This window comes from Streptomyces sp. NPDC001549, from assembly GCF_042894025.1.
In the GTDB taxonomy this organism is placed as follows: domain Bacteria; phylum Actinomycetota; class Actinomycetes; order Streptomycetales; family Streptomycetaceae; genus Streptomyces; species Streptomyces kutzneri.
The window spans coordinates 114,986-169,876 of the sequence record NZ_JBIAVJ010000005.1 but is presented as its reverse complement, the minus strand read 5'-3'; the positions used below and the strand labels follow the sequence as shown (position 1 = coordinate 169,876).

Annotated in this window: 54 protein-coding genes, 2 tRNA genes, 1 pseudogene and 1 riboswitch (2 of these 58 only partly in view); of the genes and pseudogenes, 28 read left to right on the top strand and 29 right to left on the bottom strand. The window is 71.0% G+C overall.

Annotated elements, in window-relative coordinates; translation table 11 throughout:
* Positions 1-96, top strand: partial view of a PDZ domain-containing protein gene (locus tag ACFY04_RS10895; RefSeq protein WP_389115673.1) — the final stretch only. The gene continues 990 nt to the left of window position 1, outside the view; 96 of the gene's 1,086 nt are visible here — the last part of the coding sequence; the start codon falls outside the window, past its left edge; its stop codon occupies positions 94-96.
* Between the two features lie 33 nt (positions 97-129).
* Here the strand turns inward: ACFY04_RS10895 and ACFY04_RS10890 are convergent, their stop codons facing one another.
* Positions 130-699, bottom strand: a complete 570-nt coding sequence (locus ACFY04_RS10890) for a PPA1309 family protein (protein WP_389115672.1) — start codon at positions 697-699, stop codon at positions 130-132.
* Positions 700-826: 127 nt separating this feature from the next.
* On the opposite strand from ACFY04_RS10890, the gene ACFY04_RS10885 reads away from it, so the two are divergent.
* The 3 genes from ACFY04_RS10885 to ACFY04_RS10875 all read left to right on the top strand — a co-directional run bounded on the left by ACFY04_RS10885 (position 827) and on the right by ACFY04_RS10875 (position 5,878).
* Positions 827-3,706, top strand: a complete 2,880-nt coding sequence (locus ACFY04_RS10885) for a UPF0182 family protein (protein ID WP_389116022.1) — start codon at positions 827-829, stop codon at positions 3,704-3,706.
* A 49-nt stretch (positions 3,707-3,755) separates the two neighbouring features.
* Positions 3,756-3,829: transfer RNA gene (locus ACFY04_RS10880), tRNA-Met, on the top strand.
* 192 nt (positions 3,830-4,021) lie between these two features.
* On the top strand, positions 4,022-5,878 hold the full coding sequence (locus ACFY04_RS10875; RefSeq protein WP_389115671.1) for a sel1 repeat family protein: 1,857 nt from the start codon (positions 4,022-4,024) through the stop codon (positions 5,876-5,878).
* A gap of 29 nt (positions 5,879-5,907) precedes the next feature.
* Here the strand turns inward: ACFY04_RS10875 and ACFY04_RS10870 are convergent, their stop codons facing one another.
* Complete coding sequence (locus ACFY04_RS10870) at positions 5,908-6,984, bottom strand: FAD-dependent oxidoreductase (protein WP_389115669.1); 1,077 nt, start codon at positions 6,982-6,984, stop codon at positions 5,908-5,910.
* A 107-nt stretch (positions 6,985-7,091) separates the two neighbouring features.
* Here ACFY04_RS10870 and ACFY04_RS10865 point away from each other — a divergent pair, with 107 nt between their 5' ends.
* Positions 7,092-7,688 carry a TetR/AcrR family transcriptional regulator gene (locus tag ACFY04_RS10865; RefSeq protein ID WP_389115667.1) on the top strand — a complete coding sequence of 199 codons (597 nt, stop codon included), beginning with the start codon at positions 7,092-7,094 and terminating at the stop codon, positions 7,686-7,688.
* A 47-nt stretch (positions 7,689-7,735) separates the two neighbouring features.
* Positions 7,736-7,809: transfer RNA gene (locus ACFY04_RS10860), tRNA-Met, on the top strand.
* Positions 7,810-7,939: 130 nt separating this feature from the next.
* On the opposite strand, the gene ACFY04_RS10855 is transcribed toward ACFY04_RS10860, so the two are convergent.
* Positions 7,940-8,356: a Fur family transcriptional regulator gene (locus ACFY04_RS10855; RefSeq protein WP_266380203.1), complete on the bottom strand. Its 417-nt coding sequence runs from the start codon at positions 8,354-8,356 to the stop codon at positions 7,940-7,942.
* A gap of 130 nt (positions 8,357-8,486) precedes the next feature.
* Between ACFY04_RS10855 and ACFY04_RS10850 the strand changes: the two genes are divergently transcribed.
* Positions 8,487-9,956, top strand: a complete 1,470-nt coding sequence (locus ACFY04_RS10850; RefSeq protein ID WP_389115665.1) for a catalase — start codon at positions 8,487-8,489, stop codon at positions 9,954-9,956.
* A gap of 69 nt (positions 9,957-10,025) precedes the next feature.
* Here the strand turns inward: ACFY04_RS10850 and ACFY04_RS10845 are convergent, their stop codons facing one another.
* Together ACFY04_RS10845 and hisN are read right to left on the bottom strand one after the other, a co-directional pair.
* Positions 10,026-10,418: a cyclic nucleotide-binding/CBS domain-containing protein gene (locus tag ACFY04_RS10845; protein WP_030385946.1), complete on the bottom strand. Its 393-nt coding sequence runs from the start codon at positions 10,416-10,418 to the stop codon at positions 10,026-10,028.
* Positions 10,419-10,588: 170 nt separating this feature from the next.
* Positions 10,589-11,401: a histidinol-phosphatase gene (gene hisN, locus ACFY04_RS10840; RefSeq protein WP_389115663.1), complete on the bottom strand. Its 813-nt coding sequence runs from the start codon at positions 11,399-11,401 to the stop codon at positions 10,589-10,591.
* A gap of 125 nt (positions 11,402-11,526) precedes the next feature.
* Here hisN and ACFY04_RS10835 point away from each other — a divergent pair.
* Positions 11,527-12,064, top strand: a pseudogene (locus ACFY04_RS10835) (TetR/AcrR family transcriptional regulator).
* Here the strand turns inward: ACFY04_RS10835 and ACFY04_RS10830 are convergent.
* The 4 genes from ACFY04_RS10830 to ACFY04_RS10815 form a co-directional block, all read right to left on the bottom strand.
* Positions 12,030-12,353, bottom strand: a complete 324-nt coding sequence (locus ACFY04_RS10830) for a multidrug efflux SMR transporter (RefSeq protein WP_030011402.1) — start codon at positions 12,351-12,353, stop codon at positions 12,030-12,032. The pseudogene ACFY04_RS10835 and the gene ACFY04_RS10830 overlap by 35 nt on opposite strands.
* Positions 12,354-12,456: 103 nt before the next feature.
* Entirely contained in the window at positions 12,457-13,467 is a 1,011-nt protein-coding gene (gene rsgA / locus ACFY04_RS10825) for a ribosome small subunit-dependent GTPase A (RefSeq protein WP_389115661.1), read from the bottom strand.
* An 8-nt stretch (positions 13,468-13,475) separates the two neighbouring features.
* On the bottom strand, positions 13,476-14,849 hold the full coding sequence (gene aroA / locus ACFY04_RS10820; RefSeq protein ID WP_389115659.1) for a 3-phosphoshikimate 1-carboxyvinyltransferase: 1,374 nt from the start codon (positions 14,847-14,849) through the stop codon (positions 13,476-13,478).
* Positions 14,850-14,913: 64 nt separating this feature from the next.
* Complete coding sequence (locus ACFY04_RS10815; RefSeq protein ID WP_389115658.1) at positions 14,914-15,627, bottom strand: M50 family metallopeptidase; 714 nt, start codon at positions 15,625-15,627, stop codon at positions 14,914-14,916.
* Between the two features lie 53 nt (positions 15,628-15,680).
* Between ACFY04_RS10815 and ACFY04_RS10810 the strand changes: the two genes are divergently transcribed.
* The 8 genes from ACFY04_RS10810 (at position 15,681) to def (ending at position 23,227) form a co-directional block, all read left to right on the top strand.
* Positions 15,681-16,499: an SOS response-associated peptidase gene (locus tag ACFY04_RS10810; protein ID WP_389115656.1), complete on the top strand. Its 819-nt coding sequence runs from the start codon at positions 15,681-15,683 to the stop codon at positions 16,497-16,499.
* A gap of 19 nt (positions 16,500-16,518) precedes the next feature.
* Positions 16,519-17,169 (top strand): alpha/beta family hydrolase, encoded by a 651-nt coding sequence (locus ACFY04_RS10805; RefSeq protein WP_389115654.1) that lies wholly within the window; start codon positions 16,519-16,521, stop codon positions 17,167-17,169.
* Between the two features lie 287 nt (positions 17,170-17,456).
* Entirely contained in the window at positions 17,457-18,101 is a 645-nt protein-coding gene (locus tag ACFY04_RS10800; RefSeq protein ID WP_030012983.1) for a sigma-70 family RNA polymerase sigma factor, read from the top strand.
* On the top strand, positions 18,098-18,403 hold the full coding sequence (rsrA, locus tag ACFY04_RS10795; protein WP_030012982.1) for a mycothiol system anti-sigma-R factor: 306 nt from the start codon (positions 18,098-18,100) through the stop codon (positions 18,401-18,403). The genes ACFY04_RS10800 and rsrA overlap by 4 nt, the downstream gene beginning before the upstream one ends.
* Before the next feature lie 200 nt (positions 18,404-18,603).
* The gene (locus tag ACFY04_RS10790) at positions 18,604-20,133 is read left to right on the top strand and encodes an HD-GYP domain-containing protein (protein WP_389115652.1); all 1,530 of its coding nucleotides are present in this window, start codon (positions 18,604-18,606) and stop codon (positions 20,131-20,133) included.
* Entirely contained in the window at positions 20,130-21,389 is a 1,260-nt protein-coding gene (locus ACFY04_RS10785) for an HD-GYP domain-containing protein (RefSeq protein ID WP_389115650.1), read from the top strand. Before ACFY04_RS10790 ends, ACFY04_RS10785 begins: the two co-directional genes overlap by 4 nt.
* A 131-nt stretch (positions 21,390-21,520) precedes the next feature.
* Positions 21,521-22,510 carry a hypothetical protein gene (locus ACFY04_RS10780; protein WP_030011692.1) on the top strand — a complete coding sequence of 330 codons (990 nt, stop codon included), beginning with the start codon at positions 21,521-21,523 and terminating at the stop codon, positions 22,508-22,510.
* Positions 22,511-22,591: 81 nt separating this feature from the next.
* On the top strand, positions 22,592-23,227 hold the full coding sequence (gene def / locus ACFY04_RS10775; protein ID WP_314243825.1) for a peptide deformylase: 636 nt from the start codon (positions 22,592-22,594) through the stop codon (positions 23,225-23,227).
* A gap of 54 nt (positions 23,228-23,281) precedes the next feature.
* On the opposite strand, the gene ACFY04_RS10770 is transcribed toward def, so the two are convergent.
* Positions 23,282-24,247 carry a helix-turn-helix domain-containing protein gene (locus tag ACFY04_RS10770; RefSeq protein ID WP_373040985.1) on the bottom strand — a complete coding sequence of 322 codons (966 nt, stop codon included), beginning with the start codon at positions 24,245-24,247 and terminating at the stop codon, positions 23,282-23,284.
* Positions 24,248-24,328: 81 nt separating this feature from the next.
* Between ACFY04_RS10770 and ACFY04_RS10765 the strand changes: the two genes are divergently transcribed.
* Positions 24,329-24,556, top strand: a complete 228-nt coding sequence (locus ACFY04_RS10765; RefSeq protein ID WP_389115648.1) for a hypothetical protein — start codon at positions 24,329-24,331, stop codon at positions 24,554-24,556.
* Between the two features lie 73 nt (positions 24,557-24,629).
* Here the strand turns inward: ACFY04_RS10765 and ACFY04_RS10760 are convergent, their stop codons facing one another.
* The 3 genes from ACFY04_RS10760 to ACFY04_RS10750 all read right to left on the bottom strand — a co-directional run bounded on the left by ACFY04_RS10760 (position 24,630) and on the right by ACFY04_RS10750 (position 28,850).
* Positions 24,630-25,646 (bottom strand): ribonucleotide-diphosphate reductase subunit beta, encoded by a 1,017-nt coding sequence (locus ACFY04_RS10760; protein WP_389115646.1) that lies wholly within the window; start codon positions 25,644-25,646, stop codon positions 24,630-24,632.
* Entirely contained in the window at positions 25,646-28,036 is a 2,391-nt protein-coding gene (locus ACFY04_RS10755; protein WP_389115644.1) for a ribonucleoside-diphosphate reductase subunit alpha, read from the bottom strand. The genes ACFY04_RS10760 and ACFY04_RS10755 overlap by 1 nt, the downstream gene beginning before the upstream one ends.
* Positions 28,037-28,178: 142 nt before the next feature.
* A riboswitch (cobalamin riboswitch) is annotated at positions 28,179-28,308 on the bottom strand.
* Positions 28,309-28,352: 44 nt separating this feature from the next.
* Positions 28,353-28,850, bottom strand: a complete 498-nt coding sequence (locus ACFY04_RS10750; protein WP_389115641.1) for a GNAT family N-acetyltransferase — start codon at positions 28,848-28,850, stop codon at positions 28,353-28,355.
* A 78-nt stretch (positions 28,851-28,928) separates the two neighbouring features.
* On the opposite strand from ACFY04_RS10750, the gene ACFY04_RS10745 reads away from it, so the two are divergent.
* The gene (locus ACFY04_RS10745) at positions 28,929-29,513 is read left to right on the top strand and encodes a Uma2 family endonuclease (RefSeq protein WP_389115639.1); all 585 of its coding nucleotides are present in this window, start codon (positions 28,929-28,931) and stop codon (positions 29,511-29,513) included.
* A gap of 51 nt (positions 29,514-29,564) precedes the next feature.
* Here ACFY04_RS10745 and ACFY04_RS10740 read toward each other — a convergent pair whose 3' ends face one another.
* From ACFY04_RS10740 to ACFY04_RS10730, 3 genes are all read right to left on the bottom strand, one after another.
* A complete protein-coding gene (locus ACFY04_RS10740; RefSeq protein WP_314243836.1) occupies positions 29,565-29,762 on the bottom strand; it encodes a YbdD/YjiX family protein in 198 nt (65 codons plus the stop codon).
* Positions 29,759-31,978: a carbon starvation CstA family protein gene (locus ACFY04_RS10735; protein WP_389115637.1), complete on the bottom strand. Its 2,220-nt coding sequence runs from the start codon at positions 31,976-31,978 to the stop codon at positions 29,759-29,761. Before ACFY04_RS10735 ends, ACFY04_RS10740 begins: the two co-directional genes overlap by 4 nt.
* A 125-nt stretch (positions 31,979-32,103) precedes the next feature.
* Positions 32,104-32,868, bottom strand: a complete 765-nt coding sequence (locus ACFY04_RS10730) for a GntR family transcriptional regulator (protein ID WP_030016685.1) — start codon at positions 32,866-32,868, stop codon at positions 32,104-32,106.
* A 289-nt stretch (positions 32,869-33,157) separates the two neighbouring features.
* Here ACFY04_RS10730 and ACFY04_RS10725 point away from each other — a divergent pair, with 289 nt between their 5' ends.
* From ACFY04_RS10725 to ACFY04_RS10710, 4 genes are all read left to right on the top strand, one after another.
* Positions 33,158-34,438 carry an extracellular solute-binding protein gene (locus ACFY04_RS10725; protein ID WP_314243842.1) on the top strand — a complete coding sequence of 427 codons (1,281 nt, stop codon included), beginning with the start codon at positions 33,158-33,160 and terminating at the stop codon, positions 34,436-34,438.
* A gap of 75 nt (positions 34,439-34,513) precedes the next feature.
* Entirely contained in the window at positions 34,514-35,509 is a 996-nt protein-coding gene (locus ACFY04_RS10720) for a carbohydrate ABC transporter permease (protein WP_389115635.1), read from the top strand.
* Complete coding sequence (locus ACFY04_RS10715) at positions 35,506-36,396, top strand: carbohydrate ABC transporter permease (protein ID WP_389115634.1); 891 nt, start codon at positions 35,506-35,508, stop codon at positions 36,394-36,396. The genes ACFY04_RS10720 and ACFY04_RS10715 overlap by 4 nt, the downstream gene beginning before the upstream one ends.
* Before the next feature lie 7 nt (positions 36,397-36,403).
* Positions 36,404-37,885, top strand: coding sequence for a glycoside hydrolase family 3 protein (locus ACFY04_RS10710; RefSeq protein WP_389115632.1), 1,482 nt, complete (start codon positions 36,404-36,406; stop codon positions 37,883-37,885).
* Positions 37,886-38,004: 119 nt separating this feature from the next.
* Here ACFY04_RS10710 and nagB read toward each other — a convergent pair whose 3' ends face one another.
* A complete protein-coding gene (gene nagB / locus ACFY04_RS10705; RefSeq protein WP_389115630.1) occupies positions 38,005-38,790 on the bottom strand; it encodes a glucosamine-6-phosphate deaminase in 786 nt (261 codons plus the stop codon).
* Between the two features lie 227 nt (positions 38,791-39,017).
* On the opposite strand from nagB, the gene ACFY04_RS10700 reads away from it, so the two are divergent.
* Positions 39,018-39,905, top strand: a complete 888-nt coding sequence (locus ACFY04_RS10700) for a leishmanolysin-related zinc metalloendopeptidase (protein ID WP_389115628.1) — start codon at positions 39,018-39,020, stop codon at positions 39,903-39,905.
* 89 nt (positions 39,906-39,994) lie between these two features.
* Here ACFY04_RS10700 and ACFY04_RS10695 read toward each other — a convergent pair whose 3' ends face one another.
* Complete coding sequence (locus ACFY04_RS10695) at positions 39,995-40,756, bottom strand: SDR family oxidoreductase (RefSeq protein WP_389115626.1); 762 nt, start codon at positions 40,754-40,756, stop codon at positions 39,995-39,997.
* Between the two features lie 84 nt (positions 40,757-40,840).
* Here ACFY04_RS10695 and ACFY04_RS10690 point away from each other — a divergent pair, with 84 nt between their 5' ends.
* Together ACFY04_RS10690 and ACFY04_RS10685 are read left to right on the top strand one after the other, a co-directional pair.
* On the top strand, positions 40,841-41,437 hold the full coding sequence (locus ACFY04_RS10690) for a TetR/AcrR family transcriptional regulator (RefSeq protein WP_389115625.1): 597 nt from the start codon (positions 40,841-40,843) through the stop codon (positions 41,435-41,437).
* Between the two features lie 410 nt (positions 41,438-41,847).
* A complete protein-coding gene (locus ACFY04_RS10685; protein ID WP_389115624.1) occupies positions 41,848-43,317 on the top strand; it encodes a sensor histidine kinase in 1,470 nt (489 codons plus the stop codon).
* A 150-nt stretch (positions 43,318-43,467) separates the two neighbouring features.
* Here the strand turns inward: ACFY04_RS10685 and ACFY04_RS10680 are convergent, their stop codons facing one another.
* Together ACFY04_RS10680 and ACFY04_RS10675 are read right to left on the bottom strand one after the other, a co-directional pair.
* Positions 43,468-43,725 carry a WhiB family transcriptional regulator gene (locus ACFY04_RS10680; protein ID WP_003953983.1) on the bottom strand — a complete coding sequence of 86 codons (258 nt, stop codon included), beginning with the start codon at positions 43,723-43,725 and terminating at the stop codon, positions 43,468-43,470.
* A gap of 324 nt (positions 43,726-44,049) precedes the next feature.
* Positions 44,050-45,015 (bottom strand): diacylglycerol kinase family protein, encoded by a 966-nt coding sequence (locus ACFY04_RS10675; protein WP_351153940.1) that lies wholly within the window; start codon positions 45,013-45,015, stop codon positions 44,050-44,052.
* A gap of 84 nt (positions 45,016-45,099) precedes the next feature.
* Between ACFY04_RS10675 and ACFY04_RS10670 the strand changes: the two genes are divergently transcribed.
* Positions 45,100-45,549, top strand: coding sequence for a hypothetical protein (locus ACFY04_RS10670; protein WP_389115621.1), 450 nt, complete (start codon positions 45,100-45,102; stop codon positions 45,547-45,549).
* A gap of 28 nt (positions 45,550-45,577) precedes the next feature.
* Here ACFY04_RS10670 and ACFY04_RS10665 read toward each other — a convergent pair whose 3' ends face one another.
* The 3 genes from ACFY04_RS10665 to ACFY04_RS10655 all read right to left on the bottom strand — a co-directional run bounded on the left by ACFY04_RS10665 (position 45,578) and on the right by ACFY04_RS10655 (position 47,503).
* Positions 45,578-46,627 (bottom strand): RNA polymerase sigma factor SigF, encoded by a 1,050-nt coding sequence (locus ACFY04_RS10665; RefSeq protein ID WP_389115619.1) that lies wholly within the window; start codon positions 46,625-46,627, stop codon positions 45,578-45,580.
* On the bottom strand, positions 46,624-47,037 hold the full coding sequence (locus ACFY04_RS10660; protein WP_030012703.1) for an anti-sigma regulatory factor: 414 nt from the start codon (positions 47,035-47,037) through the stop codon (positions 46,624-46,626). The genes ACFY04_RS10665 and ACFY04_RS10660 overlap by 4 nt, the downstream gene beginning before the upstream one ends.
* Before the next feature lie 205 nt (positions 47,038-47,242).
* Entirely contained in the window at positions 47,243-47,503 is a 261-nt protein-coding gene (locus ACFY04_RS10655) for a UBP-type zinc finger domain-containing protein (RefSeq protein ID WP_373041000.1), read from the bottom strand.
* 212 nt (positions 47,504-47,715) lie between these two features.
* Between ACFY04_RS10655 and ACFY04_RS10650 the strand changes: the two genes are divergently transcribed.
* On the top strand, positions 47,716-49,296 hold the full coding sequence (locus ACFY04_RS10650) for a Na+/H+ antiporter (protein WP_389115618.1): 1,581 nt from the start codon (positions 47,716-47,718) through the stop codon (positions 49,294-49,296).
* Between the two features lie 221 nt (positions 49,297-49,517).
* Here the strand turns inward: ACFY04_RS10650 and ACFY04_RS10645 are convergent, their stop codons facing one another.
* The 6 genes from ACFY04_RS10645 to ACFY04_RS10620 form a co-directional block, all read right to left on the bottom strand.
* Entirely contained in the window at positions 49,518-50,426 is a 909-nt protein-coding gene (locus ACFY04_RS10645) for a 1-aminocyclopropane-1-carboxylate deaminase/D-cysteine desulfhydrase (protein ID WP_389115616.1), read from the bottom strand.
* Between the two features lie 63 nt (positions 50,427-50,489).
* Positions 50,490-50,846 carry a hypothetical protein gene (locus ACFY04_RS10640; RefSeq protein WP_389115615.1) on the bottom strand — a complete coding sequence of 119 codons (357 nt, stop codon included), beginning with the start codon at positions 50,844-50,846 and terminating at the stop codon, positions 50,490-50,492.
* On the bottom strand, positions 50,843-51,781 hold the full coding sequence (locus ACFY04_RS10635; protein ID WP_389115614.1) for a MerR family transcriptional regulator: 939 nt from the start codon (positions 51,779-51,781) through the stop codon (positions 50,843-50,845). Before ACFY04_RS10635 ends, ACFY04_RS10640 begins: the two co-directional genes overlap by 4 nt.
* 152 nt (positions 51,782-51,933) lie before the next feature.
* Positions 51,934-52,524: an N-acetylmuramoyl-L-alanine amidase gene (locus tag ACFY04_RS10630; protein ID WP_389115613.1), complete on the bottom strand. Its 591-nt coding sequence runs from the start codon at positions 52,522-52,524 to the stop codon at positions 51,934-51,936.
* 128 nt (positions 52,525-52,652) lie between these two features.
* Complete coding sequence (locus tag ACFY04_RS10625; RefSeq protein WP_389115612.1) at positions 52,653-53,849, bottom strand: globin domain-containing protein; 1,197 nt, start codon at positions 53,847-53,849, stop codon at positions 52,653-52,655.
* Between the two features lie 156 nt (positions 53,850-54,005).
* Positions 54,006-54,461, bottom strand: a complete 456-nt coding sequence (locus tag ACFY04_RS10620; protein ID WP_389115610.1) for an RrF2 family transcriptional regulator — start codon at positions 54,459-54,461, stop codon at positions 54,006-54,008.
* A 237-nt stretch (positions 54,462-54,698) separates the two neighbouring features.
* Here ACFY04_RS10620 and ACFY04_RS10615 point away from each other — a divergent pair, with 237 nt between their 5' ends.
* A protein-coding gene (locus ACFY04_RS10615; protein WP_389115608.1) for a family 2B encapsulin nanocompartment shell protein crosses the window boundary here: on the top strand, positions 54,699-54,891 show its start. 1,214 nt of this gene lie beyond the right edge of the window; the window shows 193 of its 1,407 coding nt (coding positions 1-193); it begins with the start codon at positions 54,699-54,701; its stop codon lies beyond the right edge, outside the window.

Below are 54,891 nucleotides of genomic sequence, written 5' to 3'. Positions count from 1 at the left end.
ACCCTGGTCAAGGTGTCCACCATCGACGACGCCACGAAGGCACTGGAGAAGATCAGCAAGGGGGACAAGGCGGGGCTGCCGCAGTGCACCGGCTAGCCCCGACCGCTCCGTCCCCCTGACGGGCAGGACCTACGAGAAGGTCGCCGCCAGGGCCTCCGCCAGGCCGGGTACCAGGCCCGCACCGGTGAGGACCTCCGTCGAGGAGTCCTTCTCGCGCAGCCGTACGGCCGACTCACGCGATCCGTCGCGCAGCACGGCCACGGTGAGGCGCACCTCCTGCCGCTCCGGGTGCCCGGCGACCCACTTCGACAGCTGCTTGTCGTTCAGCCCCTCCGGTACGGAGGCCTCCGCGGACGGCGGCAGCATCAGGCGCTCCACCGTCAGCGCGCAGCCGACGACGGCGTCGGGCCAGGCGATGGTGCCGAGGAACTTGTCGAGCGGCGTCCCCTTCGGGACCTCGTCCTGCTCGATGGGGGTGAGGGAGGACTTGCCGGCGTCGTCCTGGTCGAGACCGAGCTGGGTCGCCAGCCGCGGCTCCTGCTTCTTGAGCCGGGCGGTGTCGACGAGGGCGAAGAGCCGCGCGGGCTTGTCCCAGCCGAGGCCGGCCGCGTACTCGTCGATCTCGAGGCAGGCGCGGGTCAGCGGGCTGGCCGCCATGGGGGTGCCGGGGGAAGGTGAAAGGTTGGACATGGGCAACATCCTGCCTCCTTTCCATCGATTACCGGGAACTGACCGAAGCCTCAGTAAGTTGCATGAGTGGGCTCTACGATCGGGGGCCCGTTCATTACCAGACTCAGCTTTCGAGGTGCGCACCTTGGCTTTCCAGATGCCGGACCGCGGCGGAGGCCCTTCGGGGCCACGGATGAGAGTCGGCCGCCCCTCCCGGCGGGCGAGAACTCTCCTCATGACCCTGGGCGTGCTGGCCGTCCTGGCCATGCTCTTCATCATGTTCGCGGGCTTCTGGACTGACTGGCTCTGGTTCCGCTCCGTGAAGTACTCGACCGTCTTCACCACCACCCTGTGGACCAAGATCGGCCTCTTCGCCGTGTTCGGTCTGCTGATGGCGGGTGCCGTCGGTTTCAACATCTGGCTGGCCCACCGGCTGCGGCCGCCGCTCAGCGCGATGTCGATGGAACAGCAGAGCCTCGACCGCTACCGGATGAGCATCGCCCCGTACAAGAAGTGGCTGCTCCTGGGCATTGCGGCGCTCGTCGGCCTGATCGCGGGCGCCTCGGCGGCCGGCCAGTGGAAGACCTGGCTCATGTACGTGAACGGGGTGCCCTTCGGTTCGAAGGACCCGCAGTTCCACATGGACGTGTCCTTCTACACCTTCGACCTGCCCTGGTACCGCTTCCTGCTCGGCTTCGGCTTCGCCGCGGTCGTGCTGTCGGTGATCGCCGCGGCCGTCGTGCACTACCTGTACGGCGGACTGCGCGTGACCAGCCCGGGCGCGCGGGCCACCGCCGCCGCCACCGGCCACCTGTCGGTGCTGCTCGGTCTCTTCGTCACGCTCAAGGCGGTCGCCTACTGGCTCGACCGGTACGGCCTCGCCGTGAAGTCCAGCGACTTCAAGGCCGCCGACAACTGGACGGGCCTGCGCTACGTCGACGCGAACGCCTACCTGCCGGCGAAGACGATCCTCGTCGCCATCGCCGCGATCTGCGCCGTGCTGTTCTTCGCGACGCTGTGGCGCCGCACCTGGCAGCTGCCGGTGATCGGCTTCGGCCTGATGGTGCTCTCGGCGATCCTGATCGGCGGGCTCTACCCGGCGATCGTGCAGAAGTTCCAGGTCCAGCCGAACGAGCAGGCCAAGGAATCCCCGTACGTCCAGAAGAACATCAAGGCCACGCGCGACGCCTACGGCATCGCCGGCTCCGAGGTCACGGACTACCCGGGCGTCCCGCAGACGGAGGACCGGGGCAAGCTGCGGCCGCAGGCCGACACCACGGCCAGCATCCGCATCCTCGACCCGAACATCGTCTCGCCGGCCTTCCAGCAGCTCCAGCAGGTCAAGGGCTACTACGCCTTCCCGTCCACGCTCGCCGTGGACCGGTACAGCGGCCAGGACACGGTCATCGGGCTGCGCGAGCTGAACATCGGCGGCATCCCGAAGAACAACTGGATCAACGACCACTTCAAGTACACGCACGGTTACGGCGTGGTCGCGGCCAAGGGCACCACCGTGAAGGAGGGCGCTCCCGACTTCACCCAGTCCGACCTGCCCTCCAAGGGCGTGTTCGGCACGGACTTCGAGCAGCGCATCTACTACGGCGAGCAGACGAAGCAGTACTCGATCGTCGGCGGTCCGCAGAAGGAGCTCGACTACTCGGACGACAAGGGCGAGAAGGAGACGAGCTACAAGGGCGACTCCGGCGTCAATCTCGACAACCCGGTCAACCGGGCCGCCTACGCGCTCACCTTCAACGAGCCGCAGATCCTCTACTCCGGCGCCATCGGCGACGGCTCGCGGATCCTCTACAACCGCACGCCCAAGCAGCGCGTCGAGGCCGTCGCCCCGTGGCTGACCATCGACGGTGCGCCCTACCCGGCCGTGATCGACGGCCGGATCAAGTGGATCGTCGACGCGTACACGACCACCAACGGCTACCCGTACGCCTCGCGCACCACGCTGGGCCAGAGCACCGCGGACTCGCTGACCAACAGCCAGCGCGCGGTGGTCGCCCAGGAGAACCAGGTCAACTACATCCGCAACTCGGTGAAGGCCACCGTCGACGCGTACGACGGCTCGGTCGACCTGTACCAGTGGGACACCGAGGACCCGGTCCTGAAGACCTGGATGAAGGCGTTCCCGGGCACGGTGAAGCCCAAGGCCGACATCGCCAAGCCGCTCATGGAACACCTGCGGTACCCGCAGGACCTCTTCAAGGTCCAGCGCGAACTGCTGACCCGGTACCACGTCACCGACCCGCAGACCTTCCTCAGCGGCAGTGAGGCGTGGGCGGTCCCGGACGACCCGACGACCAAGGCCGGTACGGCCGTTCCGCCGTACTACCTGTCGATGAAGATGCCGGGCCAGAAGGGGAAGGACCAGGTCTTCTCGCTCACCACGACGTTCACGCCGAACGAGCGGCCCAACCTGAGTGCCTTCATGGCGGTCAACGCCGATCCGGGCACCCCGGACTACGGCAAGATCCGCATTCTGAAGATGCCGACCAGCAAGCCGCCGGACGGCCCCGGTCAGGTGCAGAGCAAGTTCCAGTCGGAACCGAAGATCGCCGAGTCCATCCGCCTGCTGCGCGGTGGTGACTCGGAGATCGAGTACGGCAACCTGCTCGCGGTGCCGCTCGACGGCGGGATGCTCTACGTCGAGCCGGTCTACGTCCGGAGCTCCGGCCTGAAGTACCCGCTGCTGCGCAAGGTGCTCGTGACCTACGGCAACCAGACCGCCTTCGAGGACACCCTGGAGAAGGCGCTGAACGTGGTCTTCGGGGCCGAGGCGCCGACCGTTCCGGTGCCCCCGGAGCAGCCGCCGGGCGAGGGCACCGTCACGCCGCCGACCATCCAGGACCCGACGGTGAAGGCGGCGCTCGCCGACGCGCAGAAGGCCATCGAGGACGCCGAGAAGGCCCGGCAGGCCGGTGACTGGGCGGCCTTCGGCAAGGCCCAGGACGAGATCAAGGCCGCGCTGAAGCGGGCGATCGAGGCCGAGGCGAAGGTGACGGCGCCCGCCCCGGCCGGCCAGTGATCAATGGGTAATGGTTCCACCCCGCGTCGTGATACTGTGGTTTCACCGACGCGGGGTGGAGCAGCTCGGTAGCTCGCTGGGCTCATAACCCAGAGGTCGCAGGTTCAAATCCTGTCCCCGCTACTGAAGATGAAGGCCCGGATCCATGGGATCCGGGCCTTCGTCATGTCCGGGACGGACACGCGGTAGCCGGGGAGGGTGACTTGTGGGTGGAGCGTGTTTGACTTACCTCACTGTGGGCATGTCGACAAAACGCTGTAGTGACCTCACTGGCTGCGACATACCAGGTGTACGCGGGTAGCAGGTGATGCGACGATGGGATTTATGGGGGACAGGTCAACTCTGCTGGAGACAGGGCGGTTTGTGAGGGCGGAGTCCGGGACGGACACAGAGGCCGAGGGGGCGGCTCCGGTCGCCGACGCGCAGACCGCACTGACCGATGCGGATTTCGCAGAGGAGATGTTCGCCGAGACCGACGCGGCGAGCGACGCCGAGCTGGAAGCACGGCACCGGGTGGCCGCCGACAAGGGCGACTCCGGAGCCATGAGCGTGCTCGGCGCGCTGCTGCTGCGCCGCGGCGACCTCGACGGCGCCGAACCGTACCTGCGGGGAGCCACCGGCGAAGGGGACCGCGCCGCCGCGAACAACCTCGGCGTGCTGCTCCACCAGCGGGGCTACCCCGAGGACGCGGCCGGCTGGTGGCGGGTCGCCGCCGTCGCCGGATCCGCCCCCGCCGCGCACGCCCTCGGCCGCTACTTCCGTGAGCGCGGGGACGAGCCCGCCGCCGAGTACTGGATGCGGCAGGCGGCCGAGTCCGGCCACGCGCTGGGCGCGTACGGGCTGGCCGACCTGCTGGAGCACCGCGGGGACAAGGGCGTAGAGCGGTGGTTCCGCGCCGCCGCCGAACAGGGGCACCGCGAAGCCGCGTACCGGCTGGCGAGGCACCTGCGCAAGGGCGACCCCACCGAGGCCGAGCAGTGGTACCGGCAGGCGGCCGCCCGCGGGCACCGGCGCGCCGCCCTGCATCTGGGCGCCCTGCTGGAGGCGCGCGGCGAGCTCAAGGAGGCCGGGCGCTGGTACCTGACCTCCGCCAAGCAGGGGGAGGCGCGGGCGGCGTGCGCGCTCGGCTTCCTGCTGCGCGACGCCGGCGACGAGGAGAGCGCCGCCGTGTGGTGGCACCGGGCGGCGCAGGACGGCGACGGCAACGCCGCCAACGCGCTGGGCGCGCTGTACGCCGCACGCGGCGAGACCCAGACCGCGGAGCGCTGGTACCGGACCGCCATGGACGCGGGCGACCAAAACGGGGCGTACAACCTTGCTCTGCTGTGCGTCGCACAGGACCGGACCGCGCAGGCCGAGCAGTGGTACCGGCGGGCCGCCTACGCCGGGCACCGCGAGGCGGCCAACGCGCTGGCGATCATGCTGCTCCAGGTCGGGGACGCGGCGGGCGCCGAGCCCTGGTTCTCGAAGGCGGCCGAGGCGGGCAGCGTCGACGCCGCGTTCAACCTCGGGATCCTGTTCGCCAGCCGCGACGAGGACCGGACGGCGCTGAAGTGGTACGAGCGGGCCGCGTCGGCCGGTCACACCGACGCGGCGCTGCAGGTCGGCATCGCGCTGGTGCGGGACGGCGAGGACCGGGCGGCCGAGCGGCACCTGCGCTGCGCGGCGGGCGGCGGCAGCGCGGAGGCGGCGTTCCGCCTGGCCGCGCTGCTGGAGTCGCTGGCCCCGCCGCCGGAGCCGGTGGCCCTGGGCGAGCCCGTGGGCGGCGCCCCGCGCACCGAGAGCGAGGAGTGGTACGAGCGGGCCGCCGAGCTGGGGCACCGCCGGGCCCAGGTGCGGGTCGGCATGCTGGCCGCCGCCCGCGGCGACCTGGCCGTCGCCGCGCGCTGGTACCGGGAGGCGGCCGAGGCCGGCTCCCGCAACGGCGCCTTCAACCTCGGGCTGCTGCTGGCCCGCGAGGGGAGCGAGCCGGAGGCCGCCCTGTGGTGGACCCGCGCGGCGGTGGCGGGCCACGGCCGCGCCGCCCTGCGCCTCGGCCTGCTCGCGGCCCGCCACGGGGACCTCGCGGAGGGCCAGAAGTGGTGCGTGCGCGCCATGGAACTGGGCCCGGCCGAGGTATCGGAACGCGCGGCCCGGCTCCGCGAGGCCCTGGCCGAGGAACTCTCGGCCTAGGCCGAGAGGCCCCGTCCCGCTGCCGCCTCTCAGCGGTAGAGCCAGGAGGTGGAGCGGGCGTAGACGTGCCGGAAGACGAGCGGCATCAGCAGGTCGTTGACCCGGCGCTGCACCGTGCCCGGGGTCTTCGAGTCGCGGTTCGTCGCCGCGGCCCGGGTCATCCGGGACACCCGGGGGCGGCGCAGCCGGGTGTATTCGGCCAGGGCCGCGTCCACGCCCGGAACCGATGCCACGCACCGCGCCAGGGCCACCGCGTCCTCGATCGCCATCGACGCGCCCTGCCCGGCCCCGACCGGGTGGGCCGCGTCGCCGACCAGGACGGTGCGCCCGTCGTGCCAGACGGGCACGTCTGCCAGCCGGTGCATCGGCATCGGGCGGTCGACGCGGGTGGCCGCCCGGATCAGGGACAGCGGCAGCTCCTCCTTGCCGTACAGCTCCGCCAGCAGGGCCTGGGTGACCTCCGCCGGGTCCGGGGGCTCCGGGGCAGGCACCTGGGCCGACCACCAGACCGTGCCGTCCGCCGCCGGGACACAGAGGAACGCTCCCCGCCGGCCGAAGACGAAGTGGTAGGTGCCGGGCGTGAGGTGCACGCCTTCGGAGACCCCCGACACGCTGTAGAGCCCCGCGTACCGCACCTGTGGCGCCGCCGGGTCCAGCGCCGGGCGGGTGGCGGACCAGATGCCGTCGGCCGCCACCACCAGGTCCGCGTCCAGATCCGCCGGGTCCACCCGCCGCCCCGTCTCGATCCGGGCCCCGGCCCGGACCGCCTCGGCCCGCAGCACCTCCACCAGCCGCCCGCGCAGCAGCGTGGTGCTGTGCAGGCTGTCCGAGGCGCGCCGGCCGCGCGGCACCTCCCCGAGGAGCTTGCCCGAGGAGGACCACATCCGCTGCAGGGCGACCGGGAACCCGGCGGCCTGGACCTCGGCGAGGCAGCCCAGCGAGTCCAGCCCCCGCAGCCCGTTGACGGCGAGGCTGAGGAACGAGCCCACCTGCCCGGCCGGGTCCTCGTACGCCTCGTGGACCGTGACCTCCGCGCCGGTCGCGCGGCGCAGAGCGATCGCGCTCGCCGCTCCGGCGACTCCGCCCCCGATGACTGACACACGCATGTCCGACCCCTTTCGCTGAATCTACATTCACTGAACTTTGATTCGGTGAAACTTGGTTCAGTATGATGAGACCGCGAAGACGGCGTCAAGTGGGAACGGGGATCGCGGTGGGAGTGCGCAAGGAGCGGGCGGCCGGCACGGAGGCGGCGCTCAAGGGGGCGGCGCGGGCGCTCTTCCTGGAGCGCGGCTACGCGCAGACGAAGATCACCGACATCACCAAGGCCGCCGGCCGGTCCACCGGGTCCTTCTACGAGCACTTCGCGGGCAAGGACGAACTGCTGGACGCGCTGCTCGCGGACATGGGGGCCCAGGTGGACGTGGAGGTCGGCGCCCACGATCACCCCCGCGACCACGACCTCGCCGACCGGGCGCAGCTGCGGACGCATGTGGCGGTCACCTGGCGCGTCTTCCGGGATCATCTGCCCGTCGTGGTCGCCCTCTTCCAGAAGTCCATGGCCGAGCCGCCCGGCTCGGGTCAGGTCTGGGAGCGTCTCCTCGGGGACACCGCGCCGCTGCGCGAGCACCTCGCGTACATGCGCGAACGGGGCCGTGAGCTGCCCGGGGACCCCGAACTGGTCGCCGCGGCGATGGGGGCGATGATCTCGATGCTGGGGTACGCCGCCATGACCGGCGGGGCCGGACTCGACGACGACGAGGTGGTGGAGACGCTGACCTCGCTCCTGCACCGGGGGCTGGCCGGTTAACCGATTTGCATCTGCCGTGGGCCTTCACGTAACGTTGGGTTTACCGACGCGGGGTGGAGCAGCTCGGTAGCTCGCTGGGCTCATAACCCAGAGGTCGCAGGTTCAAATCCTGTCCCCGCTACTGAAGGCTCAGGGCCCGGATCCAATGGATCCGGGCCCTGAGTCGTTCCTGATCCGTTTCCGCCTGCAAGAAGGTGAACGCGAAGGGCCCGGACCCCTCGGGGGGTCCGGGCCCTTTCGTGTGCGTGTGCTCAGGCGGCCGCGCAGTTCGGGCAGACGCCGCGGTACGTCACCTCGACCGCCGACACGACGAAGCCGAAGCGTTCCGTGTCCGGCAGGTCGGCCAGCGGGTTGCCCGCCGGGTGCACGTCGCGGATCGCGCCGCACTGGGCGCAGACCAGGTGCTGGTGGGGCCGGTGGGCGTTCGGGTCGTACCGCTTGGCGCGGCGGTCCGTGGAGACCTCCAGGACCTCGCCGAGGGTGACGAGTTCGCCCAGGGTGTTGTAGACGGTTGCACGGGAGATCTCGGGCAGCTTGGCCACCGCGAGCGCGTGCACCTCGTCGGCCGTCAGGTGCACGTGGTCACCGTCGAGCACCTCGGCCACGACACGCCGCTGCGCCGTCATGCGCCAGCCGCGTCCGCGAAGTCGATCCAGCAGGTCACTCATAGACATCAGCCTAACAGTGAGGGGACTCGGTGTAACTCCCGAACCAGTGTGGACTTGGATGCTTACTTGACTTAGACAAAGTCCATCGTAGGATCGGTTACGGCAAACGCCAAGGACAGGACATGCAGGGATGACGCAGGAGGCGCACGTGACGCAGGGACCGCTCACCACGGAGGCCGGAGCGCCGGTCGCCGACAACCAGAACAGCGAGACCGCCGGCGTCGGCGGCCCCGTTCTGGTCCAGGACCAGCTGCTGCTCGAGAAGCTCGCGCACTTCAACCGCGAGCGGATCCCGGAGCGCGTGGTGCACGCCCGCGGCGCCGGTGCGTACGGCACCTTCACGCTGACCCGCGACGTCTCGCAGTGGACCCGGGCCAAGTTCCTGTCCGAGGTCGGCAAGGAGACCGAGACCTTCCTGCGCTTCTCGACCGTCGCCGGCAACCTCGGCAGCGCCGACGCGGTCCGCGACCCCCGCGGCTGGGCGCTGAAGTTCTACACCGAAGAGGGCAACTACGACCTCGTCGGCAACAACACCCCGGTGTTCTTCATCAAGGACGCCATCAAGTTCCCCGACTTCATCCACACCCAGAAGCGCGACCCGTACACGGGCTCGCAGGAGGCGGACAACGTCTGGGACTTCTGGGGTCTGTCGCCCGAGTCGACCCACCAGGTGACCTGGCTGTTCGGTGACCGCGGCATCCCGGCGTCCTACCGCCACATGAACGGCTACGGCTCGCACACGTTCCAGTGGAACAACGAGGCCGGCGAGGTCTTCTGGGTCAAGTACCACTTCAAGACCGACCAGGGCATCAAGAACCTCACCCAGGCCGAGGCCAACCGGCTCGCCGGTGAGGACCCCGACTCGCACCAGCGCGACCTGCGCGAGTCGATCGAGCGCGGCGACTTCCCGACCTGGACCGTGCAGGTCCAGATCATGCCCGCGGCCGAGGCCGCCCAGTACCGCTTCAACCCGTTCGACCTCACCAAGGTGTGGCCGCACGAGGACTACCCGCCGATCGAGATCGGCAAGCTGGAGCTCAACCGCAACCCGGAGAACGTCTTCGCCGAGGTCGAGCAGAGCATCTTCAGCCCGGCGCACTTCGTCCCCGGCATCGGTCCGTCCCCGGACAAGATGCTCCAGGGCCGCCTCTTCGGCTACGGCGACGCCCACCGCTACCGCGTCGGCATCAACGCCGACCACCTGCCGGTGAACCGCCCGCACGCCACCGAGGCGCGCACCAACTCCCGCGACGGCTACCTGTACGACGGCCGCCACAAGGGCGCGAAGAACTACGAGCCGAACAGCTTCGGCGGCCCGCACCAGACGGACCGCCCGCTGTGGCAGCCCATCGACGTGACCGGTGGCACAGGCAACCACGCCGCCGCCGTCCACAGCGAGGACAGCGACTTCGTCCAGGCGGGCAACCTCTACCGCCTGTACTCGGAGGACGAGAAGTCCCGTCTGATCGAGAACCTGTCCGGCTTCATCGCCAAGGTCTCCCGCGACGACATCGTCGAGCGCGCGATCAACAACTTCCGCCAGGCGGACGGTGACTTCGGCAAGCGGCTCGAAGCCGCGGTCCAGGCCCTCCGCGGCTGACCCGGAGCGCTTGCCGTAGCAGGACGCCGGGCCGCAGCCCTCCTCGGAGAACTGCGGCCCGGCGTCGTTTCACGCGGGGACCGTGCGCCGCGCCGGGACCCAGCAGCGGATGACGTCGCGCACGGACACGATGCCGACGGGTCCGCCGTGCTCCAGCACGATCAGGTGCCGGAAGCCGCCGTGGGCCATCGCCTCGGCGGCTTCCTGCACGGTGGCTTCCGGGGTGCAGAACACGACGTTGTTGGTGGTGTGCGCGCCCACGGACTCCCGGTCCGGGTCGTGGCCCGCGCCGATCGAGTTGAGGATGTCGCGCTCGGTCAGGATGCCGATTCCGCTGTGGTCGGGGTCGAGGACGACGGCCGCGCCGACGCGCCGGCCGGACATCAGGCAGGCCGCCTGCCGGAGGGTGTGCGCGGGTCCGAGGGTGAGGATCACGGTGCTCATGGCGTCACGGACGAGCATGAAGAGAGCCACCTCCTGGGGTGAGTCCCCCCGCCTGGGTGGGTGCGCCTGAGGAGCCGTCTCAAGAGAAACGGTTCACAAGCGCACAAGCGTGGGGAGTATCAGATTCCCATGGACCCGCAGGGCCGACAAGAAGGCGTGCAACGGAGCGCGGACAGCGCGCGGCGGGCTCAGGCGCGCGGGCGCAGCAGGTCGAGCATCTCCTCGTGGAGCAGTCCGTTCGAGGCCGCGGCGTTCCCGCCGTGCACCCCGTCCACGCCGTCCAGGCTGGTGAAGCGGCCGCCCGCCTCCTGGACCACGACCGCGATCGCCGCCATGTCCCAGAGGTTGAGTTCGGGCTCGGCGCACAGGTCCAGCGAGCCCTCCGCGACCATCATGTACGGCCAGAAGTCCCCGTAGCCGCGGGTCCGCCAGCACGCCCGGGTCAGGTCCAGGAACCCTGCCAGCCGGCCCTGCTCCTCCCAGCCGCTCAGCGAGGAGTACGCGAACGAGGCGTCGCCCAGCCCGCCCACCTTGGACACGCCGATCGCGCCGGTCTCGCCGGTCTCGCCGAGCGTGCCGCCCGCGTACGCGCCCCCGCCCCGGGTCGCCCACCAGCGGCGGCCCAGCGCCGGCGCGGACACCACGCCGACCACCGGGCGGAACTCGCCGTCGGCGTCCTGGGCCATCAGGGAGATCAGGGTCGCCCAGACGGGGACCCCGCGCACGTAGTTCTTCGTGCCGTCGATCGGGTCCACCACCCAGCGGCGCGGACCGCTGCCCTTGAGCCCGTACTCCTCGCCCAGGATGGCGTCGTCCGGCCGCGCGGCCGCGATACCGGCCCGGATGATCTCCTCGGCCGCCTTGTCCGCCTCGCTCACCGGGGTCATGTCCGGCTTCGTCTCGACCTGCAGGTCGAGGGCGCGGAAGCGCTCCATCGTGGCGGCGTCCGCCGCGTCGGCGAGTTCGAGGGCAAGGCGCAGGTCATCGTCATACTCGGGCATGCCCGAACAGTATCGAGACTCCCGGAGCCCGACCAACGCTGTCCACAGTGCGGCCCCGATGCGCCCTTGACAGGATCTGGCGGCCCGTCAACTCTGACCGGAGAGAGCCGAACGGGGAGGCGCGGATGCCGGCAGCCCGGGAGTCCTTGCTGGAGGCGGCGGGAGCGGCGCTCTCGGCGCGCCCCTGGCCGGACGTGCGGATGGTCGACGTGGCCGCTGCCGCCGGAGTGTCCCGGCAGACCCTCTACAACGAGTTCGGCGGCGGGCCTGGGCCGCGCCCTGGTCCGCCGCGAGGCCGACCGCTACCTCGACGGGGTGGACCGGGCCCTGTCCGCCCCGGCCCAGGCCGCCGAGCGGCTCGCCGCCGTCGCGGAGTGGATCGTACGGGCGGCCCGCGCCCAGCCCCTCGTACGGGCCCTGCTCACCGGCGCCTGGGACACGGGCCTGCCCGCGGCGGGCGGCCGGGCGCCCGGGCCCGGCGAGCTGGCCCGGGCCGTCCGGGACCGGGCGGCCGCCGCGCTGACGCCGGGGGAGGGCCCGCAGCGCTGCGAACTCGCCGTACGCCTCGCCCTCTCCTACGTGATCGCCCCGGGGGAGGAGCCGGGGCCGGGCGAGCTGCGCAGGCTGCTCAGTGCGCCGACCCGGACAGCTGGAGCCCGATGACGCCGAGGATGACCAGCGAGATCGAGACGAGTTTGAGGGTGGAGACCAGGTCGCCGAGGAAGACCATGCCGTAGATCGCCGTCCCGGCCGCGCCGATGCCCGTCCACACCGCGTACGCCGGGCCCACGTCCAGCTTCTTGAGCGCCAGGGTCAGCAGACCGAAGCTGCCGAGCGCGAAGCAGGCGAAGGCGACGGTCGGCCACAGCCGGGTGAATCCGTGGGAGAGCTTGAGGCAGACCGCGAAACCGGTCTCCAGGAGTCCCGCGACCACGACCAGCAGCCACGCCATGTCGAATGCCTCCCCGCGTCACGTGACATCACGTCACTTGGTGCGATTATGCATTTATCCAGACAGGGCCCTCGACAAACGCGGCCGAGCCACCGCCGGACGGTCAGTCGCCCTCGCGCCGCTCGCGCGTCTCCAGCAGCCGGCGCAGCGAATACAGCCGCGCCGGGTCCGCGTGGCCGTCCTCCACCCACGTGTCGAGCGCGCAGTCCGGCTCGTCGTGGCTGCACGCGCGCGGACACCCCTCCGTCCCCGGCACCAGCTCGGGGAAGGCCAGGATCACCCGGGACGGGTCCACGTGGTGCAGCCCGAAGGAGCGCACGCCCGGGGTGTCGATGACCCAGCCGTCGCCGCCCGGCAGCGGCAGCGCGAGTGCAGAGGTGGTGGTGTGCCGGCCGCGGCCGGTCACCGCGTTGACCACTCCGGTGGCGCGCTGGCGGCCCTCGGCGACCAGCGAGTTCACCAGCGTGGTCTTCCCGACGCCCGAGTGGCCGACGAAGGCGGTGATCCGGCCGTTGAGGTGCTCGCGCACCCGGTCGGCCGCGTCGCCCGCCGCGAGCTCCTCGCGGTTGGTCACCACGTACTTCAGGCCGAAGGTCGAGTAGATCTCCAGGATCTTGTCCGCGGAGGTCAGGTCGGACTTGGTGAGCACCAGCAGCGGCTCCAGCCCGGCGTCGTACGCCGCCACCAGACAGCGGTCGATCATCCGGGGCCGCGGCTCCGGGTCGGCCAGGGCCGTGACGATGGCCAGCTGGTCGGCGTTGGCGACGACCACCCGCTCGTACGGGTCGTCGTCGTCGGCGGTGCGCCGCAGGACGGACTTGCGCGCCTCGATCCGCACGATGCGGGCCAGGGTGTCCTTCTTGCCGGACAGGTCACCGACGATCCAGACCCGGTCGCCGACCACCGCCGCCTTCCGGCCCAGTTCGCGGGCCTTCATCGCGTGCACGGAACGGCCCTCGACCAGGCAGGTCAGCCGGCCGCGGTCCACGGTGAGGACGAAGCCCTCGGCCGCGTCCTCGTGCTTGGGCCGGATGCTGGTCCGCGGCCGGTTGCCCTTGGGGTTCGGGCGCTGGCGGATGTCGTCCTCGTCGGTGTGCTTGCCGTATCTGCGCATGACGGGCCCTACGCTCCCGCACCCGTTCCGGGTGCCCCGGAGCCACCGGCGTCCCCGGCGAGCATGTCCGTCCACATCTTCGGGAAGTCCGGCAGGGTCTTCGCGGTCGTCGCCACGTTCTCGATCTGTACGCCCTCCACCGCCAGGCCGATCACCGCACCCGCGGTGGCCATCCGGTGGTCGTCGTACGTGTGGAACACGCCGCCGTGCATCCGGCGCGGCCGGATGCGCAGGCCGTCGGCGGTCTCGGTGACATCGCCGCCGAGCGCGTTGATCTCCTTGGTCAGCGCGGCCAGCCGGTCCGTCTCGTGCAGCCGCAGGTGCGCGACACCGCGCAGCACCGACTCGGAGTCGGCCAGGGCGGCCACGGCCGCGATGCCCGGGGTGAGCTCACCGACCTCGCTCAGGTCCACGTCGATGCCGTGGATCTTGCCGGTGCCGGTGAAGACCAGGCCCGCGTCGGTCAGCTCGCAGGAGCCGCCCATCTCGGTGAAGATCCGGCGCAGCGCGTCGCCCGGCTGCGTGGTGCGGCGCGGCCAGTCGGGGACGGTGACCGTGCCGCCGGTGATCAGGGCCGCGGCCAGGAAGGGCTGTGCGTTGGAGAGGTCCGGTTCCACGACCATGTCGCGGCCCAGCAGCGCGCCGGGCGCGACCCGCCAGACGTCCTTCTCGCCGCCGGCCTCGGGGGTGTCGACCTGGGCGCCCGCCGCGCGCAGCATCTCCACGGTCATCCGGATGTGCGGCATCGACGGCAGGTTCCCGCCCACGTGCCGGACCTCGACGCCCTGGTTGAAGCGCGGGGCGGAGAGCAGCAGCGCGGAGACGAACTGCGAGGAGTTGCTGGCGTCGATCTCGACCGCGCCGCCCTCCAGGGCACCGCCGCCCAGGACCGTCATCGGCAGCGCGCCCCGGCCGTCGTCGTCGATGCGGGCGCCGAGGGTGCGCAGGGCGCTGATGACCTGGCCCAGCGGGCGCTCGTAGGAGCGCGGGTCGCCGTCGAAGCGGATGTCGCCGTCGGCGAGGGTGGCGACGGGCGGCAGGAAGCGCATGACCGTGCCCGCGTTGCCGACGTCCACGGTCGTCGGGCCGTGCAGGGCCGCCGGGATGATCCGCCAGGCCTCGCCGCTCTCGCCGTCACCGGCGGAGCTGGACGAGACGGTCTCCTCGATGCCGACGCCCAGCGCACGCAGCGCGTCGGACATCAGCTGGGAGTCGCGCGAGCGCAGCGGGCGGCGCACCCAGCCGGGCTCGGCGGCGAGCGCGGCGAGCACGAGGGCCCGGTTGGTGACCGATTTGGACCCCGGCACCGTGACGGTGGCGTGGACGGTCCCATCGGCGAGCGGAGCGGGCCAGAGGGCAGGGAGCGCGGGGGTCTCGGTCATGGCCCCCACTTTAGTGGCTTCCCCCGATGCCAGATCTTGATCCCGGCCCCGTCTCAGGGAGCGGTCACAGGGCGAGCAGCCAGCGGGCGCCGCCGATCAGCGAACACAGGGCGACGACGTGGAAGAAGAGCAGCCACACCACCGGGTGCAGGTGCGTGAGCCGGCCGAGCTGGTCGGCGTCGGAATCGGGTGCCCCGCCGCCCCGGCGCTTGGCCCCCAGCTCGAAGACCGGCCGGACCCCGCCGAGCAGCAGGAACCACACCACCAGGTACGCGAAACCGGCCTGCACCCCGGCCGGGGCCAGCCAGGACACCAGCAGGAAGGTTCCGCCGGTCAGGATCACCGTCAGTGCCCCGTACGCGTTGCGGATCATCACCAGCATCGCCAGCAGCAGGGCGGTGGCCACCCACATCAGCAGCGTGATCCGGTGCGCGGACAGCAGCGCCGCCCCGCCCAGCCCGAGCAGAGAGGGCGCCGTGTACCCGCCCGCGGCGGTAAGGATCATCCCCAGCCCGGTCGGCCGGCCCCGGCTGACGGTGACCCCGCTGGTGTCCGAGTGCAGCCGTATGCCGCTCAGGCGCCGCCCGGTCAGCAGCGCCAGCAGCCCGTGCCCGCCCTCGTGCGCGATGGTGACGGCGTTGCGCGAGAGCCGCCACAGCGGGCCGGGCCCCACCGCGGCCAGCGCGACGAGCCCCGTCACGATCACCAGCCACAGGTCGGGCGCGGTCTGTATGCCCGTGAGCCGGTCCCAGAGACCGGCCGTCGTGCTGCTGTCCATAAGGTGGCGGACTCCTTGCGGTGGTGTACGGGTCGCATGGCAGTGTGACAGCCATGTGCGGACGGTATGCGGCGAGTCGTAGGCCCGAGGACCTGGTGGAGGCCTTCGGCATCGAGAGGTGGGACCCGGAGGAGGCCCTGGCCCCCGATTTCAACGTGGCGCCGACGAAAGAGGTCCACGTGGTTCTCGACCGTCCCCTCAAAGACGCCTCGCACCCGCGTCCGGTTCGCCAGCTGCGCGTTCTGAAATGGGGGCTGGTCCCCTCCTGGGCCCAGAACCCCGACGGCGCCGCCCGGATGATCAACGCCCGGTCCGAGACCCTCCACGAGAAGCCCTCCTTCCGCCGGCCCTTCGCGCAGCGCCGCTGCATCGTCCCCGCCGACGGCTACTACGAGTGGGTCACCGCCCACGACGAGCGGCAGCTGGAGGTGGAGGGCACGAAGAAGCGGGCCCGCAAGCAGCCCTACTTCGTACTCCCTTCCGACGGCTCCGTCTTCGCCATGGCCGGGATATACGAGTTCTGGCGCGACCGGACCCTGCCCGACGAGCACCCGCTCTCCTGGTGGGTCACCTGCTCGGTGATCACCACGGAGGCCGAGACCGGCCCCCTGGGCGTGGCCCCCGGCGAGGGACCGCGCTCGCTCGCCGACATCCACCCGCGGATGCCGCTGATGCTGACCCCGGACCGCTGGGACGCCTGGCTGGACCCGGCGAACACCGACACGGAGGGTTCGCTGCGGGAGCTGCTGGCCCCGCCGCCCGGCGGGCTGATGCGGGCCTACCCCGTGTCGACGGCGGTGAGCAGCGTGCGCAACAACGGCCCGGAGCTGCTGACGGAGCTGGCCGCGCCGGAGGAGGGCACCCTCTTCTGACCCGGGCAGGATGGGACGCATGACCACGCGTACCGAGAGTGTCGACACCCCGGCGGGCGAGGCCCGCATCACCTGGCACCGGGCGCCGCAGCCCCGGCTCGTGCTCGCCGTGAGCCACGGCGCCGGCGGCGGCATCGAGGCCCGGGACCTCCAGGCGCTGGCCGCCGCCCTGCCCGCCCGCGGGATCACGGTGGCCCTGGTCGAACAGCCCTGGCGGGTCGCCGGGAAGAAGGTCGCCGCCGCGCCCAGGGTGCTGGACGAGGGCTGGCGCGGGCTGTGGCCGGCGCTCGTGGAGCCCGGACTGCCGGTGGTCGCGGGCGGGCGCAGCGCCGGGGCCCGGGTGGCCTGCCGGACCGCCGCCGAACTGGGGGCCGCCGGGGTGCTGGCGCTGGCCTTCCCGCTGCACCCGCCGGGCCGGCCGGAGAAGTCCCGCGCCGGGGAGCTCACCGGGGCCGGCCGGCCCGCCCTCGTGGTCCAGGGCGGCCGGGACCCCTTCGGGCGGCCCGAGGAGTTCCCGCCGCCGGGCGCGCAGGACCCGTACGAGCTCGTGGAGGTGGCGTACGCCGATCACGGCTTCGCGGTGCCGAAGAAGGCGGACACCACCCAGGAGGAGGCGCTCTCGGCGATCACCGAAGCGGTGGGGGAGTGGCTCGTGCGGCTCCCCGTGTGAGGCCCGCCGGCCGCGTCCCGGCGAAAGCCGGAAACCCGCCGGGAGCCCGGGAATGCGCCGCCCGCCCCTTCTGTTGTCTCGGATGTCGGAACGTAGGGAACTCGTCGGAGGAGAGGGAGCGCATGACCCAGGTCATCAGCCAGAACCGTCGGCAGGCCGCTGACCTGGACTGGACCGTGCTGCCGGCGCCCAAGCGCAGCTCGCTTCGGGCGGCGGAGGGCCGGGAAGGTCGACTATTCTCCGATTCGAGCGGATCCGCTTTCGGAGCCGCCACGCTGTCGGAGGAGGTGGGTCCTGTCGCTGGGACCGACGAAGGCCACGCGGAGGAGACGACCCTGGAGCGCAATGCGCGCTTCGAACGGGACGCCCTCGGCTACCTCGACCAGATGTACTCGGCCGCGCTGCGCATGACGCGCAATCCGGCCGACGCCGAGGACCTGGTCCAGGAGACGTACGCGAAGGCGTACGCGTCCTTCCACCAGTTCCGCGAGGGCACCAACCTGAAGGCGTGGCTCTACCGCATTCTGACGAACACCTTCATCAACTCCTACCGCAAGAAGCAGCGTGAGCCGCAGCGCAGCGCCGCGGAGGAGATCGAGGACTGGCAGCTGGCGCGCGCCGAGTCGCACATGTCGACCGGGCTGCGTTCGGCCGAGTCGCAGGCGCTCGACCACCTGCCGGATTCGGACGTGAAGGAAGCCCTGCAGGCCATTCCGGAGGAGTTCCGCATCGCGGTCTACCTTGCCGACGTAGAGGGCTTTGCGTACAAGGAGATCGCGGACATCATGGGTACACCCATCGGTACGGTCATGTCGCGACTGCACCGTGGCCGCCGTCAACTCCGCGGAATGCTGGAGGACTATGCCCGTGAGCGCGGGCTGGTTCCCGCGGGCGCGGGAGAGTCGAACGACCGGAAAGGCTCGGACTCATGAGTTGCGGAGAGCCGCACGAGACAGAGTGCTCTGAGGTCCTGGACCACCTGTACGAGTTCCTTGACCAGGAGATGCCGGACAGTGACTGCACAAAGTTCGAGACGCATTTCGGCGAGTGTAATCCCTGCCTGGAGAAGTACGGCCTGGAACAGGCCGTGAAGAAGCTGGTGAAGCGCTGCTGCGGATCGGACGACGTGCCGACCGACCTGCGGTCGAAGGTGATGGGCCGGATCGAACTGATCAGGTCCGGTCAGGCGGTGCCCGACCACGATGTCACCGCCGACAATCCCGCGCCCGGCTGACCCGCGCCGGTGACCGGCTAGACGATTGAACAGCCGCCCCCGGAAGAGCACTTCCGTCACCCGAATGTGCTAATCCGGGGGCGTCCGCATGGCCCAATGCGGAAATGTGGCCCACCTCGCTCCGGGCCCCACCTATTCTCCCCATTCGGTGCTGGTTCGATTCGGCACCCGGTGTGCACGGCACAGGGGAGGAGAACGCCATGCGGGCACTTCCGCCGGGGGCGCGCGGATACATCCTGTGCGCCGTTCTCGCGGCCTTCGCGTGCGTCACCCCCGCCCTCACGGATTCCGGTACGCCCTGGACGGCCGTGTCCCTGCTCGCCGCGCTCTACCTCGGCTGCGAACTCGTCAAGGTCTGCCCGCCGCCGGGCTGCCGGGTGCCCGAGGGCATCGGCTCCTTCTTCCCCGTGGTGCTCGCCGCCGTCTTCCTGCTGCCGCCCGCCGCCGCCGCGCTCGTGGCGCTGCCCGGGGGACTCGCGGGCACCGTCGTCCAGCGGCCCGCCCGGGTGCGCCGCGTGTGGCACGGCGCGCAGCAGGCGGTGGCGGCCTGGGTCGCGGGGCAGGCCTACGGGCTGCTGCGCGGCCCCGCCACCCTCGGCGGCGGCCCCTCCGCCGGCTCCGGGCCCCCCGGGGGGCCGGCCGACTTCCCCTGCGTCCTGCTTCCCGCGACGGCCGCGGCCGTCGCCTTCTGCCTGGTGCTCACCGCCCTCGACGGCGGCATCCTGGCCACCGCCGAACGCCGCCCGGCCGCCACCGCCTGGCGCGGGCTCGCGGCCTCCGCCCTCGCCCCGCACTGCGTCCACGGCCTCGCCGGCCTGATGACGGCCGTCATGTGGCGCAGCCCCTACGGGCCCCCGGCCGCGCTGCTCGTGCTGCTGCCGATGTACATCTCCTGCTGGGTCTTCGCCCAGTACCACCGCGAGCGCACCGCCCACCAGGCGACCATCCGCGCCCTCGTCCAGGCCGTCGACATCAAGGACCGCTACACGCGCGGCCACAGCGAACGGGTCGGCCAGGCCTCCGCGATGATCGCCCGGGAGCTGGGCATGACGGAGGACCGGCTGGAGACGGTGCGCATCGCCGGGATCCTGCACGACGTGGGCAAACTCGGCGTCCCCACCCGGCTGCTGCGCAAGGACGGGCCGCTCACCCCGCAGGAGCGCCGGATCATCGAGCTGCACCCCGAGTACGGGCACGAGATGGTGCGCGGCATCGGCTTCCTCGGCGAGGCCCGGTCCGCGATCCTGCACCACCACGAGCGGGTCGACGGCTCCGGCTATCCGTACGGGCTGACCGGCGAGCAGATCCCGGTACTGGCCCGGGTGGTGGCGGTGGCCGACGCGTTCGACGCGATGACCTCGACCCGCTCGTACAGCCGGGCCCGGCCGGTGCCCGTCGCCCTGGCGGAGCTGGAACGGTGTGCGGGGGCGCAGTTCGACCCGTCGATGGTGCGGGCGCTGGTCGACGCGATCGGCCGGACCGGCTGGCACCCGGTGGTGACCTCCGACGAGGACCTCCAGGTGATCCCGGCGCGTGCCGCCGCGCCGGGGCAGGGGCAGGGGCCGGGGCATGGGCAGGGGCAGGGCCCCGCGGCCCTGGCCGGGCTGCCGGACCAGGGCTCCCGTCCCCTCGCACCGGCCCCGCCACCGCCACCGGGCAAGGTCCCCGCGGTTCCCGGCCCGGCCGGCGGGTCCGGCCCGGACGCGGACGGCGCCGGGGCGGGCGGATGAGGGCCCCGGCCGCGTGGACCGTACGGGGGGCCGCCGGACTGCTCACCGGCGCCGCGCTCGGCCACACCCTGTGGAACGGCGTCACCGAGCCCGGCGCCGCCCTGGCCTTCGCCACCCTGATCACCGTCGGGGAGCTCGCCCGCCGGGACCGCCGGGACCCCCGCGGCCGCCGCCCCGCACCGCTCGGCTCCGCCGGAGCCCTCGCCTACGCCCTGCTCGGCCAGAACGCCGGGCAGCCCACCCACCACGGGGTGCTCCAGACCGTCGCGGTCGTCGTCGCGGCCGTCCTCGCCGGGATCGTCCCGCACATCGCCCGCGGAAGCGGCCCCGCCCTCGACCACCTGTCCCGCCGGGTGCTCACGGTCGCCTTCGCCGCCGCCTGTTTCCAGCCGCTCCACAACTCGGGCCGGCTGGAGCAGTGGGTGGGCCAGGGCCCGTCCCTCGTCGGCTACCTGCTCTTCCTCCTCGGCCTCACCGCCCTGTGCGACACCGTGCTCGCCGCCGCGCTCGCCGGGGCCCGGACCGGCCGGCCGTACGGTCCGCTGCTGCACGACGAACTGCGTGCCCAGCTCGGCATCGGCTCGGCGATCTGCGCCACCGGGGTCGTGATGGCGCTCGGCGCGGCCGTCGCGGGCCTGTGGGCCCTGCCCGTCTTCAGCGTGCCCCTGCTGCTGACCCAGCTGTCCTTCCACCGGATCACCGCGATCCGCACCACCTACCGCCAGACCATCACCTCCCTGGCCCGCGCCACCGAGATCGCCGGCTGCACGCGGCCGGGCCACTCCCGCCGGGTGGCCGCCCTGAGCTGCGCCGTCGGCCGGGAGCTGGGCCTGTCGGAGCGGGAGCTCACGGTGCTGGAGTACGCCGCCCTGATGCACGACATCGGCCAGCTCTCCCTCGTCGACCCGGTCCCGGACGGGGCCACGGCCGGGCTGCCCGACGGCGAGGCCCGCAGGATCGCCGAGCTGGGCGGGGAGGTGGCCCGGCAGACCGGGGTGCCCGCCGAGGTCGCCGTGGTGGTGGAGCGGCAGGCGGATCCGTACCGGGAGCAGCCCACGGCGGCCCGGATCGTGCGTACGGTGAATGCGTACGACGATCTGGTCGGCGGAAGCCGTCACCCGGGTGGCTCACTGGCAGCCCTGGAGCGGCTCCGCCTGGGCACCGGGCATGATTACCAGCCGGAGGTCGTGGAGTGCCTGGCAAGGGTTCTGGCCAGGGGCGGACGTGACAGAGTGGTGCCCGTCCCACCTGGGTAACCCATGGGTAATGAGCGGCCGTCCGAGTGGGCATGGTTGGATGCCAGTAAGAGGGACCGTAGGAGTGTCCGCAAGGCTGCACCGTTGTCCCCCAGCGACCGCTGGGAGGTGCCCCCAGGCAGGCGGGAATCGTGAGGATCTTCGGGAAGGTACGGCATCGGCCCTCCGCCTCGTGGCGGCAGGCCACCGACCGCGCGTTCACGCTGATCGGCGACGGGCGGTACGAGGACGCGGGCGCGCTCCTGACCAGAGCGGCGGATCTGGAGCCCTGGCTGTCCGAGTCCTGGTTCAATCTGGCCCTGCTGCACAAGTTCCGGCACGACTGGGAGCAGGCGCGGGCCGCCGGGCTGCGCGCCGTGGCCCTGCTGGACCGTGAGACGGGCGCCCCGGACTGGTGGAACGTGGGGATCGCCGCCACCGCGCTGCAGGACTGGCCGCTGGCCCGGCGGGCCTGGCAGGCGTACGGGCTGAAGGTGCCCGGGGACGCGGCCGGGGCGGGCGAGCCGGTCGGGATGGAACTCGGCAGCGCCGCCGTGCGGCTCTCGCCCGAGGGCGAGGCCGAGGTGGTCTGGGGACGCCGGCTGGACCCGGCCCGCCTGGAGGTCCTGTCGATCCCGCTGCCGTCCTCGGGGCGGCGCTGGGGCGAGGTCGTGCTCCACGACGGCGTCCCGCACGGCGAGCGGGTGACCGCGGCCGGGCCCTCGTACCCCGTGTTCGACGAGATCGAGCTGTGGGCGCCGTCCCCGGTGCCGACCTGGGTGGTGCTGCTGGAGGCGGCCACCGAGGCGGACCGCGACGCGCTGGAGCAGCTGGCCTCGGACGCCGGATTCGCCGCCGAGGACTGGTCCTCGTCGGTGCGGCTGCTGTGCCGGACCTGCTCGGAGAGCGAGATGCCGAGCGACGAGGGCGACGGCGAGCAGCACCTGGATCCGCACGACCACAGCGAGCCGGGCCACCCCGGACCGCTCGGGCACCGTACGGCCGGCTCGGGCTCCCTGTGGGTCCCCGAGCGCGAATGCGGGATCGCGGCACCGGCCGGTCTGGTGCGCGGACTGCTCGACGGCTGGGTCGCGGACAGCCCGGGTACCAGGGAGTGGCGGGATCTCGAAGAAGTCTGCTGACCGGGGCCGTACGCTGTACGGGCACATCGGTGGCCACCACGGCCATCGGTGACCGGGACTTACGGAAGGCGTACGGCGGACATGGCGCAGCAGGAGAACGAGGTTGTCGAGAGCGTGAACGACGGGTACGTCGTGGACACCGAGGACTGTGAGGCGCGCGAGCTCGCCCACCGTCAGCGCGGCACGGCCCGTCCGATCACCGTGGTCGGCAACCCGGTCCTGCACCGGGAGTGCAAGGACGTCACCGAGTTCGGCGACGAGCTGGCGCAGCTGATCGACGACATGTTCGCCAGCCAGAAGGCCGCCGAGGGCGTGGGCCTGGCCGCGAACCAGATCGGCGTGGACGCCAAGGTCTTCGTCTACGACTGCCCGGACGACGACGGCAAGCGGCACACCGGTGTCGTCGTCAACCCGAAGCTGATCGAACTGCCGGCCGGCGCGCGGGTGCTGGACGACTCGAACGAGGGCTGCCTGTCGGTCCCGACGGCGTACGCCGCGCTGGCCCGCCCGGACTACGCCGAGGTCGAGGGCCAGGACGCGCAGGGCAACCCGATCAAGGTGCGCGGCACCGGCTACTTCGCCCGCTGCCTGCAGCACGAGACCGACCACCTGTACGGCTACCTCTACATCGACCGCCTCTCGAAGCGGGACCGCAAGGACGCCCTGCGGCAGATGGAAGAGGGCACCCCGCGCTACGAGACCGTCCCCAACGCCTGATCCGGAAGAGACGACCTGGTGCTGTGACCCGGTGAACCTTCCCGGTCACAGCCCTTAGGCGGCCTGCGGGCCCCGGAAGGCGCGCCGGAACGAGTTCGGCGTGGTGCCCAGGGTCCGCAGGAAGTGGTGGCGCAGGGCGGCCGCGTTGCCGAAGCCGCAGCGGCCGGCGATCGCGTCCACCGTCTCGCCGGTCGACTCCAGCAGCTCCTGCGCCAGCAGGACCCGCTGGCGCAGCACCCACTTGTACGGGGTGGTGCCGGTCTCCTGGAGGAAGCGGCGGGCGAAGGTCCGCGGGGACATGTGCGCGCGCTCCGCGAGCTGCTCGACGGTGATCTCCTCGCCCAGGTGGCGGGCCATCCACTCGATCACCTCGCCCACCGTGTCACAGGCCGTGCGCGGCAACGGCCGCTGGATGAACTGGGCCTGCCCGCCGTCCCGGTGCGGCGGTACGACCATCCTGCGCGCGATGATGTTGGCCACCTCGGCCCCGTGCTCCTGGCGGACCACGTGCAGGCACGCGTCGATGCCCGACGCCGTGCCGGCGGCGGTGATCACCGAGCCCTCGTCGACGTAGAGCACGTCCGGGTCGACGACGGCCCGCGGGAAACGGCGGGTCAGGGCCGCGGCGTGCATCCAGTGCGTGGTGCACCGGCGACCGTCCAGCAGCCCGGCGGCGCCGAGGACGTAGGCCCCGCTGCACACGCTGAGGACCCGCGCACCGCGGTCCACCGCCCGGCGCAGGGCCGCGAGCAGGGGCTCGGGGAAGATGCGTACCCCGGCGTCACTGGCGGCGGGCAGACAGACGAGGTCGGCCTCCTCCAGCCGCTCCAGCCCGTACGCGGGGGTGATCCCGAAGGCGCCCCCGCCCACGGTCAGCGGCCCGTCCTCCGCCGCGCACACGGCGAAGTCGTACACCGGTAGGCCCATGTCACTGCGATCGATTCCGAACACCTCGCAGAAGATCCCCAGCTCGAAGGGGGCGACTCCGTCGACGAGGGCCACGGCCACGTTGGTCAGCATGACTCCAGTGTGGCAGTAATTCGGTCTTCTGTGACAGTACTGCCACTGTCGATCATGGGCGATCAGGCGGACAGTAGAGCTATGACCACCTTCGTGAACTACCTCACCGTCCTCGCCATCGCCGCCCTCGTACTCGGGCCCACCCTGTACGGGATCCTGCGCGACCGGCGGATCGACCAGCAGCTGCGGGCCGTCGCGACCCGGCTGGTGTGGCTCCCCCGCCAGCGCGCGGGCGGCCTCCCGCCCACCCCGCGGCGGCGCGCCTTCCGGCCCTCCCCCCGGCGGTACTGGGGCCCCATCGCCCACTGAACACCGGGGAACGCGAGAAGCCGGGACACGGAAACCTCCGCATCCCGGCTCCCCGGTCATGTCCTACGAGGCCTTAGAAGTCCTCGTCCAGGTCGACCGTGCCCTCGACCGCGACCTGGTAGGCCGACGGACGGCGCTCGAAGAAGTTCGTCAGCTCCTGCACGCCCTGCAGCTCCATGAAGGAGAACGGGTTCTGCGAGCCGTACACCGGCGGGAAGCCCAGACGGACCAGGCGCTGGTCCGCGACGCACTCCAGGTACTCGCGCATCGACTCGGTGTTCATGCCCGGCAGGCCGTCACCGCACAGGTCGCGGCCGAACTGCAGCTCCGCCTCCACGGCCTCCTTGAGCATGTCGGTGACCTGCTGCTGGAGGGCGTCGTCGAAGAGCTCCGGCTCCTCCTTGCGGACCGTGTCCACGACCTCGAAGGCGAAGTTCATGTGCATGGTCTCGTCACGGAAGACCCAGTTGGTGCCGGTGGCCAGGCCGTGCAGCAGACCGCGCGAGCGGAACCAGTACACGTACGCGAAGGCGCCGTAGAAGAACAGGCCCTCGATGCACGCCGCGAAGCAGATCAGGTTCAGCAGGAAGCGGCGGCGGTCGGCAGCCGTCTCCAGCCGGTCGATCTTCTCGACCGAGTCCATCCACTTGAAGCAGAACTGCGCCTTCTCGCGGATGGAGGGGATCTCCTCGACCGCGTCGAAGGCCGCCGCGCGGTCGTCCGGGTTGGGCAGGTAGGTGTCGAGCAGCGTCAGATAGAACTGGACGTGCACCGCCTCCTCGAACAGCTGGCGCGACAGGTACAGGCGCGCCTCCGGGGAGTTGATGTGCTTGTAGAGCGTCAGCACCAGGTTGTTCGAGACGATCGAGTCGCCCGTCGCGAAGAACGCGACCAGCCGGCCGATCATGTGCTGCTCTGAGGGCGTCAGCTTCGCCAGGTCGGCGACGTCCGAGTGGAGGTCGACCTCCTCGACGGTCCAGGTGTTCTTGATCGCATCCCGGTAGCGCTCGTAGAAGTCCGGGTAGCGCATCGGGCGGAGCGTGAGCTCGAAGCCCGGGTCCAGGAGGTTCTTCTGGTCGTTGGAGCTCATTACTGGCAGGCCTCGCAGGACTCGGGGTTCTCAAGGGAGCAGGCCAGCGCCTCGGCGTCGGCGACCGCCTGCGGCAGCTCGACGGGGGTGGCCGCCTGCGCGGCGCGGGCGATCTTCGTGGCCGGGCGCGAGCGCAGGTAGTAGGTGGTCTTCAGGCCCTGCTTCCAGGCGTACGCGTACATCGAGCTGAGCTTGCCGATGGTGGGCGTCTCCAGGAACAGGTTCAGCGACTGCGACTGGTCCAGGAACGGCGTACGGGCCGCCGCCATGTCGATCAGACCGCGCTGCGGGATCTCCCACGCCGTGCGGTACAGCTCGCGGACCTCGGCCGGGATCCAGCTGAAGCCCTGGACCGAGCCGGAGGCGTCGCGCAGCGCCTCGCGGGTCTGGGCGTCCCACACGCCGAGCTGCTTCAGCTCCTCCACCAGGTAGCCGTTCACCTGGAGGAACTCACCGCTGAGCGTCTCGCGCTTGAAGAGGTTGGAGACCTGCGGCTCGATGCACTCGTACACGCCGGCGATCGAGGCGATCGTGGCCGTCGGGGCGATGGCGAGGAGCAGGGAGTTGCGCATACCGGTCTCGGCGACGCGGGTGCGCAGCGCGTCCCAGCGCTCCGGCCAGTTCAGCTCGACGTCGTAGTGGTCCGGGTGCAGGACACCACGGGCGGTACGGGTCTGCTCCCAGGCCGGCAGCGGGCCGGTGCGCTCGGCGAGGTCGCAGGAGGCCTCGTACGCGGCCAGCATGATGCGCTCGGAGAGCTTGGTGGACAGGGCCTTCGCCTCGGGGGAGTCGAAGGGCAGCTTCAGCTTGAAGAAGACGTCCTGGAGGCCCATCGCGCCCAGGCCCACCGGGCGCCAGCGGGCGTTGGAGCGGCCGGCCTGCTCGGTCGGGTAGAAGTTGATGTCCACCACGCGGTCGAGGAAGGTGACGGCGGTGCGGACGGTCTCGTCGATCCGCTCCCAGTCGATCTCGCGACCGTCCGCCGTGTCGATGACGAACGCGCCCAGGTTGACCGAGCCGAGGTTGCAGACGGCCGTCTCGCCGTCGTTGGTGACCTCGATGATCTCGGTGCACAGGTTCGAGGAGTGCACGACCGTGCCCGGCTCGGCGGTCTGGTTCGCCGTGCGGTTGGAGGCGTCCTTGAAGGTCATCCAGCCCTGGCCGGTCTGCGCGAGGGTGCGCATCATCCGGCCGTACAGGTCGCGGGCGGGCATGGTCTTGCGGGCCAGGCCGTCCGCCTCGGCCTTGCGGTAGGCCGCGTCGAACTCGTCGCCCCACAGGTCGACCAGCTCGGGCACGTCGGCCGGGGAGAACAGCGACCAGTCGGCGTCGGCGTTCACGCGGCGCATGAACTCGTCCGGCACCCAGTGGGCGAGGTTCAGGTTGTGCGTACGGCGCTGGTCCTCACCGGTGTTGTCGCGGAGCTCCAGGAACTCCTCGATGTCCGCGTGCCAGGTCTCCAGGTAGACGGCGGCGGCGCCCTTGCGGCGGCCACCCTGGTTCACGGCGGCGACGGAGGCGTCGAGGGTCTTCAGGAACGGCACGATGCCGTTGGAGTGGCCGTTGGTGCCGCGGATCAGCGAACCGCGGGCGCGGATGCGGGAGTACGAGAGGCCGATGCCGCCAGCGTGCTTGGAGAGGCGGGCGACCTGGTGGTAGCGGTCGTAGATCGAGTCGAGCTCGTCCAGCGGGGAGTCCAGCAGGTAGCAGGAGGACATCTGCGGGTGCCGGGTACCGGAGTTGAAGAGCGTGGGGGAGGACGGCAGGTAGTCCAGGCGGCTCATCAGCCGGTACAGCGAGGCCACTTCCTCCACGGCCTGGACGCTGTCGTCGGCGGCCAGACCGCAGGCCACGCGCAGCATGAAGTACTGCGGGGTCTCGATGACCTGACGGGTGATCGGGTGGCGCAGCAGGTAGCGGCTGTGCAGGGTGCGAAGGCCGAAGAACCCGAAGCGGTCGTCGGCGCCCTCGGCGAGGGTCAGTTCGACGAGCGAGTCGAGCCGGTTCGCGTGGGTGCGGACGAACTCGGCCGTGCGGTCGGCGATGAGGCCCTCGCGGTGGCCGACCTCGACGGAGGCCGAGAAGGAGGTGGAGCCCTGGCTCGCGGCCTCGTCGCGCACGGCCAGCGTCAGCAGGCGGGCGGCGAGCCGGGAGTAGGCCGGGTCCTCGGAGATCAGACCGGCGGCGGCCTCCGTGGCCAGTCCGCGCAGTTCGGCGTCGTCGGCGGCGGAGCTGCGGCCGCGCAGCGCGGAGGCCGCGACCCGGCCGGGGTCGGTGTCGGGGAGGTCCGCCGTAAGTTCGGTGAGGGTACGCAGCAGCGTGGCCCCCGGGCCCTCGGTGTTGTCGCCAGAAGTGGACTCGGCGCGCGGTGCGGAAGGCGCGATGGTCACGGCGGGAGCTCTCCCTCGCTCGGCCCGGTCATCGACGGGGCGGGGCGCGAGCGGGCGCATGCGGGCGCGACGAGAACGCGTACCCCGCATGGCGTCCACCGGCCCAACCGCGAGGCCCGGACGAATCGGCACCCGGTTCGGTCGAGCCGGGCGCGCTGTCGGCAGGTCATCGGACTTGGCGTCCGGTAGCCGGACACTTCATACCGTTGCGGGACAGTTCCGGATTCGCACCGGATTCCCCTGCAGCGACAGCAGGCATGAGCATACATGTGGGGGCGGCCCTCTGCGGTAACCCCCACATGTAGTGTCGGCGTGGCTACAGCTTGAGCCGGTAAGTGAGGAGTGTCAGGCCCTCGATCGGCGCCCAGTCCCGCTCCGGAGTGCGTACGAAGCCCAGTCGCGCGTAGATCCGATGGGCGCCGGCCATGCTGCGCTGGGTGGAGAGAACCAGGCCGGTCACCCCCTCCAGAGCCCGCGCCCGCTCGACGCAGGCCCGCACCAGAGCCTCGCCGGCGCCCTGGCCGCGCGCCTCGTGAGCCACCGCGAGCATCCGGAACTCCGCCTCGTCGGGGGCCGCGATGTCGGCGAGCGGACTGCCCGGAGCGGCGAAGGTCACACCGCCCAGCACCCGTCCGTCCCGCTCGGCGACGAGCACCTCGGCCTGGGCGGCCCGGCCGGCCACGTCACGCAGCACGTTCAGGTAGTGGTCGTCCTCGTTGAAGTCCAGATGCCCGTCGGCGAGGTAGGCCTGCGCCGTGATCTCACCCAGCTCCGCGTACTCGGCGGGCCGCACCGCCCTGATCACCGTGTCCATGCGGTCGAGTGTGCAGGACGGGTGTCGGGGGGCGGCGCTATCGTCGGAGACAGCACCGTCGAGGAAGGTGAGCGAGGCATGACCGTGATGACCGACCGCCCCCACATGCTGACCGAGGAGTTCGAGACCCTCGCGCGTATAGGCGCCAGAGAGGTGGAGGGGCTGCGGTTGGAATTCATCGACGGGAAGCTGGGGGTCAAAGCGGTGCCTGATGGGGACCACGGACTGATCATCGAGTGGCTCTTGCGCATCTGCATCCAGCACCGGCCTGATCTGTTCCTCTATGGCGAGCAGGGATTGAAGGTGCAGCAGTATCGCGACGGGCGTGCCAGGCCTGATGGAGTCCTGGCGCCGAGCGGCTTCATGAAGGCGCAAGGCGAATGGGTCGCCCCGGACCCTGTCCTGATGGTCGTCGAGGTCACTTCGTACGATTCCGATACCGACCGGCGCGACCGTATCGAGAAGCCTCGGGCCTTCGCGGAGACTGGTATTCCGGTCTACCTCTTGATCGACAGAGACAGCTGTGAGGTCTCGGTCCACAGCGAGCCCGACGGGCGGCGGTATGAGACCGTCCGCACCGTCCCCTTCGGCAAGGACATCGAACTCCCCGACCCCGTCGGCATCACTCTCCAGACCGAGGCCCTCAAGGACTGGGTGCGCTGAGGAATGCCGAAGGGCCCCGCTGCCTCAGGCGGCGGGGCCCCTTCATGCGCGTCAGCAGCAGCGGAAGCCCTCGCGGGGGTCCGCCTCGCGGGCGTCCGTACGGGCGCGTTCGAAGGCGCGGCGGGTCAGGACCTCCGCGTCCGGGTCGTGGGAGCGGGCATGGGCCACGTAGCGGTCGTACGCGGCCTCCCCCGAGAACTCCCGTACGTAGAACCGGGCCCTGGCCAGCACGCTCCGTACGCTGCTCACGCCACCGGCTCCTTGACGTGTCCGCCGCCCGCGTCCGGGCCCGCCGCGGCGAGCTCCGCCCGCTCCTCGGCGGTCGCGATCAGTCCGGCCGGGGCGACGATCTTCGACTCGGTCCACGGCGTCTCGGAGAGGGTCGCCGATCCCGGGTCGCGGACGGCCTTGAGGCAGGTCCGGGCCGCGTCCGCGAGGACCACGATGATCAGGGCCGCGAAGAGGGCGCACAGGACGCCGTCGACCGTGGCGTTGGTGACCACGGTGTGCATGTCGTCCATGTTCTTGGCGGGCGGCAGGACCTTGTCGGCGTCGATTCCGGCCTGGTACTTGTCGCGCTGGGCGAAGAAGCCGACCTTCACGTCCTCGGAGAAGATCTTCTGATAGCTCGCGGTGAGGGTCACCGTGGCGTCCCAGACCAGCGGAACGCCCGTCACCCAGGCCCACTTGAGCCGGCCGGACTTGATCAGCAGCGTGGTGCAGACGGCCAGCGCGACCGCGGCGAGCAGCTGGTTGGCGATGCCGAAGAGCGGGAAGAGCTGGTTGATGCCGCCGAGCGGGTCCTTGATGCCGACCCACAGGAAGTAGCCCCAGCCGCCGACGACGATCGCGCTCGCGAACCACACGCCGGGCTTCCAGCTGACGTCCTTGAAGGACTTGTGCACGTTGCCGAGGGTGTCCTGGAGCATGAACCGGCCCACGCGGGTGCCCGCGTCGAGCGTCGTCAGGATGAAGAGCGCCTCGAACATGATGGCGAAGTGGTACCAGAAGGCCTTCATGCCGGCGCCGCCGACCACGGCGGAGAAGATCTCCGACATTCCGAGTGCGAAGGTCGGCGCGCCACCCGTACGCGAGAGCAGACTGGCTTCCTCGACGTCCTTCGCGGCCTGGGCGAGCGCCTCGGGGGAGATGGCGAAGCCGAAGTTGGTCACCGCCTGGGAGGCGGACTCGACCGTGGTGCCGATGACCCCGCCGGGGGAGTTGACCGCGAAGAAGAGACCGGGCTCGATGATGCAGGCCGCGATGATCGCCATGACGGCGACGAAGGACTCGGTCAGCATGGCGCCGTAGCCGATCATGCGGACCTGGGTCTCCTTCTGGATCATCTTCGGGGTGGTTCCCGAGGAGACCAGGGCGTGGAAGCCGGAGAGCGCGCCACAGGCGATGGTGATGAAGACGAAGGGGAACATCGACCCGGCGAAGACCGGCCCGGCGCCGCTCGCCGCGAAGTCGGTGACCGAGGGCATCTTCAGGGTGGGCATCGCGATGACCACGCCGATGGCGAGGAGCGCGATGGTGCCGACCTTCATGAAGGTGGAGAGGTAGTCGCGGGGTGCGAGCAGCATCCACACCGGCAGCACCGATGCCAGGAAGCCGTACACCACCATCCAGATGACCAGCGTCTCCTTCTCCAGGGTGAAGGTGCCCGCGAAGGAGGACTCGGCGACCCAGCCGCCCGCGACGATGGCGAGCAGCAGCAGCGCGACGCCGATGACGGAGACCTCGGTGACCCGGCCCGGCCGCAGGACGCGCAGGTAGAAGCCCATGAAGACGGCGATCGGGATGGTCATGCCGATGGAGAAGACGCCCCAGGGCGAGTGGGCCAGGGCGTTGACGATGACCAGGGCCAGTACCGCCAGCAGGATGATCATGATGGCGAACACGGCGATCAGGGCGGCGGCCCCGCCGACGGGGCCGATCTCGTCCCGGGCCATCTGGCCGAGCGAACGCCCGTCGCGGCGGGTGGAGAAGAACAGCGTGACCATGTCCTGGACGGCCCCGGCGAAGATGACGCCGGCGACGATCCAGATGGTGCCCGGCAGATAGCCCATCTGTGCGGCGAGCACGGGTCCGACGAGCGGGCCGGCGCCGGCCACGGCCGCGAAGTGGTGGCCGAAGAGGACCCGGCGGTCGGTGGGGTGGAAGTCGACACCGTTGTCAAGGCGTTCGGCGGGGGTGGCCCGGGTGGCGTCCACCTTCAGCACGCGGTCCGCGATGAAGCGTGCGTAGAAGCGGTAGGCGATCGCGTACGAGCCCAGCGCGGCGGCGAGCAGCCAGGCCGCGGAGATCTCCTCGCCGCGCGAGAGCGCCAGCACACCCCAGCCGATGGCGCCGACGAGTCCGACGAGCACCCACGCGGCGATGGACCGGGGAGAAGGCGAGCCCGGCGTACTGCCCGGACTCGCCGCGTCCCGTTCTGTCCCTGTTGCTTCCGGTTCAGGCATGACCTCGTCCCCTCGTCGATCATCTGCGTAAGCAGGCGGAATCTACGGGGGATTGCCTGGTGAACGTAAGACCCCGTCCGCATTCCGGTCGTGGAATTCCGGCACGCGGAGCGGGGGGACGGGCGTCAGACGGCGGGGCGCTTGAGCCTGGCGACGAACTTGTACCGGTCGCCTCGGTACACCGACCGCACCCACTCCACCGGTTCGCCGTCGGCGTCCAGGGAGTGCCGGGAGAGCATCAGCATCGGCAGCCCGACGTCGGTGCCGAGCAGGCCGGCCTCGCGCGGGGTGGCCAGTGAGGTCTCGATGGTCTCCTCGGCCTCGGCGAGGTGCACGTCGTACACCTCGGCGAGAGCGGTGTAGAGGGAGGTGTACTTGGCCAGGGACCGGCGCAGTGCGGGGAAGCGCTTGGCCGAGAGGTGGGTGGTCTCGATGGCCATCGGCTCACCGCTGGCCAGGCGCAGCCGCTCGATGCGCAGCACCCGTCCGCCGGTGGTGATCTTGAGCAGCCCGGCGAGGGTGTCGTCGGCCGTCACGTATCCGATGTCGAGGAGCTGGGACGTGGGTTCCAGGCCCTGGGCCCGCATGTCCTCCGTGTACGAGGTCAGTTGCAGGGCCTGGGAGACCTTGGGCTTGGCGACGAAGGTGCCTTTGCCCTGGATCCGTTCCAGTCGCCCCTCTACGACCAGTTCCTGGAGGGCCTGCCGGACGGTGGTCCGCGAGGTGTCGAACTCGGCCGCGAGCGTGCGCTCGGGCGGCACCGGCGTGCCGGGCGGCAGTGTCTCGGTCATGTCGAGCAAGTGCCGCTTGAGTCGGTAGTACTTGGGCACACGCGCCGTGCGAGTGGCTGCCCCGCCTTCCGGCTCCGTGGTCGCCCCTTCGGTGGCCATCGCCGCCCGCCTTCCCGACTCCAGTTTCGCTGCCGTCACCGGCTCCTCCGATATGTGCGGTCACATCGTGACACGTAAGGGGGGACAGGCCTTCTCTCTCCCCAGGTGTCGGTCCGATAACGGACCTGGCACCCGCTCATTAGACCCTTGACACCCCTAAAGGTCTAGGCCAAGGTTCAGCTACTGGTCTAAACCAATATGGATCAGATCCCGGCCCCACGGCAGTACTTCGCGTATGTCACCGCGGCGGGCAAGGGAAGTGCAGGCAGGCATCCCTGAGGAGGGTGGCGTGAAGCGCAAGCTCATCGCGGCGGTTGGAGTCGCGGGCATGGTTATCGGCCTCGCGGCGTGCGGTGATTCCGACAGCAAGGGCGGCGACAAGGCCTCCGAAGCCAAGGAGCTCACCGTCTGGCTGACGGTCGACGCGCAGAAGAACTGGCCGGAGCTCGTGAAGGCGGCCGACGACGCGATCGTTGCCAAGCACCCGGGTCTCACCATCAAGCACGAGTACTACGGCTGGCCGGACAAGAACGCCAAGCTGGATGCCGTGCTCGCCACGGACAAGGCCCCGGACGTTGTCGAGATGGGCAACTCCGAGATGATCGGCTACATGTCGACCGGCGCCTTCGCCGACGTCGACCCGTCGAAGTTCGAGAACTCCGGCGCCTGGCTGGACGCCCTCAAGGAGTCCGTGACCTACGAGGGCAAGACCTACGGCGTCCCCTACTACGCCGGTGGCCGCGTGGGCACCTGGCGCAAGGACATCGCCGCCGAGGCCGGCGTCACCGCCGCACCGAAGACCTGGGCCGAGTACACCGCCGCGCTCGACAAGATCCAGGCCGCGAAGGGCGACAAGTTCAGCGCCCTCTACCAGCCCTCCCCGGACTGGTACGCCGCGATGTCCTTCGTCTACGAGGCGGGCGGCAGCATCGCCAAGAAGGACGGCGACAAGTGGAAGGGCAACCTGTCCTCCCCCGAGTCGCTGAAGGGGCTCAAGCAGTACAAGGAGCTCCTCGACAAGTACATGCACGCCGACAAGACCAAGGACGAGTCCGACCGTCCGGTCGTCTTCGGCCAGGGCAACTCCGCGGCGATCTTCGCCGCCGCCTGGGAGGGCACCACCGCCGCCACCCCGGAGAACGACAAGGTCGGCGGCCTGAAGGACAAGCTGGAGAACTTCGTCCAGCCCGGCCCGAACGGCAAGAGCCTCCCGGTCTTCCTGGGCGGTTCGGACCTGGCCATCCCGGCCAAGTCCAAGGCCAAGGACCTCGCCGCCGAGTGGATCAACGTCTTCACCGGCGCCCAGGGCCAGAAGGGCCTGATCGCCAAGGGCAACCTGCCCAACAACAAGACGGACCTCGGCCCGCTGAAGGCCGACCCGAAGACCCAGGTCGCCGCCACCGCGGCCGAGTCCTCCTGGTTCGTCCCGACGGCGTCCGGCTGGGGCCAGATCGAGAAGGCCAAGCTCCTCCAGACCACGCTGCGCGACATCGGCACCGGCAACAAGTCGGTCGAGGACGCGGCCAAGGCCGCCGACGCCGAGATCGACAAGGTCATCAACACCAAGTGACCTGAGTGGGCAGGGCCCCGCCGGACCGGCGGGGCCCTGCTGCCCGTCAAGAGAGGGACCCCCGAGGAGCGCGCGATGAGTGCCGCACAGACAACCACCGCCGACCTGCCGCCGGCGAAGCAGAAGACTTCCCCCGGAGCGTCGTCGGGCAGCCCGGCCGCACCGGGCCGGCCCACCCGCAAGGGCCCCGGCGCCACGCCCTGGCTGCTGCTGGCCCCGTGCCTGCTGGTCATCGCCCTCGTCATGGGGTACCCGCTCTACCGGCTGGTGGCCCTGTCCTTCCAGAGCTTCGGCAAGTCCGAGCTCTGGGGCTTCAAGGATCCCGAGTTCGTCGGCTTCGACAACTTCGCCAAGATCCTCGGAGACGGCGAGTTCTGGGCCGTCGTCCTGCGCACCGTGGTCTTCGCGGTCGGCGCGGTCGCCGCCACCATGGTGATCGGCATGCTCATCGCGCTGCTGCTGCAGAAGGTCTCCGGCTGGGTCAAGGCGCTCATCAGCATCGCCCTCGTGGCGAGCTGGGGCATGCCCATCATCGTCGCCACCGCCGTCTTCAAGTGGCTCTTCGACGCCGACTACGGCGTCCTCAACTACCTGATGAGCAAGCTCCCCGGCGTCGACATGATCGGCCACAACTGGTTCACCAGCGGCCCCCAGGGCCTCGCGGTGATCATGCTGCTGGTGGTCTGGGGCGCGGTCCCCTTCGTCGTCATCACCCTCAGCGCGGGCCTCACGCAGGTGCCCAAGGAGCTGGAGGAGGCCGCCCGGCTCGACGGCGCGGGCGCGTGGGGCGTGTTCCGGCACGTCACCCTCCCCATCCTGAAGCCGATCCTCGTCATGCTGACGACCCTCTCCGTCATCTGGGACATGGGCGTCTTCCCGCAGGTCTTCGTGATGCGCAACGGGAACCCCGAAGCCGAGTTCCAGCTGCTGACCACCTACTCGTACCAGCAGGCCTTCGTGGTCAACGACTATTCGGGCGGCTCCGCGATCGCCCTGGTGACCGTCCTGCTGCTGCTCGGCGTGGTCGCCGTCTACATGCGCCAGATGCTCAAGATCGGAGAGGTGGAATGAGCGTGACCACTGCGTCCACTGCGTCCACTGCGCCCCCCGCGACCTCGCGCCTCGCAGGCCTGAAGCAGCGCAAGAAGTCCAAGCTCGGCTGGAACCTCCTCGGCCTGCTGGTCTTCGCCACCGCGGGCTTCCCGGTCTACTGGATGCTCAACACGGCCTTCAAGCCCTCCAAGGAAGCGATCAACCCCGATCCGCAGTTCTTCCCGCACACCTTCACGCTGGCCAACTTCTCCCGCGCGCTGGACATCGCCGACTTCTGGGGCCCGGTCGGCCGCAGCCTGATCGTCTCGCTCGTCGTGGTCGTCATCGGCATCGCCGTCGGCATGCTGGCCGCCCTGGCCATCTCCCGGTTCGCCTTCCGCGGCCGCAAGGTCGTCATCGTCGGGATCCTCGCCGTCCAGATGGTCCCGCTCGTCGCGATGATCATCCCGGTCTTCCTGCTCCTGAACGACCTCGGTCAGTACGACAAGCTCACCGGCCTGATCATCACGTACCTGACCTTCGTCCTCCCCTTCACCGTGTGGACGCTGCGCGGGTTCATCGTCAACATCCCCAAGGAGCTGGAAGAGGCGGCCATGGTCGACGGCTGCACGCCGACCGGCGCCTTCCTGCGGGTCGTCTTCCCGCTGCTGGCCCCGGGCATGGTCGCCACCTCCGTCTACGCCTTCATCCAGGCGTGGAACGAGTACCTGTACGCGCTGATGCTGATGAGCCAGCAGAACCAGACCGCCACCGTCTGGCTCGGCAACTTCACCACCAAGCACGGCACCGAGTTCGCCCCGATGATGGCCGGCTCCACCATGATGGCCGTCCCGATCGTGGTCCTCTTCCTCATCGTCCAGCGCAAGATGGCCGCGGGCCTCACCGCCGGCGCCGTGAAGGGATGACGGCCCCATGACTGTTCTTGCGCACCGCACCGATACGGTCACCCGCGACGCCCTGGCCGTCCTCCAGCCCGGCTTCGAGGGCACCACCGCCCCCGCCTGGCTGCTCCGCCAGGTCGGCGAAGGCCTCACCGCCGTCGGCCTGTTCGGCCGCAACATCGCCTCGCCCGAGCAGCTCGCCGCGCTGACCGCGCAGCTGCGTACCGAGCGCGACGACGTCCTGGTCGCCATCGACGAGGAGGGCGGCGACGTCACCCGCCTGGAGGTCCGCGGCGGCTCGTCCTTCCCCGGCAACCTGGCCCTCGGCGCCGTCGACGACACCGGCCTCACCCGGGACGTGGCCCGCGAGCTGGGCCGCCGCCTCGCCGAGTGCGGGGTCAACCTCAACTGGGCCCCGTCCGCCGACGTCAACTCCAACCCGGACAACCCGGTGATCGGCGTACGGTCCTTCGGCGCCGACACCCACCTGGCCGCCCGGCACACCGCCGCCTACGTCCAGGGCCTCCAGGCCGCCGGCGTGGCCGCGTGCACCAAGCACTTCCCGGGCCACGGCGACACCAACGTCGACTCGCACCACGCCCTGCCGCGCATCGACGTGGACCTGGACACCCTCCAGGCCCGCGAACTCGTCCCCTTCAAGGCGGCGATCGAGGCCGGCACCAAGGCCGTGATGAGCGCGCACATCCTGGTGCCCGCCCTCGACCCGACCCGCCCGGCCACCCTCAGCCCGCAGATCCTGACCGGCCTGCTGCGCAAGGAACTCGGCTACGAGGGCCTCATCGTCACCGACGGCATGGAGATGAACGCCATCGCCGGGACCTACGGGATCGAGCGCGGCTCGGTCCTGGCCATCGCGGCCGGCGCCGACGCCATCTGCGTCGGCGGCGGACTCGCCGACGAAGCCACCGTCCTGCGGCTGCGCGACGCACTGGTCGCGGCCGTCCGCGAGGGGGCACTGCCCGAGGAGCGCCTCGCCGACGCCGCCGCCCGTGTCCGCGCACTCGCCGCATGGACCCGCGGAGCCCGGCCGGACGCGCAGCCGGAGGGGAGCCGCGCGTCCGGCATCGGGCTGACGGCCGCCCGCCGCGCCGTGGTCGTCACCGGCTCGGCGAAGCCGCTCACCGGGCCCTACGTCGCCACGCTCGCGCCCGTCGCGAACATCGCGGTGGGGGACGAGACCCCGTGGGGCGTGGCGGCGGAACTCGCCGCGCTGCTCCCGGGCACCGGGGCGGGCGTCTATCCCGAGGGCTCCTCCGCCGGGGACGTCCTGGCGGCGGCGGGGGACCGTACCGTCGTCGCGGTGGTCCGTGACGCGCACCGGCACCCTTGGATGACCGAGGTCCTCGACGCGCTGGTCGCGGCCCGGCCGGACACGGTCGTGGTCGAGATGGGCCTGCCGATGGCTGCGCCGCGGGGTTCGGTGTACATCGCCACCCATGGCGCGTCCCGGGTCTGCGGGCGGGCTGCGGCGGAAGTCATCGCGGGGGCGTAGCCCTGCGGTTGCCGCTGCCCGGGCTCCGCCCCGGACCCCGCGCAGCGGCTGCCCGCACACGACACGAAGGGCCGGACTCCCGTCGGGGGAGTCCGGCCCTTCGTGTCGTGCCCGTGCGGCTACAGGCCCTGCCAGGCGGGCTTGTCGGCGTAGGTGTGGCGGAAGTAGTCGGCCAGCTTCAGCTTCGAGGCGGCGGCCTCGTCCACGATCACGGTGGCGTGCCGGTGCAGCTGCAGCGCGGAGGCCGGGACCAGCGCGGACAGCGGGCCCTCGACGGTCTGCGCGACGGCCTCGGCCTTGCCCTCGCCGGTGGCCAGGAGGACCAGGTGGCGGGCGTCGAGGATGGTGCCGATGCCCTGGGTGATGACGTGGTGCGGCACCTGCTCCAGGTCGTTGTCGAAGAAGCGCGCGTTGTCCACGCGGGTCTGCTCCGTCAGCGTCTTGATGCGGGTGCGGGAGGCGAGGGAGGAGCAGGGCTCGTTGAAGCCGATGTGGCCGTCCGTGCCGATGCCGAGCAGCTGCAGGTCGACGCCGCCGGCCTCGGCCAGGGCGCGGTCGTAGGCCTCGCACGCGCCGACGATGTCCTCGGCCGAACCGTCGGGGCCCATGAAGGAGGCCTCGGACAGGCCCAGGGGCTCGACGACCTCGCGGAGCACGACCGCGCGGTAGGACTCGGGGTGCCCGGCCGGCAGGCCGACGTACTCGTCGAGCTGGCAGATCCGGGCCTTGGAGGCGTCGACCTGGCCGGCCTTGACCTTGGCGGCGAGGGCCTCGTAGACGGGCAGCGGGGTAGAGCCGGTCGCCACACCGAGCAGGGCATCGGGCTTGCGCCGCACCAGGGCGGCCATGGCCTCCGCGATGAGCTCGCCGCCTGCCTTGGCGTCCGGGACGATGACAACTTCCACGCGGGGCCTGCCGATCTGGAGTGGGTAGGGTGGTATAGACCAATCTAGCAGAGGCCGCTGTCCGCGACAGGGTCTCGTCGTCATTCGTGGTGATCCGGATCCGGATGCCCGGCCTCCCATGAGGTCGGGAGAACCTTCAATCTTTTGGTTGCCCTGTCTACAACTCCATTGTCGATTAGGGTGGTTTTGGTGAATAAATAATGGTATGTGAGATTGGAGTGGTCGTCATGGGCAGGCACACCACCTACGCCTTTGAGACCTACAAGGCCGTCGCGAGCGCCTCCCGCGCCGCGGACCTTGCCGAGACCACCTCTCCCTTCCAGATCGAGGTGCGGTTCGTCGGAGGCCTGTCGAGCAGCCAGCGGGACGTCTTCGCCGAGGCCGCCGAGCGCTGGGCGCGGGTCATCGTGGGTGACCTGGAGACCGCGATCATCCGCGACTTCACCGGCGATGTCGTCATCGACGACCTGCTGATCGATGCCGAGGGGGTACCGATCGACGGCATCGGGAACGTGCTCGGGTCCGCGGGTCCGACCGTGTTCCGGAGTGAGCTGGCGGCCACCGGAGCCCTGCTCCCCGCCAAGGGCATCATGAGGTTCGACACGGCCGACCTGGCCGACATGGAGGACGACGGCACCCTTCTCGACGTCATCACGCACGAGATGGGCCATGTACTGGGAATCACGAAGACCGTCTGGCTCCAATTCGGCCTGCTGAAGGACTTCGGCATCAGCAACAACCCCACGTTCATCGGCGCCGGTGCCACGAGGGAGTTCGGCGATCTGCTCGGGACCGGGCAGCCGGCTCCGGTACCGGTCGCGAACGTGGGCGGCCCGGGAAGCGCGGGCAGCCACTGGCGGGAAACGGTCTTCGGCAACGAACTCATGTCGCCGGTCATCGGGATGGCCGGAAACCCGACGATCAAGAACAGGCTCAGCCGGTTGACGGCGGCGAGCCTGGGAGACCTCGGCTACCAGGTCGACCTCGGCGCCGCCGAGCCCTACGCGCTCCCGACCATGCTCGACATGATCACGGCGAGCGGTGAGGTGTCCGAGGCTCCCAGGGGTGTCGTGCTCCCGACCGTCCCCAGCCGGATTCCCGCCGGACGCCCCTAACGGACGCCCCTAACGGGCGCCTTGCCGATCAGGCAAGGCGCCCGGGGGTGTCCCGCAGGCTCCTCCCGGCCTGATCGGCAGAACTCCGCTCAGATCAGCGCGAGCTGCAGGCCGCCCGTCGCGTCCAGGTGCTGGCCCGTCATCCAGCGGGAGTCCGGCGAGGCCAGGAAGGCCACCACGTCGGCGACCTCCTGGGCCGTGCCCACCCGGTGGAACACGGAGCGGGCGGCCAGGTGCGCCCGGGTCGCCCCGTCCGCGAGAAGGTCCGCGTTGAGGTCGGTCTCGGTGATGCCGGGGCCGACCGAGTTCACGGTGATCCCGCGCGGAGCCAGTTCGGCGGCCAGCGACCGGGTCAGCGCGTTCGCGGCGCCCTTGGCCATCACCGTGGCGAGGATGGCCGGCAGGGCGATGTCCGGGGTGCCGGTCACGTTCACGATCCGGCCCCCGTCGCGCAGCCGCTCCAGCCCGTACTTGATCACGAAGAACGGAGCCTTGGCGTTGAGCGCGTGCGCCCGGTCGTACATCTCCTCGTCCGTGTCCCCGATCCCCGCGAAGGCCGCCGCCCCGGCGTTGTTGACCAGGATGTCCACGCCCTCGGTGTGGTCGGGATGGGCCGCGTACGCGGCCCAGAGGGCCTGCGCGTCGCCGGGGACGCCGAGCTCGGCCCCGATGGCGAAGGCCTGTCCGCCGGCCGCCCCGATCGCCTCGACCGTCTCCTTCGCCGCCGCCGCGTCACGTCCGTAGTGCACCGCGACGAGTGCCCCGTCCCGCGCCAGCCGCTCGGCCACGGCCCGTCCGATGCCCCGGCTGCCGCCGGTGACCAATGCCGTCTTCCCCTTGAGCACGCCCATGACGCGCCCCCCTCCAGTAATCGCTAGTGATCGCTACAGAAATGACCGTACCAGATTTCCTAGCGCCCGCTATAGAATGTGGGCATGGTGACCGGACAGCGCGGCAGACCCCGTTCCTTCGACCGCGACGCCGCCCTCGACAAGGCGATGTTCGCCTTCTGGCAGCGCGGCTACGAGGCGACCTCCATCTCCGACCTGACCGCCTCGCTTGGCATCAGCGCGCCCAGCCTCTACGCGGCCTTCGGCGACAAGCGCAAGCTCTTCGACGAGGTCGTGGTGGTGTACGGCGGCCGGTACGGGGACTTCGCGAGCGTGGCGCTCGCCGAGGAGCCGACCGCCCGGGCTGCCGTCGCCCGCATCCTGCGCGAGGCCGCCGGCGTCTACACCGACCCGGCCCACCCGCCGGGCTGCATGGTGATCAGCGCCGCGATCAACACCACCTCGGACGAGGTGGCGCAGGCGCTGCGCGAGCGCCGCAACGCCAACCTGGTGATGTTCGAGAGCCGGATCCGGGCCGACATGGCCACGGGCGTGCTGCCCGCGGACACGGACGCGCGGGCGCTGGCCCGGTACGCCGGAGCCGTGCTTCAGGGGATGTCCCAGCAGTCGCGCGACGGGGCGAGCCGGGAAGAGCTGGAGGCGGTGGCGGAGCGGGCCCTGCTGGCCTGGCCCGCGGCCTGACCGGCCCGGGGAGTCCGGCGGCGTTCCGCCCGGACCGCACGCACTCTGCGCGTTCACGCGGAGCAGTTCCTCTGGGCCACGGTGCAGGACGGGACCCTCGACCCGCCCGGCACCGTAGCCCGGAGTACTTACGGCCGACAGGTGTGCGGTTCCCGACGGCCGGTGGAGGTGCCTGCGCGGTCAGGGCAGAGCGCGCGGCTTACCTCGATCCGTCCTCCTGTGCGGGGAGGGCGGAGGTTCTGAAATCAATTGTGGACTAGACCATTCTGTTCTGTCCATCCAATGACAGGGCCTGGAAACCCGTCACTTCCTCCAACAGTACGCGGCCCGCGGCCCCCTTGGATACTCCTGAGTACCGCCGTGGGGAAAGTCATGGCGCGTACCCGGGGTACGCTCGCAAGGTGCCCTCCATGAACGACCTCGTACGCCAGCACACCGCTCTCGGAGAATCCGACCTGGAGTGGCTCCACCTGCTGGTCTCGGAGTGGCAGCTGCTCTCCGACCTGTCCTTCGCCGACCTCGTCCTGTGGGTGCCCACCCTCGACGGCACGCGGTACGTCTCGGTCGCCCAGATGCGCCCGAACACCGGCCCCACCTCGTACCAGGACGACATGGTCGGCCACCTCGTGCCGCGCGGCCGCCGCCCGCTGCTGGACGCCGCGCTCGACGAGGGCCGGATCGTGCGCGAGGGCGACCCCGAGTGGCGCGAGGAGGTGCCGGTCCGCGTCGAGTCGATCCCCGTCCGCCGCGAGGGCCGGGTCCTGGGCGTGATCGCGCGCAACACCAATCTGCTCACTGTGCGTACACCGAGCCGACTGGAGCTGACCTACCTCCAGTCCGCCTCCGACCTCGCCCAGATGATCGCGGCGGGCTCCTTCCCGTACCCCGGCCAGCAGGTCGACATGGACGCCTCCCCGCGCGTCGGGGACGGCCTCATCCGGCTCGACGCCGAGGGCGTGGTCACCTACGCCTCGCCGAACGCGCTCTCCGCCTACCACCGGCTCGGCCTCGCCTCCGACCTCGTCGGCCAGCACCTGGGCAACACCACCGCCGAACTCGCACCCTCCCGCGGACCGGTGGACGAGGCCCTGGTCAAACTCGCCAGCGGCTGGGCCCCCCGGGAGACCGAGGTCGAGGGCAACAGCGGGGTCATCCAGCTGCGGGCCATCCCGCTCAAGCCGAAGGGCACCCGGATCGGCTCCCTGGTGCTGTGCCGCGACGTGACGGAACTGCGTCGTCGCGAACGTGAATTGATCACCAAGGACGCGACCATCCGGGAGATCCACCACCGGGTGAAGAACAACCTCCAGACCGTGGCCGCACTGTTGCGGCTCCAGTCCCGCCGGATGGATTCGCCGCAGGGCCGCGAGGCGCTGAACGAGGCCGTGCGCCGTGTCGGATCGATCGCGATCGTGCACGAGACGCTGTCTCAGAACCTCGACGAGCGGGTCGAGTTCGACGAGATCGCCGACCGCGTCATCGCGATGGTCTCGGAGATCTCACCGGGCAAGGTCGACTGCCGACGCATCGGCAGGTTCGGGATCCTGGACGCGGAGGTCGCCACTCCGCTGTCGATGGTGCTGACCGAGATCCTGCAGAACGCCCTGGAACACGCCTTCACCCAGGGGGAGCGGGGCACCGTGGAAGTGGCCGCGATCCGCACCGGAACCGGTCGCACCGACGGCCGGCTGCTGATCACCGTGCTCGACGACGGCAGCGGTCTGCCCGAGGGATTCGACCCCCAGCGGGCCGGCAACCTCGGGCTGCAGATCGTGCGGACCCTCGTGGAAGGGGAGCTCGGCGGCACCTTCGACATGGTCCGGGCCGAGCCGCGCGGCACCAAGGTCGTCCTCGACATCCCGTCCAGCCCGCAGAAGTAGCAGCCGAGTCGTGACTCAACGTGACGTCCCGCGTCGCGCCCCGCACAGCACTGAGCCCCGGACCGAATGATTCGGTCCGGGGCTCAAGAGCACAGTGCTGAGCGCTTGTTCGGTTACTACGCGCTGCGCGTCGAGGCTCGAAAGTCGTTGTCAGGCGCTGGCGTTGCGCGCCCGGTTGCGAGCGGCGCGGCGCTTCATGGCGCGGCGCTCGTCCTCGCTGAGACCGCCCCAGACGCCGGAGTCCTGACCGGACTCGAGCGCCCACTGCAGGCACTGCTCCATGACGGGGCAACGGCGGCAGACGGCCTTGGCTTCCTCGATCTGCAGCAGCGCAGGACCGGTGTTGCCGATGGGGAAGAAGAGTTCCGGGTCTTCCTCACGACAAACGGCGTTGTGACGCCAGTCCATGGCTGCTCCATCTCCTTGTATTGCGGGCAAGTTGCTTGTGAATGTGAACGCTTTCACGAATCCCCCCGTGAGGGAAGCGCGACCGCCCGGTTTCACGCGGGTGATCAGTCAGAGATTCGTGGAGGGGTTCTGGCGCTCTGTGTGGGTGCCGGGTGTTGCGGGCTGTCCCGATCGCCATGAAGAGATTCGCAAACCTCGGACGGGGATACAACCCCTTCCGGAAAGTTTTTTTTGATTCGTCGGTGTCTACTAGGTCACAGCCCTACATCGTGAGGGTGGACCGACGTGTAGACGTTCGAGTGAAAGGCCTCAAGGCCCTTCCAGTCACACAATCACACGCAGTGCCCGGCGTACGCCTGTGAACCGAACGCTGGTCCGCAGTCCGAGGTGATCGCCGTCCATCTGGAAGGGGAGCGGAACCTTCGAATGCAAGGTGAAGTCGGTCAGATCGTGCAGAGTCACCGCGTGCTTGCCGTGCGGACCCCGCTCAGGAGTGGAGGTCAGGAGCTGTGTCGCGTACCGCGCGACCGCCGGAGTTGACAAACGGTCCAGTGCCAATACGTCAAGCGCAGTATCGAACGAGGCTTCGGGGGAGGCGTAAAGCGGACGATTCCCCAGATACGTCCACGGTGACGTATTGCACACTATCGACAGCACCAGATCGGTCACCGGGTCCGCTCCGGGGCGCTCCAGCGTGACCGTGCCGTGACGCCGGTTCGGCTCCTCCCAGAACTGGCGCATCAGCTGTCGCACATACAGGGCGTGCGTCGAACGCTTGCCGCGCTCGCGCTGCTGCTCCACCCGGCCCACCACACCCGCGTCGAAACCGAAGCCCGCGCAGAACGTGAACCAGCGGGCCGGGACCGACTCGTCCTCCGTGCCCGGGGTGCCGGCCGCCAGGCCCAGACCCACCGTCCGCTCGCGCTGCTCCCGCAGCGCGTCCAGCAGGGCGCCGGTCGCCTCGACCGCGTCGTTGGGCAGTCCCAGCGCGCGCGCGAACACATTGGTGGAGCCGCCGGGAACCACCGCGAGCCGCGGCAGCCGTTCAGGATCGGGCCCGTTGTGCAGGAGCCCGTTGACCACCTCGTTGACCGTGCCGTCGCCACCGAGGGCGACGACGAGGTCGAGCCCCTCGTGCGCGGCCTTGCGCCCCAGGTCCCGGGCGTGCCCGCGGTACTCGGTGGTGACCGCCTCCAGCTTCATCTCGCTGGCCAGGGCATGGGTCAGGACATCGCGCGTGCGCGCACTGGTGGTCGTCGCTGCTGGGTTGGCCACGAGAAGTGCACGCATGAGCGCCAGACTACCCACCCCTTCACAAGCCGACCCTACTGCCCGTCCCCTCCGGGGTCCGGAGTGCGCCGCTACCCTGCTGGAGTGAGTAAGAAGCAGCCCGCGAACGCCCCCGCCCCCGCCGCCGTCCCGACCGCCGCGCTGCCCGGCCGGCTGACCGCGGCCGCCGCGCTCACCGCCCTGGAGGGCCTGGCGCTGGCCGGCCTCGGGCTCTACATGCTGTTCGTGGGGATCGCCGGTGACCCCGACTCCCCGCAGCAGGCCGAGACGGGCGGGATCACCCTGCTCGCGCTCGCCGCGCTGCCGCTGGTCGCGGCCCGCGGGCTGCGCCTGGGCCGCCGCTGGAGCCGCGGCCCGGCGCTGATCACCCAGCTGATGGCACTGCCGGTGGCCTGGACCCTCTACAGCACCGGCGGCGCGATGATCGCCGCCGCCGTGGCGCTGGCCGTGGCCGCGGTGGCCGTCGTGGGGCTCCTGGTGAATCCGACGGCGACCGAGGCTCTGGGTATCGGGCCCGGGGAACAGGCCCGATAACCGGTCGTCCGGTTCCTCCTGCGCCCGCCTACTCCTCGACGAGGAGCTTCTCGCGGAGCTGGGCCAGCGTGCGGGCCAGCAGCCGGGAGACGTGCATCTGGGAGATGCCGACCTCCTGGGCGATCTGCGACTGGGTCATGTTGCCGAAGAAACGAAGCAGCAGGATCCGCTTCTCCCGCGGCGGCAGGCCCTCCAGCAGCGGCTTGAGGGACTCGCGGTACTCGACGCCCTCCAGGGCCTCGTCCTCCGCGCCCAGGGTGTCCGCGACCGCCGGCGACTCGTCGTCGGTGTCCGGGACGTCGAGGGAGAGCGTGCTGTAGGCATTGGCCGATTCCAGCCCCTCCAGTACCTCCTCCTCGGAGATCCCCAGCCGCTCGGCCAGTTCGTGCACCGTCGGGGAGCGGCCGTGCTGCTGGGACAGTTCGGCCGTGGCCGTCGTCAGCGAGAGCCGCAGCTCCTGCAGACGACGCGGCACCCGCACCGCCCAGCCCTTGTCACGGAAGTGGCGCTTGATCTCGCCGACCACCGTGGGCGTGGCGTACGTGGAGAACTCGACCCCGCGGTCCGGGTCGAACCGGTCCACCGACTTGATGAGGCCGATCGTCGCGACCTGGGTCAGGTCGTCGAGCGGCTCACCGCGGTTGCGGAAGCGCCGCGCCAGGTGTTCCACCAGCGGCAGGTGCATCCGTACCAGCCGGTTGCGCAGCTCGGCCTTCTCCACCGACCCGTCGGGCAGCGCCCGCAGCTCGATGAACAGGGCCCGCGCGCCGCTGCGGTCGCGCGGATCCGGCAGCGCCGGGGTCACCGGGAACACCGGCACCGGCGCCACCGGGGGCACCACGGGGACCGTGGCCTCGGCCTCGGCTCCCGTCCCGGTCGGCTGGGATGGTTGTGGTTGTTCCTGCTGGTTCTCGCTCATAGGGCCCGCCCGTCGCTCCGCCGAGTCCAAAAAGCCGTCTTCCGCATCCGCGTCAGCCGGGTGCGGCCGGGCGTGCTGCTGCTCCGGGATGCCGCCGTCGACCTCGTGCCGTACCCGGGGCCGATCCCCGCCCCGCACCGGGATCTCCCCGCCGCTCACGCCGGGCCTGGTCCCGCGCCGCGCTGTTTGTAGAGGCTGATGCTCACCGTCCGGTTCTCCTCGACCGTGGCCTCGACCTTGCCGGCCAGCGCCGACAGGACCGTCCACGCGAACGTGTCACGCTCCGGTGCGCGCCCGTCGGTGGTCGGCGCCGAGACGGTCACCTCCAGCGAATCGTCGATCAGCCGGAACACGCAACTGAGGACGGAGCCCGGCACGGCCTGCTGGAGCAGGATCGCGCAGGCCTCGTCCACCGCGATGCGGAGGTCCTCGATCTCGTCGAGGGTGAAGTCCAAACGTGCCGCGAGGCCGGCCGTGGCCGTCCGCAGCACCGACAGGTAGGCACCCGCAGCGGGCAGCCGGACTTCCACGAAGTCCTGAGTCCCGGGCTCGCCTGCGATCTGGGACACCCTCACCTCCAAGGTGGTACGAGCTCTGTTCGCCGGTGACGCTATCGCGATCCGGGCGATCGTGTCGCGGCACCCCTCTTGGTGCCCGCTTCGAGCACCCCGCCTGCGAGCCAGTGACTGATGGTAAGCCCATGGGTACGCACAGTGGCTAGGGGTCTGCGGGGCCCAAATCAGGGGAACCGGCGGAGGGTTGAACTACCCCGCTTCAGACGATCGAACCGTCGACAAAACACCAGCGCCAGGTCTCACCCGGTTCGTAGCTCCGCATCACCGGATGGCCGGTCTCCTGGTGGTGTGCCGTGGCGTGCCGGTGGGGCGAGGAATCACAGCAGGCCACGTGCCCGCACACCAGGCACATCCGCAGCTGCACGGGGTGGCTGCCGAGGGCCAGGCATTCGGGGCAGGTGTGGTGGGAGGGCACCGGTTCGGGACGCGGCAGTTCGGCAACGTGGGTGCACTCGCTCATCGCATTCTCCTTGTACCGGAACCCCGGCCTTCAGTCTCGGGGCGAACCGCGCGCACGGGCCGGAGCTGCGATGCAGCGGAGTGTCGATGCGTCACGCTTTGACCGGAGCTTGATCTCGTACAGAATACGTTCCCGCCGTGCGAGTCATGGGGATCTCCTCGGCCAAGCCCGCGCGTTCGGGGCGAGCGGCCGACGATTGAGGTGGATCTTCGATGGAGGTATTGCCGCTGGTGGCGCTGATCGCCGGCAGCGCGGCCGTCGCGGGGCTGGCCCGCCGGACCCCGGTGCCCGCGCCGCTGCTGCTGGTCGCCGCCGGTCTGCTGGCCGGCTACGTGCCGGGGGTGCCCGCCTACACGCTCGACCCGCACATCGTGCTGCCGCTGCTGCTTCCGCCGCTGCTGTACACGGCCGCCGTGGACAGCTCGTACCTGGACCTGCGCGCGAACATCCGGCCCATCGCGATGCTCTCGGTGGGCTACGTGCTCTTCGCGACGCTCGCCGTCGGGTACGCGGCGTACCTGCTGGTGCCGGGGCTCACCGTGCCGGTGGCGCTGGTGCTGGGCGCGGTGATCGCACCTCCCGACGCCGTCGCCGCCACCGCGATCGCCCGCAAGCTCCGGCTGCCGAACCGGATCACGACCATCCTGCAGGGCGAGTCCCTGGTCAACGACGCCACCGCGATCACCGCCTACAAGGTGGCGCTGGCGGCGGCGGTCGGGGTCAGCGCCGGCTGGGCGGGCGGGATCGAGGAGTTCCTGCTGGCCTCGGTCGGCGGCATCGCCGTGGGCCTGCTGCTGATGGTGCCGATCCACCACCTGCGCACGCGGCTGAGGGAACCCCTGCTCCAGAACACCCTGTCGCTGCTGATCCCCTTCGTGGCGTACGCGGCCGCCGAGCGGGTGCACGCCTCCGGGGTGCTCGCGGTGGTCGTGGTCGCGCTGTACCTCGGGCACCGGAACTGGCAGGTCGACTTCGCCACCCGGCTCCAGGAGGAGGCGGTGTGGAGGGTGGTCGCCTTCGTGCTGGAGTCGGTGGTCTTCGCGCTGATCGGGCTCCAGCTGCCGGTGGTCCTCAAGGGGCTGGGCGAGTACGACGGCCTGCACGCGGCCTGGTACGCGATCGCCGTGTTCCTCGCGGTGGTGGTGGCCCGGTTCCTGTGGGTGTTCCCGGCGACCTTCGTGCCCCGCTGGATGTCGCCGCGGATCCGGGACCGGGAGCCGGAGACCGACTGGAAGGCCCCGGTCATCGTGGGATGGGCCGGGATGCGGGGGGTGGTCTCGCTGGCCATCGCCTTCTCCGTGCCGATGCCGGTGCCGCACCGGAACCTGATCCTCTTCCTGACCTTCACCACGGTCATCGGGACGCTGGTGGTGCAGGGGCTGACGCTGCCGCCGCTGATCCGGGCGCTGAAGCTGCCGCCGAAGGACGTGCAGGCCGAGACCCTGGCGGAGGCGCAGGCGCAGAGCGAGGCCTCGCGGGCGGCCGAGGAGCGGCTTGCGGAGCTGCTGGAGGAACCGGAGAACAGCACGCTGCCGCCGCCGCTGGCGGACCGGCTGCGGACGGTCATGGAACGCCGGCGCAACGCGGTGTGGGAGCGGCTGGGCGAGGTCAACCCGGAGACGGGGGAGTCGGCCGACGACGTCTACCGGCGGCTCGCGCGGGAGATGATCGCGGCCGAACGGGAGGTCTTCGTGACGCTGCGGGACCAGCGGCGGATCGACGACGAGATGCTGCGGGCGCTGCTGCGCAGGCTGGACCTGGAGGAGGCCGCGGCCTACCGCGAGGAGACGTAGGCCCCTGCGGGGGTGGCGCGAGGCAGCGGGCCTGGCTGTTTCGGCCTCGCCGGCGTTTGAGGCAAGGGGTCCGGGGCGGAGCTCCGGGAAACGCTGAAAGGGCGGGGCGGGGCGGGGACCGGCTCCGCGCAGCGGCGGGGGTGCCGAGTGCGGCGCTGCGCGCGGAGCTTCGCGGGCTTCGCAGGAGGCGGCCCGGGTGGGCTGCCCGCGCACCCGGCGGGTCACGGCCGGCCGGTGATCACCGCGGCGAGGACCGTGCCGTGCGGGAAGGCGCCGGCCGCGGTGAGCTGGGTCAGGGCCCAGAGCAGCTTGGCCACGTAGATCCGCTCCACCGCAAGGCCGTGGCGCGACCCGAAGTCGGCGGCGAAGGCCTCCAGCTCGGCCGGGACCCGGGCGTAGCCGCCGTGGTGGAAGTCCTCGGCCAGGGTCCACGCGCCGGCCGGGCCCCCGAAGGCGGCCGCCTGGAGGGAACGTATCTCCGCGGCCAGGAACCCGCCCGCCAGGACCGGAACCCCGAGCGCCCGCTGCCCGGGGGCCAGCCCGGCCGCGAGGCCCGCCAGCGTCCCGCCGGTACCGCAGGCCACCGCCACCACGTCGGCGGCGCCGCGCAGTTCACGGCCGAGTTCGGCGCAGCCGCGCAGGGCGAGCGTGTTGCTGCCGCCCTCGGGGACCACGTACGCGCCGCCCGCGCCCGCCGAGTCCACCAGCCGGGCCAGCTCCTGCGGCTCGGCCTTGCGGCGGTACTCCGACCGGGACACGAAGTGCAGCCGCATCCCGTCGGCGGCGCACCGGGCGAGCGAGCCGTTCAGGGGCCGCCCGGCCAGCTCGTCCCCGCGCACGATGCCGACCGTCCGCAGCCCGAGCAGCCGCCCGGCGGCGGCGGTGGCCCGCAGATGGTTGGAGTACGCCCCGCCGAAGGTGACCAGGCCGTCGTGGCCGGCGTCCATGGCCGCGCGCAGATTGGGCGCGAGCTTGCGCCACTTGTTGCCGGGCAGCTCCGGATGTACGAGGTCGTCGCGCTTGAGCAGGAGCCGTACGCCGTGCCGGTCGAACCTGTCGTCGCGGATCTCCTGCAGGGGCGACGGCGGGCGCGGCTGCAGGAGCACGTCAACGTTCGGGGGGTGCTTCACCCGTCCATTGTGAACCGCCCGCCCCGGGCCACCGCACGTCCACGCCCGGTGCCGATCCCCACCTCAGCGAGCCATCCAGGGGACGCGGCAGGTGTGGGGGGCCGTGCCCTCCGGGCAGAGGGTTCCGGTCACTGTCCGGCGGATCGCCCGCCATGTGCGCAGGGAGCATTCCAGGCGGACGCGCAGTTCGACCGCGCGGCGTGCGCCGCTGCTGTGGCCGGGATGTTCCACGTCCCACTGTTCCGCGAGGAAGTCGTACATGTCGGCGGTCGACAGCCCGCTCCCGGGGTGGGTGTCCACGACCGTCTCGCCGATGATGCGGGCGCTCCGGGGGCCCACGGCGTCCTCGACGAGCTGCCCGACCCATGCCAGGCCCTGCTCGTCCGCGTACAGGCCGAACCTCAGCTCGCGTGTCCTCATCGCGCCGCGCCTTCGAAGGCGGCGGTGAACCAGGAGTGCACGGGGGCGAGCGTGGGTGAGGCGGGCCGGCCGCCGACCGTGGCCAGGAGCTGCCAGTAGCGCCCGGTGTGCGGGTCGGCGGAGGCATGCAGACGGGCGAGGAGCCAGCGGCGCAGGTCGCCTTCGCCGGCCCGCCCGAAGGCGTCGGCGTAGAGACCGCCCAGCGAGTCGGTGAGGGACTCACCGGCGGCGGAGGCAGGCAGGAGGCCGGCGGACACGGCTTCGCCGACCCGTTCGCGCAGCGCCCGGTCGACGGCGTCGTGCAGGGCGCCGACCTCGTCCGGCCCGGACGGTTCCTGCGCCTGCTCCTCGGCCGTGCGGCGCAGTGCCGTACGGAAGTCCGGGTCCTGGCAGAGCCCGGCGAGCTCCACCCAGGCCTCGATCTGTTCGGGCGTGGGATCGTCGGGGAGCTCGGGCACGGCGGAGCGCATCAGGCTCACGAACTCGGGGTTGGTGTCGAGGCCCTCGAAGGTGCTGTCGATGAAGCCGGACACCAGGCGGTGCTGTTCGGCCCGGGAAAGCGTGGCGAGTCGGTGCATGAGGTTCATCTCCATCGGGGTGGGGCCGCGTCCGGCGATCGCGCGGAGCACTGCCCGGCGCAGGCGGAGCGTGTGGATCTGCACGTCCAGGGCATTGGCGTGGGCTTCCGCGACGTCGGGTACGGATGCCTCCCGGTCCAGCACCCTGCGTACGGTCGCCAGATCGACCCCGAGATCGCGCAGCGTGCGGGCCAGGTCCAGGCGTGCGAGTGCGTCGGGGCCGTACAGCCGGTAGCCCGCCGGGCTCCGGCCGGCCGGCGGGACGATGCCCTTGTCGGAGTAGAACCGGATGGTCTTCACCGACTGGCCGGTCCGTCGCGAGAGTTCTCCGATGGAATAGAGCGTGTCGCTGTCCATGCCCCCACCTTCGTGTCTCCCCCCACGGGAGACTCAACCAGGGGCAGGACCTTCGGGCCACGGGATTTCCGCTGCCGGGCGCGGCCGGATCCCGCAGGGCGCGGGGCCCGTCTCCTGAGGTCCTCCGGGGGACGGGCCGCGCGGTGAGCGGGCTACTTCAGGCGCTCGGCGATGCGGTTGCGCATGGAGTCCATCGTGAAGCCCCTGGGGTCGGGCTTGCCAGGCTGCCATTCGCGGTGGCCGATCACCGAGCGGGCCGTCCAGCGGTGGATCCGGCAGACGGCCGCCGAGGCGCGGGCGATGGCGTCGAGCTGGACGGCCGGCCAGGGGTCCTCGCCGTCGCCGAGGTTCTCGCACTCGAAGCCGTAGAAGTGGCGGTTGCCGTCGGTGTCCGTCTCGTTGTCCGGCGGCAGCCGCTTCTCCGCGATCACCGCCGCCAGGACGTCGGAGTCGCCGGCGCCCGCGTGGTTGGCGCGGCCGTAGCCCACGAGGTGGACGCGGCCGTCCTTGGCGATCACTCCGTGGCAGAGCGGGCCGGGCAGGGCGCTGTGGCCCTCCCGGCAGAGCTCGACCGTGTACGGGGTGCCGCGGGTGACGGTGTGGTGGATCATCACCCCGTGCACGGGCCCCCAGGGGCCCTTGTGGTTGCGGTTGTGGGTGCGCCAGGCGCCGACTTCGACGACGGTCAGGCCCTCGTTGCGCAGTGCGTTGATGAAACGGTCCGCGGACATGGGTGCGGCCATGGCCGCCTCCTTCGTTGCGGTGCGCGGCGGGCACCCTCTGCGCCCGTCTCGTCACCCTCCGGTTTAGTGGAGGCGGCCCTTCCGCGGCTAGTGCATTCGTACGGTGAGCGAGCCGATCCGGCCAGGGATCAGGCCGATGCGAGCCACAGGTCCGGGCCGAACACCTCGTAGTGGATGTCGGCGGCCGGCAGCCCCTTGGTGATCAGCTGCTCGCGCACGGCCCGCATGAAGGGGAGCGGCCCGCACAGGTAGGCCCTGGTGCCCGGGGCGAGGGGGACGGCCGAGAGGTCCATGCGGCCCTCGCCGTCGCCCGGCTCCGCCGACTCCTCGTACCAGAACCGGGCCGAGGCGTCGGGCAGCTTGTGCGTCAGCGCCCGGTGGTCGCCCCGCAGCGGGTGGTCGGCGGGGGAGCGGTCGGCGTGCAGCACGGTCACCGGGGCGGTGTGCCCGGTGTCGGCCAGGTGCTCCAGCATCGACAGCATCGGGGTGCAGCCGATGCCGGCCGAGGCGAGCAGCACCGGGGCGGCCGAGTCCGCCAGGACCAGGTCGCCGTACGGGACCGAGACGCGCAGGGTGTCGCCGGTGCGGACCCGGGCGTGCAGGTGGTTGGAGACCTCGCCGTCGGGGCCCGCGGCGGCCGGGCCGTGGACCCGCTTCACGGTGATCGCGCGGACCGTGGAACCCGGGGAGGTGATGAGGCTGTACTGGCGGATCTGGCGGGCGCCGTCCGGGAGTTCGACCTGGACCGAGACGTACTGGCCGGGCCGGTGGGCGGGCGCCGGGGAGCCGTCCGCGGGGGCGATTTGGAAGGTGGTGCAGTCCGCCGTCTCCGCCACCCGGTCGGTGACGGTCCACTCGCGCCACACGTCACCGGCGACGACCCGCTGCTCGGCGTAGAGGCGCTCCTCCAGGGCGATCAGGGCGTTCGCCATCAGCCAGTAGACCTCGTCCCAGGCCTCGGCGACCTCGGGGGTGACGGCCTCGCCGAGGACCTCGGCGATCGCCTCGAAGAGGTGCTGGTGGACGACCGCGTACTGCTCGCGGGTGACGCCGAGGCTGGCGTGCTTGTGGGCGATGCGGCCGAGCATCACGTCGGGCCGGGTGTCCGGGTGGGCGAGGAGGTGGGTGGCGAAGGCGGCGATGGAGCCCGCCAGTGCCTGCTGCTGGAGGCCGGCCTTCTGGTTGCCCCGGTTGAAGAGGTCGCGGATCAGTGCCGGGTGCGCCGCGAAGAGCTTGGTGTAGAAGAGCTCGGCTATGTCGCCGATCGCCGCCCCGACGGCGGGCAGGGTGGCTCGTACGGTCGCGCTCGACTTCTCGGACAGCATGGGGAACTCCTCGCGTGATGGACGTGACTGTGTGAATTTGCATCTAAGATGCGTATTTTTGATCGCAGAAGAACCGCTGCGGTGCGGACTTCTGTTCGGACCCCCCGCCGGACCGGTTCGGCGGGGGGCGGTAATCGGCCACCCGGCCCGGAGGGGTCAGGGGCCCCCGGATCCGGTCGGTGCCCTGCTCGAAATGCCCAGCAGGAGCGGTCCGGTCGGAGACGCCACCAGGTCGTTCACCGTGAGCGGGTCCAGTGCGGCGTAGAAGGCCTCCTGGGCCCGGCGCAGGGCGCCGCGCAGGATGCAGGCCCCGCGCAGCGGGCAGGGGGTGGCGCCTTCGCAGTCCACGACGTCCCCCTCGCCCTCCAGCTCGCGCACCACCGCGCCGACCGGCGCGGCGCGTCCGGCGGCGGTCAGGGCGAGCCCGCCGCCACGGCCGCGCCGGGCCTCGATCAGGCCGAGGTGCTGCAGCCTGGCGACCACCTTGGCGGTGTGCGTGTAGGGGACCTCCATGGTCGCCGCCACGTCACGGGTGGTCGGGAGGTCCGTTTCCTCGACGGCCAGGCGCATCAGGACGCGCAGTGCCAGGTCGGTGAATCGGGTCAGCCGCATGGGGCCAGCGTAGGGAAACTTGCATCCTTGATGCAAGTTAGACCGGGTGTGAGGTTCACGCTTGGCCGAAATCGATGGGGTGCGTGGGGCTGAAGAGGCTCATGGGGGAGATGGGTGACCCCAAAGAGTGCCCCGCGCCCGGACGGAGTAGTCCCACCCTTTTGTGTAATGGTCCGACCACTTTCCGTACTGACAGGCTGCATCCGCAGATCCATGGAGTGATCGAAAGGGAAAGACATGTCGGTCCAGGCAGGTTCCGAGTCCGAGGTCCAGACACCGCAGCGCAGTCTTGGGACGGCGGCCGCACGGAACTTGGCAACCACGACCAAGTCCGCGCCGCAGATGCAGGAGATCACCTCGCGGTGGCTCCTGAAGATGCTGCCGTGGGTGCCGGTGCAGGGCGGCACGTACCGCGTCAACCGCAGGCTGA

Bases quoted from the DNA above. Each gene is read 5' to 3' on its own strand.
- ACFY04_RS10750 (WP_389115641.1), bottom strand. From the start codon at position 28,850: ATGGACACGGTGATCAGGGCGGTGCGGCCCGCCGAGTACGCGGAGCTG.
- rsgA (WP_389115661.1), bottom strand. From the start codon at position 13,467: ATGCGCAGATACGGCAAGCACACCGACGAGGACGACATCCGCCAGCGC.
- ACFY04_RS10785 (WP_389115650.1), top strand. From the start codon at position 20,130: ATGAGGGCCCCGGCCGCGTGGACCGTACGGGGGGCCGCCGGACTGCTC.
- ACFY04_RS10695 (WP_389115626.1), bottom strand. From the start codon at position 40,756: ATGGGCGTGCTCAAGGGGAAGACGGCATTGGTCACCGGCGGCAGCCGG.
- ACFY04_RS10700 (WP_389115628.1), top strand. From the start codon at position 39,018: ATGGGCAGGCACACCACCTACGCCTTTGAGACCTACAAGGCCGTCGCG.
- ACFY04_RS10885 (WP_389116022.1), top strand. From the start codon at position 827: ATGCCGGACCGCGGCGGAGGCCCTTCGGGGCCACGGATGAGAGTCGGC.
- ACFY04_RS10810 (WP_389115656.1), top strand. From the start codon at position 15,681: ATGTGCGGACGGTATGCGGCGAGTCGTAGGCCCGAGGACCTGGTGGAG.
- ACFY04_RS10675 (WP_351153940.1), bottom strand. From the start codon at position 45,015: ATGCGTGCACTTCTCGTGGCCAACCCAGCAGCGACGACCACCAGTGCG.
- ACFY04_RS10635 (WP_389115614.1), bottom strand. From the start codon at position 51,781: ATGGACAGCGACACGCTCTATTCCATCGGAGAACTCTCGCGACGGACC.
- ACFY04_RS10890 (WP_389115672.1), bottom strand. From the start codon at position 699: ATGTTGCCCATGTCCAACCTTTCACCTTCCCCCGGCACCCCCATGGCG.
- ACFY04_RS10875 (WP_389115671.1), top strand. From the start codon at position 4,022: ATGGGATTTATGGGGGACAGGTCAACTCTGCTGGAGACAGGGCGGTTT.
- ACFY04_RS10630 (WP_389115613.1), bottom strand. From the start codon at position 52,524: ATGGCCGCACCCATGTCCGCGGACCGTTTCATCAACGCACTGCGCAAC.
- ACFY04_RS10680 (WP_003953983.1), bottom strand. From the start codon at position 43,725: ATGGACTGGCGTCACAACGCCGTTTGTCGTGAGGAAGACCCGGAACTC.
- rsrA (WP_030012982.1), top strand. From the start codon at position 18,098: ATGAGTTGCGGAGAGCCGCACGAGACAGAGTGCTCTGAGGTCCTGGAC.
- ACFY04_RS10650 (WP_389115618.1), top strand. From the start codon at position 47,716: ATGGAGGTATTGCCGCTGGTGGCGCTGATCGCCGGCAGCGCGGCCGTC.
- ACFY04_RS10845 (WP_030385946.1), bottom strand. From the start codon at position 10,418: ATGCTCGTCCGTGACGCCATGAGCACCGTGATCCTCACCCTCGGACCC.
- ACFY04_RS10765 (WP_389115648.1), top strand. From the start codon at position 24,329: ATGACCACCTTCGTGAACTACCTCACCGTCCTCGCCATCGCCGCCCTC.
- ACFY04_RS10850 (WP_389115665.1), top strand. From the start codon at position 8,487: ATGACGCAGGAGGCGCACGTGACGCAGGGACCGCTCACCACGGAGGCC.
- ACFY04_RS10625 (WP_389115612.1), bottom strand. From the start codon at position 53,849: ATGCTGTCCGAGAAGTCGAGCGCGACCGTACGAGCCACCCTGCCCGCC.
- ACFY04_RS10735 (WP_389115637.1), bottom strand. From the start codon at position 31,978: ATGCCTGAACCGGAAGCAACAGGGACAGAACGGGACGCGGCGAGTCCG.
- def (WP_314243825.1), top strand. From the start codon at position 22,592: ATGGCGCAGCAGGAGAACGAGGTTGTCGAGAGCGTGAACGACGGGTAC.
- ACFY04_RS10770 (WP_373040985.1), bottom strand. From the start codon at position 24,247: ATGCTGACCAACGTGGCCGTGGCCCTCGTCGACGGAGTCGCCCCCTTC.
- ACFY04_RS10760 (WP_389115646.1), bottom strand. From the start codon at position 25,646: ATGAGCTCCAACGACCAGAAGAACCTCCTGGACCCGGGCTTCGAGCTC.
- aroA (WP_389115659.1), bottom strand. From the start codon at position 14,849: ATGACCGAGACCCCCGCGCTCCCTGCCCTCTGGCCCGCTCCGCTCGCC.
- ACFY04_RS10790 (WP_389115652.1), top strand. From the start codon at position 18,604: ATGCGGGCACTTCCGCCGGGGGCGCGCGGATACATCCTGTGCGCCGTT.
- ACFY04_RS10855 (WP_266380203.1), bottom strand. From the start codon at position 8,356: ATGAGTGACCTGCTGGATCGACTTCGCGGACGCGGCTGGCGCATGACG.
- ACFY04_RS10870 (WP_389115669.1), bottom strand. From the start codon at position 6,984: ATGCGTGTGTCAGTCATCGGGGGCGGAGTCGCCGGAGCGGCGAGCGCG.
- ACFY04_RS10685 (WP_389115624.1), top strand. From the start codon at position 41,848: ATGAACGACCTCGTACGCCAGCACACCGCTCTCGGAGAATCCGACCTG.
- ACFY04_RS10815 (WP_389115658.1), bottom strand. From the start codon at position 15,627: ATGGACAGCAGCACGACGGCCGGTCTCTGGGACCGGCTCACGGGCATA.
- ACFY04_RS10805 (WP_389115654.1), top strand. From the start codon at position 16,519: ATGACCACGCGTACCGAGAGTGTCGACACCCCGGCGGGCGAGGCCCGC.
- ACFY04_RS10720 (WP_389115635.1), top strand. From the start codon at position 34,514: ATGAGTGCCGCACAGACAACCACCGCCGACCTGCCGCCGGCGAAGCAG.
- ACFY04_RS10690 (WP_389115625.1), top strand. From the start codon at position 40,841: ATGGTGACCGGACAGCGCGGCAGACCCCGTTCCTTCGACCGCGACGCC.
- ACFY04_RS10730 (WP_030016685.1), bottom strand. From the start codon at position 32,868: ATGGCCACCGAAGGGGCGACCACGGAGCCGGAAGGCGGGGCAGCCACT.
- ACFY04_RS10655 (WP_373041000.1), bottom strand. From the start codon at position 47,503: ATGAGCGAGTGCACCCACGTTGCCGAACTGCCGCGTCCCGAACCGGTG.
- ACFY04_RS10745 (WP_389115639.1), top strand. From the start codon at position 28,929: ATGACCGTGATGACCGACCGCCCCCACATGCTGACCGAGGAGTTCGAG.
- hisN (WP_389115663.1), bottom strand. From the start codon at position 11,401: ATGCCCGAGTATGACGATGACCTGCGCCTTGCCCTCGAACTCGCCGAC.
- ACFY04_RS10710 (WP_389115632.1), top strand. From the start codon at position 36,404: ATGACTGTTCTTGCGCACCGCACCGATACGGTCACCCGCGACGCCCTG.
- ACFY04_RS10715 (WP_389115634.1), top strand. From the start codon at position 35,506: ATGAGCGTGACCACTGCGTCCACTGCGTCCACTGCGCCCCCCGCGACC.
- ACFY04_RS10620 (WP_389115610.1), bottom strand. From the start codon at position 54,461: ATGCGGCTGACCCGATTCACCGACCTGGCACTGCGCGTCCTGATGCGC.
- ACFY04_RS10640 (WP_389115615.1), bottom strand. From the start codon at position 50,846: ATGAGGACACGCGAGCTGAGGTTCGGCCTGTACGCGGACGAGCAGGGC.
- ACFY04_RS10830 (WP_030011402.1), bottom strand. From the start codon at position 12,353: ATGGCGTGGCTGCTGGTCGTGGTCGCGGGACTCCTGGAGACCGGTTTC.